Raw genomic sequence first — 56,287 nt, 5'->3', positions numbered from 1 at the left:
CGAAACCTTTTTTAGCCGCTCGTCGGATCGGGTTTGGGACCCGTTCTGTTCGTTGGCCAGCGTCATGGGTTTGTTCCTCAGATTGGGTGTCGTCTTTGCGCGCAACGGCGTTCGGCCGAAAAGGTCGCGCATCGAGGCAAAAGTTGCGTTCGGGGTGGCTCCCGCTTTGGCGGGAGCCACGCTTCCATCCGGCCTAGCGGATGCCCTGGGAGGATTTTTCGATGACTGCGGCGGCCGTGTCCTTCTCGACGAAGCTTGGGCCGGAGGCAACGTTGCCCGCCGGAATGGTGCCGTAACGTGCGTTCAGCGCAAGAAATGTCACAGGTAGATAACCTTGCAGGAAAGGTTGCTGATCAACCGCAAAGAGTGCCTTCCCGTCCGCGACCGCCTTCAGAAAACCCGCCGACAGATCGTAGGATGCAACCTTGACCTTGTCGCCGACACCCAGCTTTTCGACGACTGCAACCGCGCGTTCGCCGACCAGCGGCGCAGAAAGGCCGAGAACAACATCCACCGAGGGATCTGAGGTGAGCGCCGCCTGAATCTTGGCTTCGATTTCCGCCGGGTCGGCTGTCGTCGGCAACACCGTTACCTTGCCGCCTGCAAAACCCTTTTCCGTTCCGGCGCAGCGCTGGTCCAGAGCCGCATTGCCCACCTCCTGGTTGACGCAAAGAACATGCTTCAAACCGAGAGACTTCAGCTTCTCCCCAACCTTGACGCCGGCAGGCAGTTCATCCTGACCGACATGCAGCCTGATGCCGAGCTTTTCCGTGGCCGAGATGCCGGAATTCATCGAGATGACCGGAATGCCCGCGGCAACTGCTTTTTCAATCGCTGGACCAAGGGCATCTGGGTCCGGATTGGAAATCACTATCCCCGCCGGGGTCTGGTTTGCGGCCGCATCGATGAGTTGACCCATCGCGACCATGTCGAAGGTTTCAGGCGCGCGATAATCGACCCGGACATTGCTGTCCTTGCCCGCCTGCATCATGCCATTTTTGACGATAGACCAGAAAGGATCGGACGCCTGACCGTGGGTGACCGCGATGATGGTCAACTGATCCTGCGCCCTGGCCGTTGCAGAGCATGACACGGCTATTCCGGCGACGAGTGCGCCACGGGCGAGTTTCCTGAGAATAGATTTCATGTGGTTCCTCCTCCTTGTACCGGCCCACTCCTCAAGCCGGCAAAATGTGAATGCTACCGGGTGCAAATATCTTGCTACCGGGTGCAAGCAGGTGCATCATAGCCGCGAATGGGTTAAAAGCAAGCGTTCATTTCATCATAATCCAAAATGGAATGTTCGTTCCATTTCGGTCGGAGGCACTATGCGCAAGCGGGAAACTACCAGGAGAGCGACGGCGAAAGAGGTGGCGACCGCAGCCGGCGTATCGAAATGGACCGTTATCCGGGCTTTCACACCCGGTGCGTCGATTACCGAGGAAAGCAAACGGCGCGTGCTGGAATCGGCCGCTGCCCTGAATTACTCGCCAAATCTTCTTGCCCGGAGCCTTGCCACCAATCTGACCCATCAGGTCGCCGTCTTCGTCGATGATTTCGCCAATCCCCAGAAACTGCCGTTTCTTGAAACGCTGACGGAGCGTCTGCAGGCCGCCGGCCTCGTTGCCATGCTCATCAACATCAATAACCACTTCGATCACGTGCACGCCCTGCTGCATGCCGACCAGCGTCAGGTTGACGCCATCATTCTTTTTGGCACCGCATTTCGCGATGAAACGCTGACGGACCGCCAGCTTGGCCACGGAATGCCGCCCATGTTCGTTCTGGCACGCGATAGCCAGATCGACGGCGTGCCCGCCGTCGTATGTGACGCCGAACTGGCGCTGAGAGACATCGTCAACCATTTATACGAACGGGGATATCGAAAGCCCGGCTTCATGAGCGGTGCGACAGCGCTTTCGACGGCGCTCAGACGCCGGCAGCACTTTACAGATTTCTGGGCGGAAAAAGGCGTCGGCGAGATCGAGCTCCTGTTTGCCGAAAAATACAGCGCCGCAGCGGGAGCAGCCTCCGTCCGCGAATATCTTTCGCGAACTGCACCTTCCGAACGCGTCGACGTCCTTATGTGTGAGAACGATATCCTGGCTTTCGGCGCCATGGATGAAATTCGCGGTAACTTCGGCCTGAGAGTGCCTGAAGACATGGCTATCGTCGGCTTCGACAATTATGAACTCGGAGGTTCACCCGCATACGGTCTCACCACGTATGAACAACCTCGCCACGAAATGATCGAGGCCATCATCGGAATGATCACCGGAGCCATTGAAGCCGAAACAGTCACCGTGCCCGGTAAAATGATCGTCCGGAATTCCACGTGACAACAAAAAACTCCCGGAGCGTTAGCTTCGGGAGTTTTGGATATTTGGTTGCGGGGGCCTGAGTCCACGGAGACTTGTAATTTTCAGGCGGATAGGATGCCGCTAAAATGACTTCTGCTTTGCGCGAATAACAATGCTTACAGTCTGGAGAGCCCAAACGTCTTCCTGATGCCGCTATCCAATGCCTTGGCTGAAACAAACCGCTTCAGGCGACTTAGAAGCGTAGCCTGTTTTCCAACCGGCCTGCGCATTTTGTGAGGGCCTGTGATTGCTGCCATGATTTCGGCAGCGACACTCTGAGGACTGCTTGCTGTCTTAATGGCGGAAAGAACGGCCTCATTGGATTTGGCTAATTGATGAGCGTAGTCGTCAATGCGCGTCTCCGTCCGCTTCGCATTGACATCGAGACTTGTCCTCGTGAACGTTGGCTCGACCAAGACGGAGCGAATGTTGAATTGCCGAACTTCGTGGTCAAGCGTTTCAGATAGTCCCTCCAGGGCATGCTTGCTGCTGGCATAAAGGCCCATATAAGGTGCGGGGAGGAAGCCGAGGACCGAGCTGACATTGACAATCAGGCCGGAATTCTGCTGACGCATCGCAGGCAATACCGCTCGTATCATGCGCAGTGGGCCAAAGAGATTGGTTTCAAAAAGGGCCTTCGCCTCATTGTCCGACGTGCTTTCGACCGGCCCGACAAGAGAGACGCCTGCATTGTTCACCACGACATCAATCCGACCTGAACGGGACAGAACCCAATCGACGAATTGCCTCACCGACTCGTCATTGTCCACATCGAGACGTCCGTACTCGACACCAGGAACCGGTCCACTTTTGTCCGGATTGCGCGATCCTGCAAATACCTTGAACCCATTCTGTGACAGCAACCTCACGGTCGCCTGCCCTATACCGGAGGATGCTCCGGTCACCACAACAATCTTGTCTGTGGACATCTACGCTCTCCAAAATTAGCGTTGGATTAGAAATCAATTTAGATTTCGTTTGTAATCTAAAACTCAGTTAGATTGCAAGCGAAATAAAACGCATTTGCAGAAATTGAGGAGGCGGATGGTCAGTCCACACGACACGTGGGTGAGTCGTCTCGACGCAGGAAACATCGGTCGAGTTAATGCGGCGGTTCTCGCCTGAAGAGTAACAGGTGTGACGGATGCTTATGCCGTCAAGTCACGCCGTTCGCCTGTCCGCTGGTGGATTGCCCAGCGCACGCTGGAACGCGGACCGTTGCTCGCCTCTTTCGACGTAGTCCTGCAAGCTAGGGCTATCCAGCAGAATATCAGAGTGCTTGAGCGGCCGCAGTACGCTCACCATAATGAGATCACCGGCGCTGAACTGAGCCCCCTCAAGCCACTCTTTCCCTCCAAGCGTATCGCCCAGTTGCTGGAGCCGCTGACTGAGATGACCAACGCTGCCGGAGGCGATACAGGGTTCGATCGTATTAACCGCTGCAAACATCCACATGATGGAACGCGAGCGAGCATTCGCTTCATCGGGAAGGAGGCCGGCGAAACGCTGTGCTATGTGAAGCACGATCGCACCGGATTCGAAAAGAATGAGATCGCCCTCCTGGTAGATCGGCATCTGGCCGAACGGCTGCATTTCCAGATATTCGGGGCGGCGCATCTCGGAAAAAGTCAGGTGCCGTAGAGTGTAAGGCTGGCCGACTTCCTCGAGAGCCCACCTGACGCGCATATCCCGGTGATATCCTCTACCCCCGTCCGGAGGATGTTTGAAAATGGATACGACGGGGTTCATGTAAAGGCTCCTCATTGGCAGGATTGAAGCGGGACGAAAACATGGCTTCCGAAAGGGTTCAGTGGGCACACAAAACACACGCCACTCTCGCCAAAGCAGTATGACCCCTCCGCAGCATCATCTGCTGCGGAGGCGCGGGTTGGCTATTCCGCAGCAAGCGAATGTTGAGCTGTTTCCGTATTCCCGTGCTCCGTCGGATGCATTTCTGCCTTGGGCGGCTTGACGCGGAACCATGCAGCATAGAGTGCCGGCAGGAAGAGCAGGATGATGAGCGTGCCCACCGCCGTTCCGCCGATAAGCGTGTAGGCCATCGAACCCCAGAAAACCGAATGCGTCAGGGGAATGAAGGCAAGGACCGCGGCAAGCGCCGTCAGGATGACGGGCCTTGTTCGCTGCACCGTAGCCTCAATCACGGCATGATAGTCGTCCAGACCCGCAGCCTTGTTCTCCTTGATCTGCTCGGTCAGGATCAACGTGTTGCGCATGAGGATGCCCGCCAGGCCGATAAGACCCAGGATCGCGTTAAACCCGAAAGGCTGGTTGAACAGGATCAGGGTCGGCACGACGCCTGCAAGACCGAGCGGTGCCGTCAGCATCACCATCGTCATCGTCGACAGGCTGCGTACCTGAAGGATGATGACGATCAGGGTCGCTGCGATCATCAGTGGGAACACCTTCACCAAGGCAGTATTCGCCTTGAGGGACTCCTCGATATTGCCGCCCATCTCGATTGTGTAGCCGGCAGGCAAAGATGCAATGAGTGGCTGGAGAGCGGCCATCACCTGTTGCGAAACCTCTGGCGGTTGTGTTGCCTCGTTAATGTCGGACCGGACCGTCACCACAGGCGTTCTGTCACGACGCTTGAGGATCGGCTCTTCGAAGCGCACCTCCGTGTGGCCGATCTGATCGAGCGGGATCGCACGACCGTCTCTCGTCACGAGCGAGAAGTCGGCGAGCCTTGCAGGATCAAGGCGGATTTCACCGGCACTTCTGGCCACGACGGGAACGTTTCGGATGTTCTCACGGACTTGCGTGACGGGAACACCACTTAACAGGAGCTGTATCTGCTGGGCAGCCTCGGCGGACGACATGCCGATGAGGTTCAGGCGATCCTGATCAGGAACGAACCGGACAACAGGTGTGCGGTTACCCCAGTCACGGTTGGCATTTCTGACGTCAGGTACCGAACTCATGAGAGCAAGTGCCTGCTCGGAGATTTTGTACAGCTCTTCGGCGTCCGGTCCTTTGATCCGAAACTCGACGGGGAATGGCGTGTAGGGGCCAAAGACGAGTTGCGTCACGCGGACGAATGCCTCGGGCGCCAGCCCTTGCGCAACGGCATCCCGCAGACGCAGTTTCAGCACCTCACGCTCATGGGCGTCGGATGTCAGCACAACGATCTTCGCAAAGGCAGAATCGGGCAGTTCGGGCGCCATGGCGAAGAAGAAGCGGGGCGCGCCTTGGCCGATGTAGCTGGTCGCGATCTTTGTTTCGGGCTGCTGCTTCAACCAGGCCTCGAGCTTCTTGACCGTGGCGGTCGTCGTTTCGATGCTCGTGCCTTCAGGCATGCGGACTTCGACAAGAACCTCAGGGCGGTCCGATGTCGGGAAGAACTGCTGCTTCACCGCACCCATCCCGACGACCGAGAGCGCCATGACGACGCCGACCACGGCACAGGTCAGGAATTTGTGCTTGACGGTGAATTCGATCGCCCCGCGCAGGCGTCTGTAGTTCGGCGTATCGTAAATTGCATGATGGCCGCCTGCCACTGGTTTGATATCGGGCAACAGCTTTACGCCGAGATAGGGCGTAAAGATCACCGCCACGAACCAGGAAACGATCAGCGCGAAACCGACGATCCAGAAGATATTGCCCGCATATTCACCAGCTGCAGAGGCGGCAAAACCGACCGGCATCAGGCCGATAATGGTCACAAGCGTGCCCGACAGCATCGGTGCCGCAGTGTGGCTCCAGGCATAGGCAGCCGCCTTGATGCGATCCATGCCCTCTTCCATCTTAACGACCATCACCTCGATGGCGATGATGGCGTCATCGACAAGCAGGCCAAGTGCCAGGATCAATGCACCGAGCGTGATGCGGTCGAAGAAGCGCCCCGTCTCGAGCATGATGATGAAGACGACAGCCAGGGTCAGCGGAACGGCCAGAGCCACAACGATGCCCACCCGCCAACCGAGCGCAATGAGGCTGACGAAGAGCACCACGCCGAGGGCCATGGCGAACTTCACCATGAATTCACCCACCGCCGCGTCAATGTTGACGGCCTGATCGCTGACCTTCGTCAGTGTTATGCCAAGGGGTAACGACTGTGCGATCCGGCCGGAGCGTTCCTCAAGAGCCTTGCCAAGCTCCAGGCCATTCCAGCCCTGCTGCATGACAACACCGAGCATGATGGCCGGCTCGCCGTCATGACGGATGACATAGCTTGCCGGCTCCTGATAACCCCGGCGTACCTCAGCAATGTCGGAAAGCTTCAACGAACGGCCGGAAGCGACGATGGGCGTATCAGCGATAGACTGAATACTGTCATAGGCACCGTCGAGACGAATGAAGACCTGCGGACCCTGGGTATCTATCGAGCCAGCGGGCGTAACGGTATTGCGCCGTTGAAGAGCTGCGGCAATGTCCTGAGAAGATATGCCGAGGGTGGCGAGCTTCTCATAGGAGAACTCTACGAATATCTGCTCGGGCTGTTCGCCGAGAATGTTGATCTTCTTCACGCCGGGAACATGAAGCATGTCCTGCCTGATCTTTTCGGCTTCCCGGACGAGATCGCGCATCGGCATGCCCTTCGCCTTGAGAGCGTAAAGGCCGAAGCTGACGTCGGAATATTCGTCGTTCACGAATGGTCCCAGAACACCCTGCGGCAGGTTTCTGGCTTCATCGCCGAGCTTCTTACGCGCCTGATAAAATTCTTCGGCGACCGCGTGTGGCGGCGTATTGTCCTTGAGCGTGACGGTAAGATAGGCAAAGCCGGGGCGCGTCGTTGTCTCGACCCGGTCGTACCAGGCCAATTCCTGAATACGCTTCTCCAGCGGCTCGGCAACGAGATCCTGCATCTCGCGTGCGGTTGCACCCGGCCAGACAGTCGTAACCGTCAATGTCTTGATGGTAAAGGAGGGGTCCTCAGCGCGTCCCAGCTTGACGAAGGCATAGACGCCGGCAAGCGACAGAAGGACGATAAAGAACAGCGTAACGGCGCGTTCGCGAACCGCAAGGGCGGACAGATTGAGGTTCATCAGTTTGCCGCCTCTTTTGTCCCAACGCTGGTGCGAACTTGCGCTCCGTCCTTGAGAAGATGTGCGCCAAGCGCAACGACCTCTTCTCCCGGCTTGACGTTAGTGACGACCACATTCTCTTCGCTCACCCGCTCCACGTTCACATCACGAAACTTCACGAGGGACGATTGCTGATCGATCACCCAGACGCCTGTCCGCGTCCCGTCATCCAACAGCGCGCCTATCGGCAGTTCGGCATGATTCTGCGCATCCCTATTCTCCATTTCGATGGTGACGGTCGCCCCCAGGGGCGCATTTGCAGCGCCCCCTTCAAGCACCCAGCGCGTTTCATAGGTGCGGGTCTGCTGATCGGCAGAATCGGAGATCTGGCGAAGCCTGGCCTTTTCCGCATTGTTTCTGCCATAGACAGATGCGGAAGCCTGAGCTCCAATGGCAGGACGCATGGTTTCGGGAAGCCAGACAATCGCTTCGCGCGGACCAGACTTCGCAAGCCGCACAACCGGCTGCCCGGCGGTTACCACTTGGCCCGGCTCACCGAGCGTCTCGACAACGGTTCCATCTGCATCGGCGACGAGAACCGCATATCTGGCCTCGTTTTCGGCAACATTCGCCTCAGCCTGAGCGGCAGCCAACTGTGCCGTCGCCGTATCCAGCAGGGCTTTCGATCGTTCATATTGCTGCGTCGAGGCAGCAGAGGTCTTCATCAGAGCGGCAAAGCGTTTTTCATCGGCTTTCGCTTGGACAAATGTCGCCTGTGCCGCAATGACGGCGTTTCGCTTGGCGGTCAGAGCAAGGCGAAGATCAGTCTCGTCAAGCCTCATCAGTGGCTGCCCAGCGCTTACCTGCTCCCCGACATCGACAAAACGTTCAACGATCTTGCCGGGAACGCGAAAGCCGAGATTGCTCTGGACCCGGGCACCAACGGTTCCGGTGAAGCTGCTGCTCGAATTGCCAGGAAGCCTGGCCGTCGCGAGATTGACCAATGGCGCCAAGGTCCGGGGGTCGGCCGCCTTTGCCTCGGGCGCCTGCGCCGGAAGCAGCAGTGCCGCGGCTCCGCCCGCGGCCAGCGCCAGCACTGCTGCTGCAGTGACAACAAGTTTCCGTTTCATTTCATCGCCCCTTCTTGACGGCAAGTTCAAAAATATTAGATTGCACTCTAACTCTAAAAGACATATAGATGTCAAATGAAATCTAATTGGAGGTCCACATGAGAGTGAGCCGCGTACAGGCAGAGGAAAACCGCGAGAGGGTGATAAACGTCGCCAGCCGGTTGTTTCGAGAGCATGGGTTCGACGGGATTGGTCTGAAAGACCTGATGAAGGGTGCAGGCCTCACCCAGGGTGGATTCTACAAACAGTTCGCATCGAAAGACGATCTTGCGGCGCTCGCATCACGGCGTGCTCTCGAGAGCGCCACGAGGAGGTGGTCTGATGCCGCAGCAGACACGTCAGATCCCCTGGAGTCGATCATCAGCTTCTACCTCTCCAAAGACCATAGCGGCGAAAAGGCAGAAGGATGCCCGCTTGTTGCTCTCGGCTCCGACGCTGCGCGTCAAACTGCCGAAGTTCGGCGCCCGTTTGAGGATGGTATCCGGGCGCATTTCCAGGTGCTCGAAGAACTCATCGGAGATGGTGACGATAGGGCTCGAAGCGGAAAGGCCATGGCAATATTGTCGATGATGATCGGTGCGGTGACGCTGTCCAGGATTATCGAGGATGAACTTCTGTCGACGAGCGTACTCGATGCGGCAGCGAGCGAGGTCCGGCGCATTGCTGGCCGCGATGGCAGCGACTAACGGACAGTTTTTGGATATTCGTCGCCGGTAGCTGGCAGAGTTCAGCCGAATCCGAACGCCTATCAAAAGAGAATAGCGCGAACCGCATGTCCCAAGTTCACGACCAGTCATTCGGTCGGACGCCGAAGGCATGCCAAATTTTTGATCGTAAACAGGTGGAAATGCAAATGCGTCGTGTCGTTGTCACAGGAATGGGGGCCGTCAGCCCCCTTGGTACAAATGTCGATATCTCCTGGTCCCGGCTCCTGGCTGGCAAAAGCGGGATCCGGCGACTGGGTGATGACATTGTCGGGGATTTGCCGTCAAAAATCGGAGGCGTGGTCCCTTCCCTGGCTGAAGATCCTGAAGGAGGATTTGATCCGGACAGGACTCTGCCCTCGAAGGATCAACGTAAGGTCGACCGCTTCATCATCTTTGCGCTGGCAGCGGCGGAAGAGGCTCTGGCGCAGGCGAACTGGAAGCCAGCTTCTGAAGAAGAAAAACTGAGAACGGCGACAATCATCGCATCGGGCATCGGTGGCTTTCCCGCGATAACGGAGGCGGTGCGTACCGTCGACCAACGCGGCGTCCGCCGCCTTTCGCCCTTCACCATTCCATCCTTTCTTGTCAATCTCGCCGCCGGACAAGTCTCCATCCGACATGGCTTCAAAGGTCCGCTTGGCGCGCCTGTAACGGCATGTGCCGCAGGCGTTCAGGCGATCGGCGATGCCGCACGGCTCATCAGGTCCAATGAAGCTGACATTGCGGTTTGCGGCGGAACGGAAGCCTGTATGAACATCGTCAGCCTCGGCGGTTTCGCTGCAGCAAGATCGCTCTCCACCGGTTTCAACGACACGCCCAGCAAAGCATCGCGCCCCTTCGATACGGCGCGTGACGGCTTCGTCATGGGCGAAGGCGCAGGCATCCTCGTCATTGAAGCGTTGAGCCACGCCCTTGCTCGTGGTGCGACGCCGATAGCAGAACTCGTTGGATATGGAACGACCGCCGACGCCCATCATATTACCTCCGGGCCGGAAGATGGAAGCGGCGCCCGCAGGGCAATGCAAATCGCCATCGCGCAGGCGGGTATCGCGCCGCACGAAATCGGCCATCTGAACGCGCATGCGACTTCGACCCCGGTTGGAGATCTCGGAGAGCTCAGAGCAATCAAGAGCCTGTTCGGCCAAAAGAAGTCGATCGCTGTCAGCGGGACGAAGTCGGCGACGGGACACCTGCTGGGGGCCGCCGGCGGCCTTGAGGCTATTTTTACGATCCTGGCGCTCCAGCACCAGATCGCGCCCCCGACCTTGAATCTCAGTTCACCGGACCTTGAGGCCAATGGCATCGACTTTGTCGCAAACGATGCCCGACCCCTCGATGTTGAATATGCGATATCCAATGGCTTCGGCTTCGGTGGCGTCAATGCCAGCGCAGTGTTTCGACGCTGGCCGAGGAGAGGCAATCGTACGCCATTAGCTGATTAACCCCCGCGCGTGGTCCCCTTTGAACAAAGTCTCCACCAGGACGCTCCCCACTATGCAACCAACGACTGTCGTTTCACCGTCCAGCATAAGGCTCCTCAAGCCAAGGATTGCCGTCATCGGCGTCGGCGGTGGCGGCGGCAATGCTGTCAACAACATGATCATGCACGATCTCGAGGGCGCGGAGTTTATCGTTGCGAACACCGATGCCCAGGCTTTGTCCATGTCAAAAGCGCCACGGCTTATCCAGCTTGGCCCGACCGTCACGGAGGGACTTGGTGCCGGATCATTGGCCGATATTGGACAGGCGGCCGCCGAAGAGTCGATTGACGAGATCATGGATCAACTCCACGGAACCCATATGTGTTTCGTGACGGCGGGCATGGGGGGCGGAACGGGAACAGGTGCCGCACCCGTTATCGCCCATGCTGCGCGCAAGGCAGGCATACTGACGGTCGGCGTCGTCACCCTGCCCTTCACATTCGAAGGTACTCAGCGAATGCGAACAGCGCGGCAGGGAATCGAGCGTCTCAGCGAATGCGCAGATACGGTGATCGTCATCCCCAATCAGAACCTGTTCCGGATTGCCGATGCGAAGACAACCTTCGCGGATGCATTCGAAATGGCAGATCATGTGCTGCATGCCGGGGTCAGTTCCGTCATCGATCTGATCGTCAAGGAAGGATTGATCAATCTCGACTTCGCCGATGTAAGGTCAGTCATGCGTGACATGGGCCGAGCGGTCATGGGCACGGGCGAGGCAACGGGAGACGCCCGCGCCCGACATGCCGCCGAGGCAGCGATTGCCAATCCGCTGTTCGATGAAGCGTCCGTCAGGGGAGCGAAAGGCCTTCTCGTCTCGATCTCCGGTGGACCGGACATGACCCTTTTTGATGTCGACGAAGCCGCGACACGTGTTCGCGAGGAAGTCGATGACGACGCCAATATCGTCGTCGGCGCGACATTCAATGACGCGCTTGAAGGGCGGTTGAGAGTTTCAGTCGTCGCCACAGGTTTGAGGCAACCGGCAGAGGTGATCCGCCTTTCGGAGCGAATGGCGTGATGCTCGCTCATACTATGGGCCTGCAAGCGCCGATTTGTATAATTGATGGCCATGGAGATTTGAAATGTTGAAGCGTTTTCGAGAAAAATGGCGATCGTGGGAAGATGCCTTCCTGGGTATCGACGATCTGCAGGGAGATTATCTCACCGCGCTGGAAAAACGGCTGGATCGGCTGGAGACCGAAGTGGCTGGATTAAAGGCACAGCCCCACGAGGAGGTAGTGCGGGAAGAATGCACCGAAAACAAGGGGTGATGGCTGTATCCTTGCAGTTGGCCCCGCGGGCTTTGTCAAGCGCAAGTTCTTGATAACTCGCTAAGCATCCGGGACAGACTAAGAGTATTCTGCGTCCCGCCAACTTTTCTCGCCAGCGGGTCCTCAAGTTGCTGAAGACGCTAAAATGCCACCGCCTTGATGGGAACCGAACCGCTGACCTTGATGGTCAACGATCCTCAAACAGCTGAACTGATGATTGTCACGGCCCTCCATATCCGGCGTCCCGAAGTCTGACAGCCACTCCTGATAGGCTGCGAAGGCGTCGTCATCGTCAAGCGGGAACGCGGCCCAAGAGCGGTCGCTTGGCGGCATCGGCGTCCGTATGGTACTCGCTTTGGCCCGCGCTGCGTTAAAGATGCACGACCATTCGTCGCCATTGAACGCCGACAGCTGCGCTGGGCGGGGGCGCGAACCAGTTTCGAGACCGGGGTATAATCCCACATGACGCGCCATCCTACGGAGGCCGCCGGTGTAAAATCCTCCGGCTGCTCCCAGTAATCGTAGAACACCAGAAGACGTCCGTGATCGGGAAACGCAGGGTCAAAACCCTCGAATGTCGAGAGCTCTGCAAGATCGAACTGCCCCGAAACGCGAGCGGAAATTCTTTTTCGATAGCATCCGCCTTGTTGCGGCTTTCCCGACTGAACCGATCATCATGCTCCGGCGTCATCCAGGAATTCGGCTTTCGGGAATCCGCCAGCAGGCGATCTGCCTCACGACGATGGGCAGCCACACGGCTCTCCGCATCCGGATAGGGTGGACGGTTCGGCCATGACATGTCAGCCAGCGAGAAACAGTGTGCCGACAATTCGAAAAATAAGCAATTGCCTTTTCTAAAAGCTTACATTTCGGGCAATCGATCCCTCGTTTATATATTCCATAAAATTACTATACTACTAGGTTCCGACCATCGGTTGATCAATCGGTGAGCGGTAAACCTGATCGTTTCATCAGGAGCATTTTTAGATGTCATCTCAGGGATTTATAGGCGGCTTCGTCAGATCGGCAATTGCGGCGGCGCTGCTCGCATCCGCAACACTTTCCGGCACAGCCAATGCCGGTCCGACACTCGACAAGATCAATCAGCGCGGCACGATCAAGGTTGGCGTGGGCACCACGCCTGGCTTCTTCTCACCGGACAGCAACGGCCGCTGGCAAGGTTTCTTCATCGATTATGGCCGCGCGCTGTCCATCGCCGTCTTCGGTAATCCGGACAAGGTTGAATTCACTAACTCCTCCCCCCAGCAGCGCCTGCCTGCGCTGCAGAGCGGCGAATTCGATATCCTGCTTTCCGGCGTCACGGTCACCATTACCCGTGCCTTCAAACTCGGCTTCCACTTCGGCCCGACGATTTTCTATGACGGCCAGGGCATCCTCGTTCGCAAAGATCTCGGCGTCACAAAGGCCGCCGATCTCGATGGCGCCACCATCGGCGCTCAGAGCGGCACGACCGGCGAACTCAACGTCGCCGACTTCTTCCGCAAGACCGGCAAGAAGTTCACTCCGGTGACGATCGAGGACACCGGACAGTTTATCGCAGCGCTCGAGTCCGGCCGCGTCGACGCCATCACGCAGGATTCGTCCGATCTGGTCGGCAAGCGCACCCAGTTGAAGAAACCCGACGACTATGTCGTCCTGCCCGAACGGCTGTCGAAGGAGCCGCTCGCGCCCGCCATTGCCGGCGGCGACGACCGGTGGCTGGAAATCGTGAACTGGACCGTCAACGCCACCATCCAGGCGGAAGAATGGGGCATTACCTCGAAGAATGTCGATGAGTTTCTGAAGTCTCCGGACCCGGCGATCCAGCGCTTCCTCGGTGTCGATCCTTCGCTTGCAGAAGCAATCGGCCTTGATCCAAAATGGGCCTACAACATCATCAAGACAGTCGGCAACTATGGTGAAATCTTCGACCGGCATCTAAAGCCGCTTGGTTGGGATCGTGGCTACAACCGTCTGTGGACGGATGGCGGCCTGCTCTATTCGCCACCCTTCCGCTGAGACGGCCGAGCCTTCACAGATGTCCATAGTTGTAGCGCCGGGCCCTCGAAGGCCCGGCATTTATCGTCGGCTCCTCATGTGGTGGGGTCATCGCCCCATCGCTCAATTGGCAATCATCGCATCGTTCGTCGCATTGCTCGTCTATCTCGGGATTAACGTGACGACGACGATGACACGCATCGGCGTTTCACCCGGCTTTGATTTCCTCTGGCGTTCCGCGAACTTCGAAATCGGCGAAAGCCCGATCGCTTTCGCGGCCGGCGATCCCTACCTTCGCGCCATGCTCGCTGGCCTGCTCAACACGCTGAAAGTGGCGCTGTTCGGTTGTATATTCGCGACCATTCTCGGCGTGATCCTCGGTGTTGCAGGCCTGTCCGAAAACCTGCTCCTCGCCTCCCTCGTGCGATGGTATGTGGAGTTGATCCGCAATACGCCGCTCCTGCTGCAACTGTTCTTCTGGATTTCGCTCGCCAAGGCGTTTCCGGCACCGCGCCAGGCGAGCGCATTGTTTGGATCGATCTATCTGACCAACCGCGGCGTCTATGTGCCAACGGTCTCTATAGAGGGTCTCCCGCTCGCCGGACCGGTCGTTCTGGCCATCCTTGTCATTGCCATCGGCCTTCTGCTCTTCGCATTGTCGCGTTTGAAAAGGTTGAACGGGTGCGCAATGGCCATCGGCATAGTCGCCATTCTCGCTGCGACCCTAGCCATTTTCCACGCGCTAGGCGCGAACCTCACGCTTGAAACGCCCGCACTGGCCGGCTTCAACATCCGGGGTGGGTATAATCTGACACCGGAATTTGCCGCACTCCTGACCGGTCTGATCGTAAAGTTTTCCGCTGCAATCGCGGAGATCGTCCGGGCTGGCATTCAGTCGGTCAATCGAGGCCAGTGGGAAGCCGCCCGCGCGCTCGGTCTGCACAATGGACAGATCATGCGGCTGATCGTGCTTCCGCAGGCGCTGCGCGTCATCACCCCGCTCGCCACATCGAGCTATCTCGATCTGACGAAGGATTCCAGCCTGGCGGTCGCAATCGGCTACCCGGATCTCGTCAGCATCGTCAACACCACCGCCAATACGACCGGCCAGTCGCTGGAGGCCCTCATGATCCTCATCGGCACCTATCTCGGAATCAATCTTGTCGTCTCCGCCCTCATGAACCAGTACAACAAAAGGGTCGCACTGAAGGGAGTGGCACGATGACCAGGCATACTGGAAACATCTTTGCCCACCGGCTTCACGGGCGCCTGGGCAAGCTGCAAAGCGGTCTCTTCGGCACGCTTTCCAATACCGCCATCACTCTCCTGACGCTGGCAACCCTGACTTGGCTTCTGCCGCCGTTTTTCCGGTGGGCCCTGCTTGACGCGACATGGAGCGGAACGTCCGCAGACTGCGGCGCGCGCGACGGCGCCTGCTGGGCTTTCATTGCCGCCAAGCTGCGTTTCATCCTGTTTGCCTTCTACCCGCCGGAACTCCAATGGCGTCCGGCACTCGTCATTCTGATCCTTGTGGCCTTGCTCGTCACAAGTGCTCTTCCCCGCTTTTGGCGCAAGGAACTGCTGCTCGGCTGGCCTGTTGCGGCCCTGGTTTCCTGGATGCTTTTGACCGGTAGCCCGGGCAACTCGCCAGTTCCGTCCAACGAATGGGGCGGGCTGCCGGTGACGCTGTTTGTTTGGGCCATCTGCTTTGCGTCCGCGACGCCGATTGCGATCCTTCTGGCACTCGCCCGCCGCTCAAACCTCGGCGGACTGCGCACCCTTTCCATCGTCTATATTGAGGTGATGCGCGGCACGCCCATGGTCGCGATCCTTTATGTCGCCATGCTGATCCTGCCGATGGCGCTGCCGGATGCGCAATTCGACAAGATGATCCGGGCGATGATCATGATAACCCTTTTCTGGGCGGCCTACATCGCGGAAGTCGTGCGTGCTGGCCTGCAGGCGATACCGTCCGGCCAGCAGGAGGCGGCCACCGCGCTGGGGATCGGTTACTGGCGCACGATGCATCTCGTCGTTCTGCCCCAGGCACTGCGGATCGTCATCCCCGGCATGGTCAATTTGGCAATCGGTTTCCTGCTGGCCACATCCCTGCTCGCGGTTATCGGCATTTTCGACCTGCTGAACGCCGCCCGCGCAGCGGCGACCGATCCGGGCTGGCTCGGTTTTTATAACGAAGCCTATCTGCTCGTGGCTCTCCTCTACTTCGCGATCTGCTTTGGCGCCTCCCGGTACAGTCTGTGGCTGGAGCGCCTGCTGGGAAACAGACCAACCCGAGGGAATGACAATTCCCTAATGGGAGTTTTCTGAGATAATTGCCTACGCGGGCTCGCGAATATGGAGAAGTATAGATTTTTCTTCCGTATCGATATCAAAATCAGTGGTTCCATTGCTCAAGTTAGTATATGTTTTTTGTAGAAAATTATCGCAAACAGGAACTTCGGAAATGGCCCTTGCATCCGCTTCGCCTGCATCGACGTCACGTCATATCCGTAATTCCAGGTCGTGTTGTCGCTTCTCCCTGCCTCGAATGCCAGCGCCGTCGAAAGACGGCCCTTCCCGAGCAAACACACAAAGCCCAAATTGGCGGAGAAGCGAAATGCAAAGACAAACGATCGAATACCAGGGACTGCCGGTCGGCATCGCTGTCCCGAACGAGGATAAACTGCGGTTCATCGCGGTCAAATTTCACGTCATCGATCTGGACAACCGACAATTTTCCAGTGTTGCCGAGCTGACGTCGGCGATCCGGGCGTATCTGGATGGCCAACAGGCACTGGCAGCCTGAGCTACCCGAAAAGCGATTATCGTGAGCGCCGTGTACCGGCCGACCAAGCAACCACCCAGAAGCCGGAAACAGGACATGGCATTTCAAATCGCCCCCATCGAAAATACGGCTTCGCTGCCGACACTCGACTTTTCCCGTTTCCATTCGCCGGAAGCGCGTGCTGAATTTATCGGCGACCTGCGCAACGTGCTCCACGATCACGGTTTCTTTTATCTCACCGGCCACGGTGTCGATCCCCGGCTGGTGGAAGACGTGCTGTCGACCTCGAAACGTTTTTTCGCCCTGCCGCTGGAGGAAAAGCTCAAGATCGAGATGGTGAAATCACCACATTTTCGCGGCTATAACCGGGCCGGCCAGGAGCGCACGCGGGGCGAACAGGACTGGCGTGAACAGCTCGATATCAATACCGAAGGCGAACCGGTCAAGATCGGTCCAGACTCGCCGCCGTGGAAGCGGCTGTTTGGGCCCAATCAATGGCCGGACGCTTTGCCTGAACTCAAACCCCTGCTGTTACGATATCAGGCGGAGGTGACAAGGATCGGCATCGATCTCCTCAAGGCGATAGCTGCCGCTCTCGGGCAACCGGAAAATGTCTTTGCCGAAATTTACGAGCCACAGCCGACGCAACTTCTCAAAATCATCCGTTACCCGGGGCGGGATGTCGCGGAAACCGATCAGGGCGTTGGCGCCCACAAGGATGGCGGCTTTGTCACCGTGCTTCTCCAGGACACAACACCGGGGCTGCGGGTGCGCACCGAGACAGGAGACTGGATCGACGCACCGCCCGTGCCCGGCACCTTCATCATCAATACCGGCGAATTACTGGAACTCGCCACCAACGGTTTTGTCCGGGCAGACGTGCATGACGTCGTAGCACCGCCGGCGGGCGTAGAGCGCTTCTCCGTCGCCTTTTTCCTCGGCTCCCGGTATGATGCGACCATACCGGTCATCGAATTATCCGACGAGTTGAAGCGCTCCGAACGGGGCATCACGGTTGATCCCCTGAACCCGATTTTCCGGGAAGTCGGGCAGAACCACCTGAAAAGCCGTTTGCGCTCGCATCCCGACGTCGCACTCGCGCACCACGCCGATCTTCTGTCTCCAGAACAAAAACCGCTTCGGCCGGCTTAATTTCGCAACAACGACCTTGATGGCGTGCATTGGTTTTGACGCCTCATGTCGGCGTGAGGTAATCTTTCCGCTCACTCTTTACGATCAAACATCCTTCGTCGCAGCATCGACAGGTGATACGTTGAGATGACGAGGATGACGGGGATCGTCATGGGGTTTCAGGAAGAAGCGGCGGGCGACATCGAGATAGCCGTTATAGACCAGACCGCCATTGATCGTGACAAGCGTGTCTCGATGGCGGCGGTAGAGAACGGGGATGCTGTACCAGGGGATGGCGGGCAATTTGTGATGCAGCACATGCAGATTGTTGTAGAGAAACAATAGCCCGAACAGCGGGCTGTTCTCGACGATCGCGGTGCGCTCATCCTGATGGTCGGCATAACGGTGCTCCGCATAGGACCGGAGCCTGCTCAGCGCCGCGCCGACATAAACGAAACCGAAGAGATAGAGCCAGAGCGGCATTCCGCAAATCCCCACCACCCAGGTCAGGACACCCGCAACACCAATCGCATGCCGCGCCCAAAGCGCCGCCCGTATCCTGTCGCCCTTGAAGATCAGGGATACCTCCTGCACCAGGAAATTGACAATCATGACCAGCGGGCCAAGCGTCAGCCGCCCCAGCAAGGTGGTGTTCCAGAGCGCCAGATATCGGCCGATCAACCCCATTCTTTCCCAGGCCGCCTGGGTGAAATAAGAGGATTCCGGATCTTCGATCGGATCGGTCAGATGTTCGTCGCGGTGGTGGGTCAGATGCCCTTCCCGGTAAATGGCGTAGGGTAACCACAGAGGCAAAGGCGGCCAGCCGATCGCATCGTTGATGGCGCGATAGCGGGTCGGATGCCCATGAATGACCTCATGCTGGAGCGATCCATGCCAGGCGACCAGCCATCCACCAAGGGCAATCACAACAGGAACCGACAAAGATTGCCAGAACCATGTCACCGCCAGGAAACCGCCATAGATGACGATCGCCAGAACCACCGTCTGCCATTCGATGCGGGATATGGTGAGAGAGTTGGGGGACGAGGAAAAAATATCAGGAGAAGGAAGACGGGACATGAATCAGGTTCCGGCTGAGACGGGTTTCTCGCACCACTATAAAGCCGGGCGCTGGACGCCGCGCCGCACGGCTTTGCAGCAGAGACGGCAAAAAGGGAAAAATGGTTTTGCAACAGGGTTCTACGGAAAATATTTATTCTATAAAATTTGTAGGTTATTAGCTTTAATCCCTCCATCGAATTGAGGAGCGCTGCCCGCCTCATGCGGGCAGGCGCTTCATACCGGAGGGCCATTTCTTGACATTCGACACCACACGCCGGCAGGTGCTATTCGGCGGCGCATCCATTGCAGGTCTTGTCGCTCTTGGCGGCGTTCATCCCGTTTTTGCCAATGCCGACCGCTCCAGGATCGTCGTCCGCGTCGAGAAAGACCTTTCAAACCTCGATCCGGCCAATCGTTCAGGCCCGATCGATCTTAACGTCCTCTGGTCAGTGCAGCAGGGCCTGATCTCCTTCAAGCCGGGCTCGACGGACTGGGAACTCGACGCCGCCGAAGAACTAGAACAGGTAAGCGACACCGAAATCCGTTTCAAACTGCGCAGCGGACTCAAATTCACCGACGGCTATGGCGAACTGACCGCTGAAGACGTGAAATTCTCCTTCGAGCGTTTCCTCAAGCCGGATGCCGAAGGCAAGCCCGTTACCTACGCCAAGGACTGGTCAGCCCTTGATCGCGTCGAGATCACCAGCCCCCTCGAAGGCCGCATCATCCTGAAGCAGCCGGCACCGGCACTCTACACGATCGCGCTCGCTGATGGATCTGGCCGGATCATTTCCAAAAAGGCTTTCGAAGCGCTCGGCAAGAATATCGCCACGAAACTGATCGGCAGCGGCCCCTATGTTCTCAAGGAATGGGTTCCGCGTGAGCACTTTACTCTGGAAATCAACCCCGATTACAAGGGACCGATCAAGCCGCACTTCCAGCAGATCGTCGGCAAGCCGATCGGAGAGCAGAAGACCTCGGAAATCGCCTTCCAGTCCGGCGAGATCGACTTCACCGCGATCGACCCTGAAAGTGGCAAGGCGCTCGCGAACCTGCCAGATGCAAGCGTGACGGAAATTCCGGCCATCGACTATGTCTGGTTCGGGCCCAATATCGAGAAGGCTCCCTTTAACGACATCCGCGTCCGTCAGGCGATCCGTTATGCCGTAGACATCGACGCGATCCTGCAGGGTGCCTATTCCGGCATCTATCCACGCGCCAATTCGCTGCTTGCACCAAGCCTGCTCGGATACTGGAAGGAAGCGCCCGTCTATGCACGGGACCTGGAAAAGGCACAGGCATTGCTGGCCGAAGCCGGCCACGCGAAAGGTTTCAAGACCAAGCTCACCATTGAAGCGACGGCACGTTATGAGGCCATTGCCCAGATCATTCAGGCAAATCTTTCTGAAGTCGGTATCGAGGTAGAAATCGAGGCGCTGGAATCCGCCGCCTACTGGGCGCTCGGCAAAAACGACGCCAGCAAGGACCTCGAGCTGTCGCTTGTCAAGTTCAACGGAAAATTTGACCCTGGCTTCCAGACGCAATGGTTCACATCGGCGCAGGTTGGTCAATGGAACTGGCAGCGCTGGAAGAACGCGGATTTCGATGCGCTGCATGAAAAGGGCGGCGTCACGGTCGACCCCGCAGAGCGGGAAAAGATCTACATTGAGGCACAGAAGCTGCTCGACGAATCCGCAGCCTTCATCTGGATCACGCACAATCTGAATGCCTTTGCTTCGCGCAAATGGCTGAAGCCCGGTGTTCTTCCGAATGGCAATAACTGGCTCTATACAGCCTTTACGGAAGCGACGGCCTGATCCGGTGCGTGTTTTCTCAATGACTGAAAGGGATGCGCTGCGATGAGGAGCGCATCCCTGCAAATTCATCTCGCCTTCAAGCTCGTTACGGCGCTTCTCGCCGTGGCGGGCTCCGTCGTATTGCTGATGGCGCTCACACGGCTGATCCCCGGCGATCCCGCAACGGTGATCCTCGGTTCACACGCAACGCCCGAGGCCGTGGCGGCGCTCAACGCCCGCATCGGTCTCGACAAGCCGCTGATCGAGCAGGTGTTCAGGTTTTTCGGCCGGCTTGTTTCCGGCGATCTCGGCGAAGACGTTTTCAACGGCCGTCCGGTCATCTACCTTGTTGCGGCAGCCTTGCCGAACACGGTGGCCCTTGCAGTTTCCGCCATGCTCTGCGCCATCGCGCTCGGCGTGCCGCTTGCCCTCATCTCCGCCCACTGGCCCGGCGGCAGGACGGACCGGCTTATCGCATTCCTGAGCGTCGGCTTCATCTCGACGCCCAGCTTTGTCGTCTCGGTGTTCCTCCTGATGATGTTTTCGGTGAAGCTGCGGTGGTTTCCGGTGCTGGGCGCCGGCAACAGCGGCGATATCGGCGACCAGCTCTGGCATCTCGCCCTGCCGACGGCGGCGCTCGCTGCAGGCTGGATCGGCTATATCGCCCGTCTGCTGCGCGCCTCGCTGCTGGAAGTGCTCGGTGAAAACCAGATCCGCACATTGCGGGCCTATGGTGTCAGCGAGACGAAAATCCTGGTGAAATACGCCCTCAAGCCGGCGATATTGCCCACCGTCGCCGTGCTTGGCATGGGGTTTGGCGAACTTCTGGGCGGGGCAGTTTTTGCCGAAGTCATTTTCAACCGTCCCGGTCTCGGTTCGTTGATCTATGACGCCATCCGCACCCGTAACTATCCGGTGGTTCAGGGCGGCGTCTTTGTCATCGTGCTGCTTTATGTCCTGACCAATCTCATTGCGGATCTTTCGCAGAGCCTGCTCGATCCGCGCGAGCGCGCCCGGCTCGTCTCTGGAAGGCAACAGCAATGACCGTCCTTCACGATCTTTCCCGCCGGCCCGGCGGCACATTTGCGCTTTTTGCAGTCACGCTGCTCTGTCTCGTGGCAATCGCTGCTCCGCTGATCGCGCCTTATGGCCCGAACGCGATCGCGCCGGCCAGCCGGTTCATGGACCCGTCGTTGCAACATCTTCTCGGAACCGATCATCTCGGCCGCGACATATTGAGCCGACTTATCTACGGCGCGCGGATAGCGCTTGGCATTTCTCTCTCCGTCATCGCCATTTCGCTGACAACGGGTGTCGCACTGGGTGTGGCGGCTGCCCTCTCATCACGCGTCGTCGACCTCTTCATCGTCGGCGTCTTTGATGTCGTGACTTCGTTTCCAAGCATCATCCTTGCTCTGGCGCTTGTCGCAGTCTTCGGCCCGGGTCTCGGCAATGTCGTTCTGCTTGTCAGCATCGTCTTCATCCCGCATTTCGGCCGGGTCGCCCGCGCCCAGACGATCGCAATCCGCAACAGCCCCTTCATCGAGGCGGAAAGGGTTCTCGGTGCCGAAACGTGGCGCGTGGTCCTGCATCATGTCACGCCCAACATTATCGGTCCGATTTTCGTACTGGCATGCATGGATATCCCCGTCGTCATCACCATCGAGGCGGGGTTGAGCTTTCTCGGTCTTGGCGTGCGTCCGCCGCTTGCAAGCTGGGGCAACCTGCTCAACGACGGCTACACCTATCTCGACCAGTCGGTCTGGCTCGCCACCTTTTCCGGTCTGGCGTTGATCCTCGCGACACTCGGTTTTGCGCTTCTCGGTGAAGCCCTGCGCGACACACTCGACCCGAAGCTGAGGAAAAGCCTGTGACAGATGCCCTCGTCCTCATCGAAAACCTCAACGTGTCTTACAAAAGCGCCGGTCGGAGCGCGCATATCATCGACGGCGTCGATATCACCATTGGTCGCGGCCAGTCCGTCGGCCTCGTCGGCGAAAGCGGCAGCGGCAAGTCAACGGTCGCCTTCACCCTGCTCGGCCTGCTTGCCGATAATGCGGAAATTTCGGCAAACCGTGCGGCCTTTGACGGACGCGAGACAAACCTGGCATCAGGGGAAACAGCAAGGCTGCGCGGCACTGATATAGCCATGGTCTTTCAGGACCCCATGACCGCGCTTAACCCGATGTTCACGATCGGCACACAGCTCGTCGATATCCAGCGCCGGCGATTTCCAAAGGAAAGCCGGAGAGCGCTCTGGGCGCGGGCGGAAGCGGTGCTCGCCGACGTGGGTTTGCAGGATGCGGCGCTACGCATGCACCGGTATCCGCACGAATTCTCGGGCGGCATGCGACAGCGCGTTGTGATTGCCATGGCGCTTCTGGTCGAACCGAAGCTGTTGATTGCCGATGAGCCGACAACAGCGCTTGATGCCACGGTTGAAGCGCAGGTGGTGGAAATGCTGCATCGGCTGCGGCAACGAACTGTCGCTTCCATGCTGGTCGTCAGTCACAGCATGGGGCTTATCGCCGAACTCTGCGACAGCGTCATCGTGATGTATGCGGGAACGGTGGTGGAAAGCGGTCGGGTCGCGGACGTCTTGCATCGCCCTCACCATCCTTATACCCGGGCCTTGCTCAACTGCGAGATCGACCCTTACGCGGCGTTTGACCGCCTGCAGGATCTTGCCACCATTCCCGGTACTGTTCCCGACCCCGCCCACCGGCCGCAGGGCTGCGTCTTTGCGCAACGATGTCCCTCCCGCCACGATCGCTGCGTGGAAAAACCGCCACGTCGGCAGGCGAAGAGCGGGCAGAGCTTCTTCTGCTGGCTGGAGGCGGCGTAATGACCATACCGGCCCTTTCACTCAAGAATGCGGTGATCCGCTACGATCGGCTGACTGCCGTCGATGGCGTTTCACTGGATCTTTTCTCCGGTGAAACCCTTGGTCTTGTCGGCGAAAGCGGATGCGGAAAATCCTCTCTTGCCCGGGCAATCGTCGGGCTTCAGCCGCTTGCTGCCGGTACGCTTTCGGTTGCCGGCGAAACGCTGGATAGTACAGCAACCAAGCGCCGCAACGATCTGCAGCGCCGTATTCAGCTATTGTTTCAGGACCCAGCCGCTTCGCTTTCACCGCGCATGAAAGTGCGCGCGCTTCTGGCCGAACCGCTTAAAATACGCAAAGTGCATTCTCCCGAAAGCTGGGCGCAGATATCCGCGCTTGCGGAAAGCATCGGCCTCGGCGAGCAGCTTCTTTCACGCTATCCGCATCAGCTGAGCGGCGGGCAGGCGCGGCGTGTGGCGCTCGTGCGCGCTCTTGCGGCCGAACCCTCGATCATCGTTGCAGATGAACCGACGGCTGGCCTCGATATCTCCATTCAGGGCGAGTTGCTCAATCTCCTGCGCGAGCTTCGGGATCGGCTGAAGCTCAGCTATCTGCTCATCTCCCACAATCTCAACGTTATCGGCCGCGTTACCGATCGTGTCGCCGTGATGTATCTCGGCCAGATCGTCGAGAGCGGGCCGACAGCCGACCTGTTTCGTTATCCAGCACACCCCTATACGCAGGCGCTGCTCTCCGCCAATCTCACGCTCGATCCCAGCCGTCGGCGCGAGCGCATCGTGCTTTCCGGAGAATTGCCAAGCCCGGGCAACCCGCCATCCGGCTGCCGTTTCCACAAACGCTGTCCGCTGGCGCGTCCACGCTGCTCAAGCGAAGTTCCAACGCTTGTTTCCGCCGGCTCATCCGGCCGCAGTGTCGCCTGCCACTTTCCACTCATGACGGAAACAGAAGCCCTGCCTCAGGCGATAACGGGGTAACCATGACGCGCGGCATCCCGATCAAGCTCGGCCAGCACTTCGTAGTCGGCATCGCCGAGCAGACTGATGCCGCGCAACGAGAGCGTATCGCAGACGCCGGCAAGTGCGGGATCGGCGATGGTCTCCGCCAGCGCACGCCGCAGGATCACGAGTTCCCTTGCCGGTGTCGCACCAGCCGTGATGAAGGGCAGCCCCGGCCCCCTGGCAGTTTCGGCAAGAATGCGCACGCCCGCAACCCGTTGCGGATCAAAGCGCAGGGTGTTGCCGAAGGTGACGCAGTCGATGGAAGCGACATCCGCCTCGCCTTTCGAAACCGCATCGATACTCGCCAGATGACCACCGGTCTTCAAGACCGAGGAGAAGAACCGGCCGGCATTCGCATGTGGCGCCACGAAAGCCCGGAACAGATTGTAGCCCGAATTGCTGCCGGGTTCGTTGATCGCAGCCCGGGCGCCCCTCAATTCCTCGATCGACTGCGCTGTCGAGGCAGCGTTGACGATGATGAAACTGCATTTGAGCGGGCCATCGCATCCGGGCAGGCCATAGACGGGGGTTGCCACCAGTTGCACCTTGCCGCGCAGATGCCGCACATAGGGATATCCGCAGGTCTGGCCGAACAGCAGATCGGGCCGGAGCCACGCCTCGTCATAACGAATTCCATCATCCAGCGCGACCGGCGCATCTACACCACCGGCACGAAGACGCTCGCCCAGCGCCGCCCAGAACAGCGCCGTCGCCTCCTTGACCGGCGTAGGGCTGGCATACATGGCAAGACTGGCGAGCGACATCGGGAAAACTCCGGAAAAACAATTCAAAAACCTATGCAATACATAGATTTAAAGTGCAATTCGATTTCTTCGCTGAAAGGATGCCTGCCATGAGCCTGCCCTTGCAAGACGCCCGCTCCACACTTTCAACCACGACCGAAATCACCTGCGATGTGCTCGTCATCGGCGGCGGTCCGGCCGGCTGCTGGGCGGCGCTGGAAGCGGCCGGTACCGGAGCGCGCGTTGTTCTGGTTGACAAGGGCTACTGCGGCAGTTCCGGCGCAACGGCCTCTGCCGGCACGCAAATCTGGTATGTGCCACCGGATGAAGCCGCGCGGGATGCTGCCATGGCAAGCCGCGAGGCAATGGGCGGCTATCTTTCCGAACGGTCATGGATGGCCCCGGTGCTCGACAAGACTTTCGAAAGCGTCAACCGGCTGGCGGACTGGGGTTATCCCTTTCCCAGCGACGAGAAAGGCGAGCAGCAGCGCATCTCCGTTCAGGGACCGGAATATATGCGGCTTTTGCGTCGTCGGGTGAAAAATGCAGGCGTCACCATTCTCGATCATCACCCCGCAACCGGGCTGCTGACAGAAGGCGGGCGCGTCGTTGGCGCAACCGGCCTGCGGCGACAACAGGGCGGGCAATGGCGTATCGCCGCCGGAGCGGTGGTGCTGGCAACAGGCGGCTGCGCCTTCATGAGCAAGGCCCTCGGCTGTGATGTTTTGACCGGGGACGGCTATTTGATGGGCGCCGAGGCGGGTGCAGAACTATCCGGCATGGAATTCTCTTCGGCCTATGCGATTTCACCCGCCTTCGCCTCAATCACAAAAACAGCCCTCTACCGTTTCGCGCAGTTTTATCACAAGGACCACAGCCTGATAGAAGGCGCGGGCTCCGCCAAGGGTCGCTCGATCATCGCCCGCACCCTGCTTTCGCAACCCGTCTATGCCCGGCTCGATCTTGCCGAAACCGACGAGGTGAAGGCGATCCTGCGACGTGCCCAGCCCAATTTCTTCGTGCCGTTCGATCGTCGCGGCATTGATCCCTTCACCGAGTTCTTTGAGGTCAAGCTTCGGCTGGAAGGCACAGTGCGCGGCACCGGTGGACTGCGGCTGACCGGGCTCGACTGCGCAACAACGGTTGCCGGCCTTTATGCCGCTGGCGACAATGCCACTCGAGAGCCAATCTGTGGTGGTTTCACCGGCGGCGGCAGTCACAATGCAGCCTGGGCAATTTCCACCGGCGCCTTCGCCGGCGCCTCGGCCGCAGCCTTCGCCCGCGAAAAGGTGGCGCTATCGGGGAGCGATCTTCCGCAACCGACCACCAAAACCACAGCATACCGGGAGACTGTCGACCCCGCAGCCATCATCAAGGCAGTACAGGACGAGGTCTTTCCCCTCGAAATCAATTATTTCCGCACGCATTCCGGCCTTTCGGCAGCATTGACGCGGCTTGACGCCCTATGGATAGAGACCGCCGCTGCTACGGTGACCGACGAAAGCCAGATACTGTCGCTGCATCAGGCGCAGGCGATGATCGCTACAGCGCGCTTCATGTATCACGCCGCTCTGGCACGCACGGAAACGCGCGGCATGCACCGGCGCGACGATTTTCCGAAGCAGGATCCCGCCCAGCATCACCGGCTCATTCTCAGCGGCCTCGATGCAATAGCCATCCGGCGGGAAACCGTTGATCCCGGCATTTACAAGGAGGCGGCGGAATAATGATCGAGGTTCTGGATAAAGACGCCTGCACGGACTGCAATCTCTGCGTTCAGGTATGCCCCACCAATGTCTTCGAGGCGATGCCGGAAGGCCCACCCGTCATACTGCGGCAGGATTCCTGCCAGACATGTTTCATGTGCGAGGCCTATTGCCCGGTGGATGCGCTTTACGTCGATCCGGATGCCGAGGCCGTACACGGCCTGACACTGGACAGCGTGCGGGCGAGCAATCTCTTCGGCAGTTACAGAAAGGCCATCGGCTGGCACAAGGACACGCGTCAACGCCGCCACATTGATGATCACTTCCGACTTCCGCAATGACCTCGACGTACTCACGGCGTCGTCTCGGCCGGTAGCGGACGCCGCTCTCTCATGGCATATCCAGAAATGAAACCGCCCCGGCACGGCGGGCCGGGGCGGTTCCGATATCCGTGTTTCCAGGCAGTTTAAAAGGCTGCGGCTGGTATCCAGCTCGCTGTGGCGGCTGTGCTGGTCGAGAAGGCGGGAATTTTCTTCGCAAGGTCTTCGATGGTTTTCACGTCTGCCGACCGTAACTGCTCCTGCGTAACAAGAACCGGATCGACAACGATGTTTCTCGGCACGTTCTCACCAGCGATTTCGAGTGCGGCGGCGCGTACCGACACTGCTCCCACGACAGCCGGGTTGGTCGCCGCAGTTGCGACCCAGGGGCTGCCCGGCTCAACGATTTCCTGAATATCGGCCGTAGAAATATCGGCGGAATAAATCTTGATTTTATCGCTGATGCCGAGATCGGCCGTCGCCAGTTTCACGCCGCGGGCAAATTCGTCATAGGGTGCGAAAATCACCGAAATTTCCGGATTGGCGCGCAGAACGGCCTTGGCCTGATCCGCCGTCGCCGCTGCGGTCGTATCGCTGACCGTTCCGAAACGGGCTTTCTCGACAATGCCCTTGTTGGCAGCCTTTACCTTGTCCCATACTTCGTTGCGGCGGTCGAGCGGCGCAAAGCCCGCCACATAGGCATAACCGGCCTCAAACTTCGTACCATTATCCTTCAGCGCCTGATCAAGCGCCAGCTCGGCGAGGCGATGATCCGACTGCTCGACCTGCGGGATCTTCGGATTGTTGAGGTTCACATCGAAAGCAACGACCTTGATGCCCTTATCCAGCGCCTGCTGAACCACATCCGTCAGCGATTCCGGCTGGCCATGATCGATGATGATGGCCTGAACGTCGAGATTGATCGCCTGCAGGATCTGCTCGCGCTGCTGCGCCGCATCCTGTCTGCCGGGGAATATCCGCAGGTCGGCGCCCAGCGCCCTGGCCTGTGCTTCGGCGCCGGACTGATAGGCCTGGAAGAAATCGCCGGCGGAAATATAGCTGATCAGTGCGATCTTGACGCCGCCCTTGTCGAAAGGGTCAGGCGCGCCTTTCAATCCTTCCGCCCCCGCCACCCCGGCGGCCAGTAGCGAAGGCAAAAGCGCAAGGGCGAGATAACCGGGTTTCAAAGACATCGGGATTTTTCTCCAATTGGACGGTAGCTGCATGAGTCATCAAATTAAGAGCATATAATCTATCGTTTTTATGGGTTTAAAATTGCTATTTTGCGCGGGATAGCGAGTTTTCTTTTGTTCGCAAGACGCGCGCGGGGAGAGGTTTTGCTCATGACCGGGAAGACGAGCGTACCCCATGGCGCCCGGGAGAGCAGCGGATGTCTCATGGCTGGCGCGGCGTAAAATTGATGAATTTCAAAACCTTGGAGCACATGTCGGAAGGCGCGGAAATTTATTCCATGCTTTGGCAACACAATAGAAGGCCCATTCTTGTTTGCCACAGCAAAAGTATTACCAAACTGGATTGTTACAGGATGGATTTCCGCACATGCCCCTTCTCGGCGTTCAAAATATCTCGCATGCCTTCGGTTCCACGAAGGCCTTGGTCGATGCTCACCTTACGATCGAAGCGGGTGAAGTCGTCGCGCTGATGGGCGCGAATGGCGCTGGAAAATCCACACTCGTCAAAATCCTCTCCGGGCTTTATCGGCCCGATGCCGGAACGATGATATGGCAGGGCAAGCCATTTTCACCGCAGAGCCCGGCGGATGCGGCGTCGCAGGGCATCGTGACAGTGCACCAATCGACGGATGTGGTGGGCATTCCGGGGCTGACGGTCGCTGACGCGCTTCTGCTCAACCATTTCGTCGATGGCCGTCATCCTTTCTTTCTGTCGAAAAAATCCGTCCGTCGGCAAGCGGCGGCGATCCTTGCCGAAACCGGCTTCGATCTGCCACTTAACCGGGATTTCGAAACACTGAGCGCCGCCGACCGGCAGCAGGTTGCCATTGCCCGCGCGCTGGCGAACAAGGCCCGGCTGATCATTCTGGACGAACCGACGGCCAGCCTCTCCTTTCGCGAATCCGCCCGTCTTTACGATCTCGTGCGCTCCCTGAAAGCGCGCGGGATCGGTGTTCTCTATATTTCGCACCGGACCGCCGACCTCGAAGCGCTCGCGGACCGGGTCGAAATCCTGCGGGGCGGGCGCAATGTCGGCTCCTTTGTGCGGCCTGTCGATTTCAACGCCGCCATTGAAACCATGATCGGCCGCTCACTGAATGCAGCGCGACCGGACCGGCGACGCGATTTCGAAAAAACGGTGCTGCGACTGGAGAATACGCATCTGCTGCCGGAAAGCGCGCCCTTTTCCCTTTCCGTTCGGGAGGGAGAGGTGGTTGCCATCACCGGCGTTCTCGGCGCCGGCAAAAGCCGTCTTCTGTCCACGCTGTTCGGTCTTGGCGCCTTCTCGGGCGGACAGGCATTGCTGGATGGAAAGGCCTATGCGCCGGGCAGCCCCGCCGAAGCAATCGCCTCCGGCGTGGTGATGGCCGCCGAGGATCGGCACAGGTCTTCCTTCATCCATGCCGACTGGCCGGGCGAAAGCATCGCCGCAACGATCAGCCTGCCGCATCTCAAAAAATGGTATCCGTCCGGCTTCCTCCTATCCAACCGGGAAAAGGAGGAAGGGCAGAAAGCGATCCATCGCCTGTCGATCAAGGCGCAATCAGCGGACGCCTCCATCTGGTCGCTTTCGGGCGGCAACCAGCAAAAGGTCGTCATCGGCCGGTGGGAGGCCGAACCCAGCCGTCTGCTTTTGCTGGACGAACCGTTTCAGGGCGTCGATGTCGGCGCGCGGCAGGATATCATTGCCGCCATTCGCCATCATTCCGAGCGAGCCACCCTCATCGCCACCTCCGACCCGGAAGAGGCCTATGAAGTGGCCGACCGGGTACTCGTCATGGATGGCCACACCCTTCTTGAACAAACCAACGATGCCGGAACGCCGCATCTTCACAAGGAACCTGCCTGATGGTTGATGGCGCGAGAGATATTTCAGAACAATCAAAAGAAGCGGGGACACTGGAAAGCCTGCGAAACGCGATAAGGCGCGGCGCGGTTTTCCTGCTGCTGGCGGCGATGGTCGTCGGCTTTTCACTCGCTCAGCCCGCCTTCATCAACATCAACAATCTCATGAGCATCCTGCAGGCGGTCTCCGTCGTCGCCATCATCGGCGCGGGCGTCAGCATCACGCTTGCGATCAACGGTTTCGACCTGTCGGTCGGGGCGGTAGCGGCATCGAGCGTCATGGCTGCAAGCTATGCCATGATAGTGCTTGGGCTGAACGCCTGGCAGACGGTGCCGCTGGTGCTGGCCTTTGGCGCGCTTGTCGGTCTTGCCAATGCTTTCCTGATCGTCAGGCTCAAGGTGCCGGATCTGCTCGCCACGCTTGCCACCATGTTTCTGCTGACAGGTCTCCAGCTAATTCCCACGGCTGGCCGCTCCATCTCCGTCGGCCTCATCCTGCCTGACGGTTCGACTGCAAGCGGCAAATACGATCCCGCCTTCCTGACGATCGGCCGCTCCAGCCTGTTCGGCTTCATTCCCCTACCCGTGGTGCTAATGGCCATCGTCGCCATCGTTCTCTTCATCCTGACCGAAAAAACGAGGCTCGGCCGTCTGATCTATGCCACCGGCGGCAATGAAACGGCCGCGCGGCTTGCCGGTGCCAATGTCGACAGGATCAAGACCTTCGCCTACGTGCTGTCGGGCACACTCGCAGCCCTTGGCGGCATCATCGTCGCCGCCCGCGTTGGCCGGGGCGATGTGTCCTCCGGCGCCTCGCTGCTGATGGATTCGGTCGCAGCCGCGCTGATCGGCTTTGCGGTTCTGGCGCTGCGCCGCCCGAACGTTCTCGGCACGCTTGTCGGCGCCGTTTTTGTCGGCGTGCTGCTCAATGGCCTCACCATGCTGAATGCGCCTTATTACACGCAGGACTTCATCAAGGGTGCCGTTCTGGTTGGTGCGCTGGCGCTGACCTACGGCGTTGCCCGCACGAAAATCTGATCTTTTCAATATCCGTCCAGAGAAGTGGAAACCATGTTCAAGACCATCAAGAAACTGGCTGCGGCCGTCATTTCGCTTACCCTCGTCTCCACCACCAGCGCCTTTTCCGCCGGCATCGAAGGTGCCCCGGCACCCTTCGACAAGAAGACCGTCAACATCGCCGTCGTCAGTTTCCTCGGCAGCGGCGACTGGCTGCAGGCTTTCGAGGCGGGCGTGAAGCGGCAGGCAGATACGCTGGGCGTCAAACTCACCGTCTCCCAAGCCCGCAACGACAACGACACGCAGAGAAACCTCGTCGAGCAGGCCATCAATCTCGGCGTTGACGGCATCATCATCAATAACGGCCGCCCGGAAGTGCTGAAGGACGTGGCGCAAAAGGCGCTCGACAAGGGCATCAAGGTCGTCGCCTATGACGTCAACCTCGAGAACCCGCAAATTCCGCAGATTGAGCAGAGCGACAGGGATATGGCCAAACTCGTTCTGGATCAGGCCGTGAAGGACAAGGGTGAGGGCTTCGTCGGCGGGGCCGTCTATGTCGCCGGCTTTGCGCCCCTCGACCGGCGCTACGCCGTGTGGAAAGACTTTGTCACCACGCACAAGCTGACGGAAAAAGCCGTCTGGGGCGTCGTCAACGATACGGTGCCGGCTTCCGTCGCAGACCAGACAAAGGCCATTCTGCGCGCCAATCCGGATATTTCGGTCATCTTCACCCCGTGGGATGAATTCGCCAAGGGCGCAAAGCTTGCCATCGATGAACTCGGCCTGTCGCAGCAGGTAAAAATCTACGGTGTCGATATTTCGACAGCCGACATCCAGCTCATCACCGAGCCGGACAGCGCCTGGGTCGCCTCTGCTGCCACCAACGCCGCTGTCGTCGGCGAAGTCTCGGTGCGTACCGTCTCCCTTTCAATCGCGGGCCAGTTCCCCGGCCAGTCGGTTCTGTTGCAGCCGACGCTCATCACCCGTGATGATCTGGTGAAAAACGACATCGGCACGATCGAGGATCTCCAGAAGAAATTCCCGGCGTTTCTGAAGAGCGACGCCGCGACCGCCTCGTGGATCCCCGCCGTCAAGCACTGATCGCCTTCACCAATATGCGCCGCCACCGAGAGGCGGCGCTTTCCATTTGCAAAGAAGAGTACACATGGCCGCCACCGACCTTCCCACACCCGATTTCGCCCGCAACATGAAACTCATCGGCCACAGCGATATCGGCGGGCGGGGTGACGGGCTGCAACTGATGGTCCATCGCGGTTATGCCTATGTGGCGCATCCGTGGTCGCGAGGGTTTTCGATCATCGACGTGCGGGATGCGAAGAACCCTGTCGTCGTCAACTACGTGCAGGCCCCGGCCAACACCTGGAATATTCATCTCCAGACACATGACGACCTGTTGCTGGTCATCAACGCGCTCGACCTCTTCGCCGATGTCGAATCTTTCACCGATGAAAAGGCCTATTATACGAAATCCGTCGGCGAGACGGTCGCTGCGGAAAAAAGGGAGCGGGTCTGGACCGCAGGCATGACCGTGTTCGACATCTCCACGCCCGACAGGCCGAAAAAAATCGGCCAGCTGGATGTCGAAGGCATCGGCTTCCATCGCCTGTGGTACGTGGGTGGGCGTTACGCCTACGCTTCCGCCCTACTGGATGGCTTTTCCGATTACATCTTCGTCACCATCGACCTTGCCGATCCGACGAAGCCACAATTTCTGGGACGCTGGTGGTTGCCGGGCATGAACCTTGCCGAGGGTGAAAAACCCGGTTGGGGAGAGGGAAAACGTTATGCCCTGCACCATGCCCTTGTGCACGGCGACACTGCCTATGCCTGCTGGCGCGATGGCGGCCTGACCCTGCTCGACATCAGCGATCATTCGGCGCCGAAACTCATCACCCACCATAACTGGTCACCGCCCTATGGCGGTGGCACTCATTCTCCACTGCCATTGCCGGGTCGCGAACTGCTCGTCGTCGCTGACGAGGCGGTGCTGGACAATGAGGAAGACGGGCGCAAGCACACCTGGATTTTCGACATCCGCGTCCCCGAAAATCCGATCAGCATCTCGACGTTCCCCATTCCGAACGAGATCGACTACGTCAAAAAGGGCGGGCATTTCGGCCCGCATAACCTGCACGAAAACCGGCCCGGCTCCTTCGTGTCAGAAACGCTGATCTTCGCCACATGGCAGAATGCCGGCATCCGCGCCTTTGATATTTCCGATCCGTATCATCCCGTTGAAACCGGCGCCCTTGTTCCGGCGGGGCCAACGACAATGACAGACCGCCGTCCGGGCCGGCCCAAGGTCATCCAGTCTGCGGATGTCTTCGTTGACGCCAACGGCCTGATCTACGCGACCGACTACAATGCCGGGCTGGAAATCATCGAATATGGCGGATGAAACGGCGTGATTTATCAAGAAAAATCGCCCGGAAAAATCCGGGCGATTGCAGCTGGTAAAACAGGCCAGGTCAGACCGCTTCGTCGTGAGACGGTTTTTCCCAGAGGTTGATGCCGCCTTCGACGGCGTGGCGGTCGATTTCGGCCAGTTCTTCCGCCGTGAAATACGGGTTGTTGAGCGCTGCGACGTTTTCCTCCACCTGTCTAGCCGAGCTTGCGCCAATCAGCGCCGAGGTGACGCGTTTGTCGCGCAGGACCCAGGCGATTGCCAGCTGCGCCAGCGATTGGCCACGGTTTCTGGCAATTTCATTCAGAGCGCGGGCGCGCTCGATATTTTCCTGCTTCAGATGCTCGGGGCGAAGGAAATCCCCACCCGGACGGTTGACGCGCGCATCCTGCGGAACGCCATCAAGATATTTATTGGTCAACAATCCCTGTGCCAGCGGCGTGAAGGCGATCACGCCCGCGCCCACCTCATCGGTCGCGTCCAGCAGGTCTTTTTCAACCCAGCGATTGAAAAGATTATAGGCGGGCTGGTTGATGAGAAGCGGCACGCCGCGCTCTTTCAGCAGAGTCGCGATCTCACGCGTCTTTACGCCGGAATAGGACGACACGCCGACATAAAGCGCCTTGCCTTGACGAACGGCCTGGGCCAACGCATCGGCGGTTTCTTCCAGCGGCGTTTCGGCATCAAAGCGGTGCGAATAAAAAATATCGACATAATCCAGCCCGAGCCGCGTCAGGCTCTGGTCGAGGCTCGAGAGAAGCGCCTTTTTCGAACCGCCGCCGTGCCCGTATGGACCGGGCCACATTTCCCAGCCAGCTTTGGTGGAGATGATCAGCTCATCGCGGTGATTGGCGAAATCCTGTTTCAGGATATGGCCGAAATTCACCTCGGCGCTGCCGGCAGGCGGACCATAATTGTTGGCGAGGTCGAAATGCGTGATGCCGAGATCGAAAGCCTTGAAAAGAATGGAGCGCTGCGTTTCCAGCGGCGTGGCATCACCGAAATTGTGCCATAGCCCGAACGAAATCGCCGGCAGTTTCAGGCCGCTGCGCCCGACGCGGCGGAAGGTGGCATCTTCATAGCGGTTGGGATCTGGATGGTAAGTCATGGTCTCTGCTTTCCTGATGGCGTTGAACGGGTGTCCGGCGATCGATGATCGCAGGTGGGAGAGGACATTTTTGGTTTTGAATCGCGAAGTTAGATCGCCCCGTGTCGCGGCGGCAGCGCGCCGTTCAGATAGAAGTTGCCGATGTGGTGATACTTCCAGCGAACGGGATCGTGCAGCGAGTGGGTTCTAGCGTTGCGCCAGTAGCGGTCGAGCCCGTAGCTTTCCAGCGTGGAGCGCGCGCCACCGAGTTCGATGAGCTTTGTTGCGGCCAGTTGAGCGACTTCCGTGCCAAGCGACTTGACCTCCGCGACCGCGATGGAGGCGGCGGCGACTGTTTTTTCGTCCGGTGTCGCCGTCGCAATGTCGAGGATACGGCCCGCTCTCGCCAGCAGGGCATCCGCCGCATGCATACGGATGGAAACATCTCCAACGGCGTGAATGGTGTGCGGGTCTTCGTAACCGTGCTCGATGCTCAGCTCGAAAAACGGGCGGGCGTGGGCTCGAACGTAGGATATCGTCTCCGCAAGAGCGCCGCGCGCGATGCCGACCTGAACCGCAGCATGAATGATCTGTGCGAAAGGGCCCATAGGGGTCGGCCGCTCGAAAACCACATCATGGTCTACGATCTGGAACGGCGTGATTTCGACATCGTCGAAGGTGACAGTGCCGCTGCCGGTCGTCCGCTGACCAAACGACGTCCAGTCATCGATCAACGTAAGACCCGCCGTCGCACGATCGATGAAGACGATGTTCACCCGCCCATCCGGTCCCTTGGCGACGGCAACGATGATATGAGCAAAGAGGGAGCCGGTGGCATAGAATTTTTGACCGTTCAGCAGCAGTCTGCCATCCCGCTCGGCAAAATGCGTCTTGTAATCAACAGGGGTTTTGGTACCGATTTCGGTGAAGGCATTGCCCAGCCGGTCTCCTTCGAGAACACGCTGGAAATAGTGCCGCTTCTGCTCTTCGCTGCCCGAAAGCCGCAACGCCTCGACCATATAGAAGTGATTTTGCGGAATTTGCCCGATGCTACCATCGGCTGCGGAAATGAGCGCCGTCACTTCCGCCAGCGTCGCCGTCGAAACGCCAGCGCCACCATATTCTTTCGGCACGGTAATGGCCCACAGGCCGCTTTGCGAAAAGCGCTCTATTTCGGCAAGCGGCAAGCGCCGCTCCCGGTCGCGTTCGGCGGCACCGGCAGTAAAGGCAAGCGCCAGCTCCCTGGCAACGGCAATCGCCTCCGCATCGTCCTTTATGATGTGAGCCTTCGCCCGGCGCGGCGGAATATGCGGCGCAGGCTTTCCCGAGGTCAACGCGGCCTCGCGATGCAGCTTCCGATCGGTCGTTGTCATCGAGGCGACCTCAGTTCCAGGCGTGGCGCGGCGGATGCGCACCGTTCAGATAATAATTTCCCACATGGAAATACTTCCACCGCACCGGATCGTGCAGTGTGTGAACGCGGGCATTTCGCCAGTGCCGGTCCAGCCCATGTTCGGCAAGCGTGGAACGGGTGCCCGCAAGTTCGAACAGTTTGTTCGTTGCCAGAATGGCAATTTCGGTGGTGAGAACCTTCGATTCACCGGTCTTTATCGTCGCCTCCGAGACGGTTTCCAGCGTCGTGTTCCGCTTGGCGGCGTCGATGCTGTAACCGGCGATCTCGAGAAGCGCTTCGGCTGCATGCAGACGGATTTTCAGATCGCCGATGGCAGCGATGGTGAAGAGGTCTTCACCCGCCGTCTGCTTGCCGCTGTCGAGCCACGGGCGGCTATGTTTGCCGATGAAAGCGATGGTGTCATCGATCGTTCCCCGAGCGATGCCGACGTCGATTGCAGACTGGATGATCTGCGAAACCGGCCCGCCGATGGTGGGGTGATCGAAGGACGTGACCTTGACCGCCCGCTCCTTTGGCACGCGAACATTTTCGATCTTCACCGATCCCGATGCCGTGGTGCGCTGGCCGAAGCTCGACCAATTATTGGTGACCGTCAGGCCCGCAGCATCGCGGTCGGCGAAAACCAGATATCCCTGACCCGTTTCATCAAGGGCGACAATGGGCACGATATGCGCCAGAAGCGCGCCGGTTGTATAAAATTTCTCGCCATTAACGACGACGCTGTCACCGTCATGGACCACTTTCGTCTCGAAATCGGCAACCGTCTTGCTTTTCAGTTCGGAAAACGCGTTGCCGTAGCGAATGCCCTGAAGCGCCCAGCTGAAAAACAGCTTTTTCTGCTCTTCGGTACCATCAAGTTCGACGGTGGCGACGATTGCCAGATGGTTCTGGGTGATCTGGGCGATGGCGGGATCGGCCGCCGCGATTGTGGCGATGACCCTGGCAAGCGTTGCGTAAGAGACTTCCGGCCCGCCATAAGCCCTGGGGACATTGATGCTCCAGAGACCGCTCTCAGAATATTCGTCCAACTCCTCAATCGGCAGCAGGCCTTCACGATCACGCAGTGCGGCACCGACCTTAAATTTTTCCGCCAGCCGCTGCGCGATTTCTATCGCTTCGGCGTCCGATGAGACGATATGCGCAGGCGTTACCGGACGCGGCCGCGGCGAAATCGGATCAACGGAATTGACGCGCGGATGAACACTGTAGTCGATCTTGGTCTCGGAAATCGTGCCCATGGGCCGCCTCGCAAACACGGTGAATGATGGCGTGAGCATCGCACAAGGCACAGCACTGAACAGTAATTCTATGTTTTTTATGCTCTAAAAAAGGGAAGGTTTTTCTCTGTAATCAAGAAAAAATAAAAGATGCATTGAGCGGATGGAGAGTGAAATATCTACCCCGGGACTGATTGCGCCGGGGTGGGCCGAGGGTTCACCACAATCGATGCAAGGCTGCGCGCTATCTCATGCGCCACATAGACCGCATGTTCCGTGACCTGAGGCAGCCCCATCAATTCTCCGAAGGTTCCGCGCGCCAGCGGACCGCCGATCAGCAATGTTTCGATTGTCTGGCCCTGTTGGCCGACAGCGCGTGATTGCTCGTCGCAGCGAATTCCGAGCCCGGTGGGGCAGAGGGTCAGCAAACCCGCCACCTCCAGACCGGCAAGAAAGACTTGCGATTTCAGTATTCCGCCATGGGCCGGGCCAGTCGTGACGATCACCGCATCGACGTCAATCGGCGTGACATCCTTTTCACCACGATATCTAAGGTCGATATGCAGCGAACCGCTTTGGCCAAGCCGTGTGGAGACAAGCGAACCGGCGACGATCTGCAACTGGCCGGCAATGACGGCCGCATCCAGCAGCGTCTCCACCTGCGGCGCAACCCTGAACCGATGCGCATCCCAGAAGGGACGCAGCCAACGCACAACCCTGCGCCGTTCGTGAAGGGGGAGATTCCGCCATATATCCCGCCCCTGCAGGCGGACGGCATCCAGAACGCCATGCCAGCTCACGCCACCGGCTTGCGCCTCTCGCAAAGCCCCACGAATCCGCCGCAATAATTCCGATGCGCGTCTCGACGGCGGATCGATGAAGTCCCCATAGGGCTCCTGCGGCACGGCCGGATGACCCCGCGACCGCAAACCCCGGCGCGACAGCGAAACGACCGACCCATGATGGCCGCGCCGCTTCAGCGCAGCAAACGCATCGGCCGCCGTCAGGCCATTGCCAACAATCAGAATGCGGTCACCTGCCGCGATATTGTCCAGTGCGGCGTCTGCATTCACGTCAGCCACCAGCTTCGGATGGCTGGCAAGCGTTTCCAGCGCGCGTGGAAGAGCCGGCGGGGGGTGGCTTGTCGCCACCACCACGATATGCGCGAAGTGACTGTCGCCATCTGCGGTATGCACTTGCCAGCCATCACCGTGGCGGGCCACCTGCTCCACGCGGCTGCGCTTGTGTTCGACGATACCCGCTTCCAGCAACGGAGCGATCTCGGCGGCGACATAGGCGCCGAAGACACGGCGCTGAGGATAGGCCTGCCCGTCCGGTAAAACTGCGTCCACATCACCCGCCAGTACATTGGTTCTCGCGAGATAACGGACAAAACTATCTGGATCGTCGGGATAAAGCGTCATGCGCCCGGCCGGCACGTTGATCCGGTTGGCAGGTTCCGGCGTGGAATAGGCAAGCCCCGAGCCGAGCTTAGCCCTCGGTTCGAAGACGATGATCCTCACCTCCCGCCCTTCAACGGCGCGATGGAGATGGGCAGTAAGCGCCGCCCCGCTAAATCCACCACCAATAATGGCGACGATGGCACTCTTTCCGTTTACTGACATTTCAACTCGTGTGATCCCACCGGTTCTTTGGCCCACGGAGAAAATCTACAGCATTTGTCGTTTTAGTAGCCTGCTGAAGTTCCAATTTTGGCGCGCAGCGGGGAAAATTCATCTGCCACGCCTGTCATACGGCATCGGTTTCGTTCCCGTACACATTTTGCTCTCCGGGAGGTGCGGGGATGAGGCTGCTGCCCGTCCCGGCCGACACGCAATTTTATTCCTCTGGTTAGTCTATAAAGAACATCAAGAAACTATCACCCGCTTGCTGCACTCTTTATTCTCGGCTGCGACATATCTGGGAGTTCAGCATGAGCAAGACCATCCGCTTCAATGCCTTCGACATGAATTGCGTTGGCCACCAGTCGCCCGGGCTTTGGGCGCATCCACGCGATAAATCCTGGAAATACAAGGATCTCGATTATTGGCAGGATCTGGCACGAACGCTGGAACGTGGCGTGTTCGACGGCATCTTCATCGCCGACGTCATAGGCTATTACGACGTCTATAAGGGGTCGAACTATCACGCCCTTCATCAGGCGGCGCAGATACCGGTCAATGATCCGCTGCAGCTTGCCGCCCCCATTGCGCTGGCGACGGAACATCTGGGCATCGGCATTACGGCTTCCACCTCGTTCGAACATCCCTACACATTTGCGCGCCGGCTCTCGACCGCCGATCACCACTCCAAAGGCAGGATCGGCTGGAATATCGTAACCTCCTATCTGGAAAGCGGGGCGAAGAATATCGGCCAGGGCGGCCTGCGTCGCCATGACAACCGCTATGAAGTCGCCGCCGAATATATCGAAGTGCTCTACAAGCTTTTCGAGGGAAGCTGGGAAGAAGGCGCGGTGCTGCGCGACCGTGACCGCCGCATCTTCACCGATCCCGCCAAGGTTCACGAGATCGGCCACAAGGGCAAATATTTCGAGGTGCCGGGTTATCACCTGAGCGAGCCCTCGCCGCAACGCACCCCCGTTCTCTATCAGGCGGGCGCTTCAGGCCCCGGCAAGGCCTTTGCCGCCGAACATGCGGAGTGCATTTTCGTGGCTGCTCCGACCAGATCGGTTCTCAAACAGCACGTCGCGGAAACCCGCCGCCGCGTCGCCGAAGCCGGGCGCGATCCCAAAAAGGTATACATCTACACGCTGGTCACCATCATCACCGACGAGACGGAAGAAAAGGCGCAAAAGAAGTTCGAGGAATACCGGGATTATGTCTCTTATGACGGCTCGCTGGTCTTCATGTCCGGCTGGAGCGGTATCGATTTCGGCCAGTATGCACCGACAGATCAGGTCAGGAAGGTTGAAACCAATGCGATTCATTCTTTCGTCGAGCACATAGCCGGCGGCGACAAATCCTGGACGATCGACGAACTGGCGAAATTCGGCGGCATCGGCGGCATGGGGCCGGTTTTTGTCGGTTCCCCTTCCCGCATCGCCGATATTCTGCAGGAATGGGTGGACGATACGGATGTCGACGGCTTCAACCTTGCCTATGCGGTGACACCAGACAGTTTCGAGGATGTTGTCGGTTATATAGTACCGGAACTCCAGAAACGCGGCGTCTATCCGATCGCGTATAAGCCCGGAACACTCCGGGAAAAGCTCTTCGGCGATGGCGACTACCTGGCAGCCAATCATCCGGCCAACCGCTATCGCGACATTGAAGCAATCAAACGGGAAGAGGCAGAAGCGGCCAACGCGGTGCCAAAGAGCGCTGCGGTATAAAACGACCCATCGCCCAAGCCGTTCCACACCACCTGCGATCCCAAGACTTTATCTTGCGCGCCGCCCCTTACGGGGCGATTCATGCATGTGCGGTCGCCTTGCGATTAGCAAAGCCGATGGCGAGCACGAGGAAGATCAACAGGCCCGTGCCGACCTGCTGCCAGTAGAAATTCAGGCCAGACAGCAGAAGACCGTTGGCGACGATGCTGAGCAGCAGAACGCCGAGAACACTGCCGGGCACATTCGGCCGGCCCCTTGGATCAAGTGTCGTGCCGATGAAGGTGGCGCCAATCGCATTCAGCAGAAAGGCGTTGCCGGATGATGGAATGTAAACAGTAACCGTCGAGGTGATGATGAGTCCCGCAATGGCGGCAACAGCCGCCGCCAGAACATAGACCGCCGCCACATGACCGGAAAGCCGGATGCCCGAATAGCGGACGACACTGGCCTGGATTCCTGAGGAAACGACGACGCGACCAAAGCGCGTTCCAGACAGAATGATCCAGGCAGCGACGACGACAGCAAACGCGACAACCAGTGAAACAGAGACACCGAAGAGGTGTCCATGGCCGAGAAACCGAAAGGTCTCCGGCACGCCGGCGGGAGGCAGATAGACAGGATTGCCACCATTGGTCAGCAATTGCTGAATGCTGCGGCCAACGAACAGGGTGCCAAGCGTGGCGAGGAACGGCGAAATGCCGATGCCCGCGATGAGAACGGCGTTAAAAACGCCAACCAGCGCACCGGCAGAAATACCCGCCAGCGCGGCTATTGCCACTGACTGCCCGGCAAGGACCAGCGACACAAAGGCAAGACTTGCAAAATCGATGGCGGCACCTACGGAAAGATCGATTCCACCCGAAGCCACAACGAAGGTCATGGCGATGGAAACAATCGCCAGCAAGACGAAATTGTTGACCAGCACGCTGATGAGGTTCGTTGCGGTCAGAAATCCGGGCGCAAGCGTTGCGAACAGGGCAAAAACGATCAGCAGCGCCGATGGCAGCGCAAAGCGCGCCGCGGCCCGCAGGATCGGGATGATCGTGGTTTTATCATGCGGAGTGGTCGCGACAGACGACATCTTACCGGTTCTCCCGACGTAAAAGGGTCGTGGCCGACACGACGAGCAGGATCAGCAGACCCTGAACGCCGCTCACCAGCGTGCTGGAAATGTTGAGAAGCTGAAAGCCGTTGACCAGAAAACCGACGAAGAGAACCGACAGCAGCGTGCCGGTCACCGTCGGCACCAGACGGCGTGAAAAGACGGCGCCGAGAAGCGCAGTGACCACCACGGGCAACAGCATTTCACCCGACCCGGTGGTGCTGCCGCTGAGATAGGATACGGATAATATTCCTGCGAAGCCGCCAAACAGACCGCTCGTCACGAATGCGCCAGCCACGAAGGATTTTACCGGTAGCCCGGCAGCCCGCGCCGCTTCAGGAAATTCACCCACAGCATAAAGACGCAGCCCCAAAGGCGTATATTGCACCACCGCTGCCACCAGCCCGGCAAAAAAGATGAGCACATAGGCCAGTACCGGTATTCCGGCGGGGCCGCTGGCGGAGAGCGCCGAGAGGAAATCGGTGGAGGCCGGGATCACGGTATTCTGCGTCAGAACCAGTTCGAGCCCGGCCACGACATTCATCACCGCCAGCGTCGCCAGAAGCGGCACGATGCCGACCATCGTGACGGCGAGCGCATTCACGGCGCCGATTGCAGCGCCAGTTCCCAGCGCTCCCGCAGCGGCTGCGGCATCGCCATATCCGGCCTGGGTCAGGGTTGCGTAAACCGCAGCGCTCAGCCCCATATTTGCCGCCAGCGACAGATCGATGCCGCCGGTCACCACGTTGGAACCGCCGGCAATGACAACGATCGTCAGCCCGATGGCGAGAACGCCGCCAATGGCCGATTGCGCCAGCACGTTACCGATATTGCCTACCGACAGGAAAACCGGCGCCGCTAGCGAAAAAAAGGCAAAAACCGCGATAAAGACCGCAAGCGCGCCGCCGCGCAGGGCAACGGTGGCAAGCCTTCGACGAATATTGCTGTCGCGTGAAAACCGAAAGGGCGCTTGCTGCGGGAAATTCAAATCGTGAGGCGCGGTGGACGCGGCGTCAGCGACTGTGAGTATTGGCGTCCGAAGCACCTGTGACCTCCGATAGAATTTGTTCCTGCTGTGTGTCTTTCGAGATGAATTCGCGTGTGATTTGTCCGCGGAAGAACACCAGGACCCGATCCGTTATGCCCAGAAGCTCCTCGATATCGGAGGAAAGGACGATGACGCCGGCACCACGCGCCGCGAGTTCGCCGATCAGCGTATAAATCTCGACCTTGGCGGCGATATCGACCCCGACCGATGGTTCATCGAGAAGATAGATTTCCGACTGACGGCTCAGCCATTTGGCGATTGCGACCTTCTGCTGGTTGCCGCCGGAGAGGGTTCTTACCAGCGCATCCGGCCCTTCCGTTTTTATCTGCAACCGCTTGATCAGATCGTCCGTCTGCCGCCGTTCGTCTGTTTTCCTGAGGAATCCAAGACGGGAAAAGCGCCCGAGACTGGCAAGGGTGGTATTTTCAGCAACGGTGAGATCGAGCGCGACGCCATCGCGGCGGCGATCCTCGGGAACGAGTGCGAGACGCTGCGCCGTCGCATATGCCGGACTGGCGGCCGATATCGTCCCGCCGCCCGCTTCTATGGTTCCGGACGAGGCCATCTCAAGCCCGAAAAGGGTGCGGATGACTTCCTTTGCGCCCGAACCGACCAATCCGGCGAGGCCGAGTACCTCACCTTTTCTTAAGGTGAAGCTGACATCCGAATATCTATCGGCAAGCGAAAGAGCCTTTACAGAAAGGAGATTTGCACCCGGAACGATCTCGGGCTTGGGGTAAAACTCGGCGATCTCACGATTGACCATCAGCGCGCCGATTTCAGCTGCCGATGTCTCGGAAACAGAAAGGGTCGCCACATCCCGACCATTGCGCAGAACCGTCACCTTGTCACAGATATCGACGATCTCGCTAAGATAGTGCGAGATATAGATAACAGTTATGCCATCCTCTCGCAGCCGGCGGATAAGCGCAAACAGCAGCTCCACCTCACGCCGCACGAGGGCTGCAGTGGGTTCGTCGAACACCAGCATCTTGGGATTGTCGAGCAGCGCACGCGTGATCTGGATGATCTGTTTTTCCGCCGCCGAAAGATCGGAAATCAGCGCCGAGTTCGGCAGGCGCACACCGAAGTAGCGCTCTAGGACCTCTGCGGCGCGGCGGCGCATCAGCGGGCGGTCGAGAAACGGCGTTCCCCTGATACGTAGTTCACGCGCCAGAAACAGCGCTTCGCCGACCGTGAATGTCGGCACCAGCAACCGATCCTGATGGATGAAATGAATACCGAGCTTTTCCACAAGATGCGGCGTCAACCGATCATGGGATTTTCCGTCGATCTCGATCGAACCGCCATCCGCCCCGTACAAACCGGCCAGCAGCTTGATGAGGGTCGATTTGCCGGCGCCATTCTGGCCAACGAGACCGTGAACGGTACCACGACGCACGGCAAGCGATGCACCGGAGAGTGCCTGAGCGCCGCTGAAGGACTTGGTAATATCGCGCAGACGAATGATGTCGTCCGTCTCACGGGACTCGACTTGATGATCCGGATATGTTGCGACAGCCACGGCAAACGCTCCATGCAAGGCGATTCAGATTCCTGGGCCAAATCCCGACAGACGCGGAGCAACCGCACCGCGCCATGCAGGCCAGTGCCTCAACCGATGCCGAGCTTCTTGGAGACCTCACCGACATTCACCTTGTTAGCGAGAAGGGCAGGAACATATGTTTCGCGCGGCAAGGTTTCGCCCGCCAGATAACGTGCGACATTGCGGATGGCCGTTCTACCCAGTTCGGCAGGCTGCTGGGCGACATCGGCCGCAGCGGGAGAATTGGCGTCGGCGACAAGCTGAAGAACTTCAGGGCTACCGTCAACACCATAGGTCTTGATTTCCGAGCGCCCCGCCGCGACCAGCGCCTGTGTTGCACCGAGCTGCGGAATATCCCACGCCGACCAGATCGCCTTGATCGAGCCCTTTTCCGGATATTTGCTCAAAATTGCGGTGATCTGCGTAAAGGCGTCCTGAACGGTGTTCGGAATGACGTCCCGCAGTTCCGGCTGGATGATCTTCACCTTGGGGAAATACTTCGTGACGTTGACAAGCTGGTCATAACGGATGGCGCAGGGCGTCACGCCGTAAAAACCGTTGAACACAACGATATTGCCTTCGCCGCCGATATCGGAAACGAGCTGCAACGCCAAATCCTTGCCGATGCCCCAATTGTCCGAGGTGGCGTTGTTCAGTGAATTGGTCGAGCCGACATCGATGGTGAAGACGGGGATGCCCGCATCACGCGCCTTTTTCAGCCAGGGATCGATGACGCTCAAGGTGCCCAGAAGCTGCACGATCGCATCCGGTTTCTGGGCGATCAGCGTCTGAAGCTGCGACACCAGTTTGCCGTCATTGCGGCTTGCGTCAACCGCGATCGGTTCGCCGCCGAGGCGCTTCACTTCCTCGATCTGGGCATTATAGGCCTGCAGATCGAAAAAATGATCCGTACCGGTGGCGCTGATGCCGATGCGCTTGCCCTTCAGGGAAAGCTCCTGTTCGGCGAAAGCGTGCGAACCGGAAACCGCCTGCGTGCCAACGGCTGCAGCAGCAACCGCCGCCAGTTTCAGGAGGTTGCGGCGATTAAACCCGGAAGAGGAAATATCTTCTGTCATGTGCGTCCCCAAAATAGATATAATCTATAAATAAAATATGGAATTTGCCGCCAACAGACAGGATTTTCCAAATGCGAGCCGATGCGGAAAATTTTTAAGCCGTCGGATCGGATTGATTGGGCTCTGTTGACAAAAGGAGTAGCCATCTTGATCGACAGGACTTTAAGCGGTCCGAGACCCGATGAAATTGTCCGAGTCCGCAAGTCCGGGTAGTTGCAGATTGGTGCGGAAGTCGTCACCGATGTGGTCCGTATCGACTATTGCGCGGCGGCGTAGTTCCGGCAGAAGCCCGTTGACTAGCAAATCCTCCTGCTCCGGATTGCCAAACCCGTGAAGGGAAAGCACGTCGAGAATTCCCGCCCGATATCGCTCTTCGATTGCGTCGACAAGTTTCTCAGGCGTGCCCGCCACGGACCAATGTCCTGTTTCCTGCGCCTGGATAATCAGCTCGCGCAGTGACAGCCCCTCTTTGGCGTATCGACGGAAGACTTCCACCCGGCCGCGACGGCGGTTGATGCTTGTTACTTCCGGCAGCAACGTATCCGGCAGAGGCTGGACGATCGGCAGGTCGGATAGATCGAGATGATTTGTCCCGTTTCCTCATCGGAATGGGCAGGGAAATAGGCTCGTCCTGTTTCCCGGAACGGCGCGAGCGGTGGGGATGGACTGGTACAACAGGGATTCGCGAGGAACCGGCTGCACGTAGTGCAGCGCAGCGGAATGAAGGAGGCCGGGCGGAACAGCTGTTTGGGTAAGAGAGGCGACAACGCCACTCGGTCCCCATGAGCGAAGCAGCAGGGAGCTTTGGCGACCGGGGGATGGCAAAAATTCTAGGTCCCACAGGTGGAAAAGACGCTTGGAAAATACTTGCCTCATTTGGTCATGTAATGCTCAGTCACGCTATCGTACGTGCTCCCCGAATTTGGGCCAGCGGGAGCTGGAATTTTCCGGGGTTAAGACTCAGTGCGGCGATGGCGCCTACGAGCCGTTCATGAGCGAAAGCCAATCCTCCATCTTTGCCCCGCCGGAACCTAAAATCCTTGCAATGACAGGGCGGACCATACATTTTTTGAAAGCACATCCTGCAGCATGGCCTTGTCCAGCGACAGGTCGGCAACAATCCGCTTCAGCTTGGCATTCTTCCTCAAGCTGCCGCAGCCGCTTCATCTCCGAGGGCATCAAGCCCGCGTATTTTTTGCGCCAATTGTAAAACGTCGCGTCCGAAATTCCTGCCTTGCGGCAGACCTCGCCGATCGGCGTGCCATCCTCTGCCTGCTTCAACACGAATGCGATCTGCGCTTCCGAAAACTTCGAGGCCTTCATCGAATTCTCCTCTTCTTCCCACCAGGGATCATAAGCGGAAAATTCCAGTTCTAAATGGCCTAATTTATTGGGGGCACGTCAAGAATTCTGTCGCGACTGTTGTCGCGATCACCGGCAAGACGCTCACCGCTCCCCAGCCGGTAATCTGGGTCAGCGCAAGAAGGAACAACACAAAGAGATAACGTTGCATTGTTCACTCGTAGAGCCGAAGTGTGACGCTCAGATAACACCAACAGCGACACCTCATCTCTTGCCGTCGACGGATACTTCTTAAAATCGGTTCGTTTTTCGGCGTATTGCTTATGACGGACGCGCAAACGCATCGCGCGGAAGTGTAAGATTGATGAGAAGCCCGTGCGGTTGCCAGTCCCTTGATACCTGGGCATTCAGGCTCTGGACCAACATCTTTTCGAGAGTCGTTCCGAAGCCGGTTTCCTTGGCCCGCCCGACTGTCGTGGCTCCTGTATTCGATTCCTGCCATGCGATCTCGAAATAGTCAGGCTCTGACGTCACCGAAATATCCAGCCGTCCGTCAGCCACAGAAAGAGCACCGTACTTCACTGCGTTGGTAACATACTCGTGAAAAAGCAGTGCGAGGCTTGTCACGCGGTCGGCACCGATGGGTGGGTTCTCTCCATGCAGATGCCATTGCCCGGCGTCTTTCTCTTCAAACGGAGAGAGCAGGTTAGACAGGAGAGTAAAGAACGTGGTGGACTGTTCAGGGGAAGCTTCGCCGCCGCTGAAGCTAGGCAAAGTCAGTTGGTGAGCGCGCGATAATGCAATCAGGCGATTCTTCATGCTGTCGGCGAGTTCGGCAGGTGACTGCGCCGTGCGTGCGGCCAGCGTTATGATGCTGCCGGTAATCGCAAAAAGGTTTTTGACGCGATGATGCATCTCCCGAAGCAGCATATTCTGATGCTCTGCCGCACGTTTCCGTTCCGAGATATCGCGGGCGATCTTGGAAGCGCCGATGATCTTACCGTCGCAGCTCCGAATGGGCGAGATCGTAAGGGAAATGTCAATGAGGGTGCCGTCTTTACGGCGGCGGATCGTCTCGAAATGATCGACGCGCTCTCCCGCATTAATCCGCGTCAGGATCGCCGGCTCTTCGCCCAAACGATCCTCCGGGATAAGAATGGTAATTGGTTGCCCTATTGCTTCGTCCGCCGTATAGCCGAAGAGCCGCTCCGCACTCAGGTTCCAAGTAGTTATGATCCCCTTTAAGGATTTGCTGATAATAGCGTCATCGGAAGATTCAACGATAGCCGCGAGGAAAGCCGCGGCTTCATGTCCCGGCTGCGCTACCATCATATCTGCTTGCAGCCGCTTCAGACGGTCTTTGATTATTTCGCCATCGTCGGCACGCCGATCGTCTTCCATTTTCCGGCATCCGAGTTGTGAATGTGGAATCTTTGCTAGCAGTCCCGTGGACTTTCCCTGAAGATATTCCGTTTTACTCGTAGCGCAACGTCTGATGTTGGCGCAGCAACATCATTACTGCAGAACGCAGACGAGCGACGTATTACAAGCCTGTCGACCGAAATATGTGTAGAGGCGGTCACCGATGAGCACAATACCAGTTATTCCATACGATGATGCATGGATCGAACGCTTCGAAGAAGAGCGTTTGAGCTTCACGGCATATCGCCGGATGGCAACCCATCTGGAGATACCCGCGATTTCCATCACGGTGGGCCGACACCAGTTCCTGCAGGTATCACCAGCTGAGATTGATGAGGCATTGGCGCTTGACGGCGTGAGCGAAGATGTCAGCCCGCGCGTTGTTCCGTAACGACGCCACAATCGAGCATTGCCAGCGCGTTCTGGATTGCGGCGCCGGAGGCCGTGTTGTCGAACACGCACCAGGAGCCGGCGGAAAGGCGTTTTTCAAAAGAGCGGATTTCTTCCGCGCTGTAGTCCGAATAATACATCCTGGGCGCACCGTGCAGACGGACATATCTTGGCAGCTCTGAAAAATCACTTGCGGGCCAGACCGGTGCCGGATCGGCCAGAACGCGATCAACGGCATATCGTGTTAAAACCTCTTCCGCCGGGGGCGTGGCCCAGCTTGTGTGGCGCGGCTCGATTACCAGCATGCCTGGAAAAACCTCACGCATGGCTTCGAACGCGGCTGTGGCCTCATTGTCATCGAACTTAAGGGTGGATGGCAATTGGCACAATAATGGGCCTAGCTTGCTATTCAGCCCCGCGAGCTCTTCAACGAATGTCTTGAAAATTTGACCGATGGCATGCAGCCGATGCTCATGCGTTATCTCTCGGGGCAGCTTCACGGCGAAACGGAAGTCATCCGGCACCGAGTTTGCCCAGCGCTCGAACGTCGTCATCCGGTGGCGGCGATAGAAGGTGGAATTGATCTCGACGCCGTTGAAAACAGCGGCATAACGGCTGAGCCCGCTTCCCGTTTCGGGAAAAAGGTGGGCCACGGTCCTGGGGATGGACCATCCAGCTGTTGCAATGACCGGCACTCTCGTCCGCCCTCTCGGATTTGAAAGAAAGGCTGGCATATGCCGGCCTTTCTTCATTGCGAGATCTAGCGTCTGTAGCGCAGACGCTCCTGTTCGATTTCAGCTGGTTCATAAGGGTCCAGCGTGTCATCAAAGCGTGACCAGCCCTCTTTGGCATAGGCTTCACGGCGCTGATCGGGATCAACCCAGTTGGACTGGCGCAGGATATCCTGCGCGTCCGTATAAAGGCTGTCTTCCACTTTCGCGGTTACCAGCGTGCCGCCGCGGCGAACGCCTTCCGCATAGACATGGGCATGGTCTTCCGGCACGCCGGACTCCGTCAGCGCGCCGATAAGCCCGCCGGCGGCACCGCCTGCCACGGCACCGGCCACGGCGCCCGCCGCCGTAGCGGCAAGCCAGCCCGCGGCAACCACCGGCCCGACGCCGGGAATTGCCATGATGCCAAGGCCGGTGAGCAGACCGCCCACGCCACCGACGGCGGCACCGATGCCGGCGCCTTCAGCGGCGTTTGTAGACTTGCCGTGGCGTTCATCTGCATTGTTCGACACGATGCTGATATCCGAGGATGGCACACCGCGTTCTTCGAGCGCGCTGACAGCCGCGCTGGCATCGGAGTAGTCGTCGAAAAGTCCTGTAACGGTCTTCATAGGATTCTCCTGAAGAGTGAATTAGTTAGCGACAATGTTGCCCTGATAGTCGAGCGCCAGGCTTACCGGCTTGCCATCTTTCGAGGCCTTGGCCTGCCAGACACCCTTGTCATCCTTCATAAGGCCGGTGACATCGGTATATCCGGCCTCTGTGAGGCGTGTTTTCGCCTGTTCCTCGGTGAAACTGTTTGCGCCTTCAACAGGCGCTGTCGGATTCTTGGTCTCGGGCGTGGCCACGGCGGGCGTTTTCCCATCGGTTGCCGGGGCGGGGGTGGTCTGTGCGAAGGCGGCAAGCGTCGACGCGCCGACAAGCGCTGCGGCTAAGAGAAGTTTTTTCATGATTTTTTCCTCGTTGTAGCCTTTCGAGCAGGCTCCCACAGCAAACACTATGCTCGCCGCATGGTTCCGCCGCTCTGCAAATAGAATTGGATGGCGTTTGCGTTTCCGTGACGGTGAATGGCTTGCCGAGGTGGTGCGCGGGCAGGCATTGCGGCGGGATGAAAATTATTTTGCCGCCGCAGGAACGTCGCCACGGTTTAAGGGTTCTCCAAGTCCAGCACTCAAAATTTGATCGGATTCCCAGATGCCTGCGGAAAAGACATTGCATGACGTGTCGCCTGACAGGCTCGAGGACATCGGCTTTTCCGCAAACCAGACACTGAAGGCCCAGCCGAAAATGGCGTGAGCCGCCCACTCTGTTCGGGCCGCCTTTCAGGGCGGCTTTTTCATTTCCGGGCCGCGATAGGCCCCTTCCAATTCAGGAGCCACACCATGGCCAAGACCACCAACAGCAAATCACCGCAAGACAAGACCGAGACCGTCACTATTCACGACCAGAAGCTGGAGCGCGGCGCCGGCGGCGAGCTACACCAGACGGCCGAAACAGACGCGCCTGTGCTGACGACCGCCCAGGGCGGGCCGGTTGCCGACGACCAGAATTCTCTGCGGATCGGCGCGCGCGGGCCGCTTGTCGTGGATGATTTCCATTTCCGGGAGAAAATCTTCCACTTCGACCACGAGCGCATTCCCGAGCGCGTGGTGCATGCGCGCGGTTACGGCGCGCATGGCTTCTTCGAGACCTACGAATCCTTTTCGGCCTATACCAGGGCGGATTTCCTGCAGCGAGCGGGCGAAAAGACCCCGGCTTTCGTCCGCTTCTCAACGGTTGCCGGCAACAAGGGTTCGGTCGACCTTGCGCGCGATGTGCGTGGTTTCGCCGTCAAGCTCTACACCCAGGAAGGCAACTGGGATCTCGTCGGCAACAATATTCCGGTGTTTTTCATTCAGGACGCCATCAAGTTCCCCGACCTGATCCATGCCGCCAAGCAGGAACCGGACCGGGCGTTTCCGCAGGCGCAGACCGCCCATGACACGTTCTGGGACTTCATCAGCCTGACGCCGGAAAGCATGCACATGATCATGTGGGCGATGTCGGACCGGACCATACCGCGGTCCTTCCGTTTCATGGAAGGTTTCGGCGTCCACACCTTCCGCCTAGTCAATGCCAAGGACGAATCGACCTTCGTCAAGTTCCACTGGAAGCCGAAGCTTGGGCTTCAGTCGGTCGCCTGGAACGAGGCGGTCAAGATCAACGGTGCCGATCCCGACTTCCACCGCCGCGACCTCTGGCAGGCCATCCAATCCGGCAACTTCCCGGAATGGGAATTGCAGGTGCAGCTGTTCGACCAGGACTTTGCCGACAGCTTCGACTTCGACGTGCTCGACCCGACAAAGATCATCCCCGAGGAAGTATTGAAGCCGCAGCCGATCGGACGGCTGGTGCTCGACCGCATGCCCGACAACTTCTTCGCCGAGACCGAGCAGGTCGCCTTCATGACCCAGAACGTGCCGCCGGGCATCGACTTCAGCAATGATCCGCTGTTGCAGGGACGGAACTTCTCCTATCTCGACACCCAGCTGAAACGGCTTGGCGGGCCAAACTTCACCCACCTGCCCATCAATGCGCCGAAGTGTCCCTTCGCGCATTTCCAGCAGGATGGCCACATGGCCATGCGCAATCCTGTCGGCAGGGCGAATTACCAGCCGAACTCGTTTGGTGAAGGTCCGCGGGAATCGCCGAGCCGCGGCTATCGCCATTTCCCGGCCGAAGAACAGGGAAGCAAGGCGCGGCTACGCCCGGAAAGCTTTGCTGATCATTACAGCCAGGCCCGACAATTCTATATCAGCCAGACACCACCCGAGCAGCGTCACATCGCCGCCGCCCTGACATTCGAACTGAGCAAGGTGGAAACACCTGTTATCCGCGAACGCATGGTTTCGCATCTGATGAACATTGACGAGACGCTGGCAACCACCGTTGCGCAGAAGCTGGGATTAAAGTCGATGCCGAAGCCGGCGGATGCGGCTATGCCGACCCGTCAGGATCTGGAGCCCTCACCAGCGCTCAGCATCGTCGAGCGCGGCCCCAGGCGCTTCGAAGGCCGCAAGCTCGGTATCCTCGTCACCGATGGGGTCGATGCCAAGCTGCTGAATGGCCTGATGTCGGCGATTGCCAGGGAGAAAGCCGTCTGCGAACTGATCGCGCCGAAAGTCGGCGGCGTCACTGCCTCGGATGGCAGCTGGTTTAAGGCCCATCACATGATCGATGGCGGGCCGTCCGTTCTTTTCGATGCGGTCGCACTGCTGACCTCCGTCGAAGCGATAGACGATCTGGTCAATGAGGCAACGGCGCGGGACTTCGTGGCCGATGCCTTCCAGCACTGCAAGTTCATCGGCTATGATCAGTCGGCGCTGCCCTTGCTGGAAAAAGCCGGCATTGCCGACGCTCTTGATGAGGGCACCGTTGCCCTCCCCGGGGAGGAAGGCCTCGCCGGCTTCGTATCGAACCTCGGCAAGCTTCGTATCTGGGGTCGGGAACCTTCGGTAAAGCTCGGAAAGGCTTCACCGCCAATGAAATGAAATCACCAGCGGGCGCGGCAGCGATGCGGCGCTTGGTGGCGCAGGCACTTTCGGGAAAGGAATATCCGCAGCGACAGGTTAGCCGAGGTCGGAAGCAGTCAGAATATTCATATTACGACGCGATTTGGCGTAGACCTTCCGTGCCGCCGCGTAGATGGCGGTGCGCATCGCGTCGAAAGAGGAAAGGCACTGGGCTTCCGACATGCTCATGGCGTGTCCCCGGCCCTTCCCGAGCGCTTCGGCCTCGACAAAAAACCGGATTTCGAACATGCCGTCATGGCCGAAAAAGCGAACCGCTTTACGCACCTCGTCAAAACTGCGGGCCGTGTTGGGGAAAGCGAGCGTCATGACTTGCTCCCCGTGCGCTCTTTCCTGCGCAATGCGTTACGCCGGTTGAGGGACAGCATACCGTCGGTCGCTTCCGCTATGCTGAGATGGGTCAGCCTGCGGCCACCGATGCGCACCGGCACGCCGGTGAAGACATGGTATATCGTCCAGCTCTGATCCCTCTCGATCCGTCTTCCATATTGGGTCTCGAGCGTATCGGAGACGGGAGCGCCGCCTTCGTTCTCCCAGGTCTCTATCCTGAGCGCCTGGCGCCGGTGTTCGTTGCACGTTTCCATGGTGTTGCCTTTCATATGGAACTCGCACGCGGATGTCGTCCGCGTGGAGCCCGTTTCATTCTACGCCGCTATTGCCATGTTCCGCCGGACGAACGTTACGCGGAGGCATAAAGAAATGGCTGATGGTGTATGATCGCCGCTACCGGCACACGCCTGTCGCAATGGGTAAAACTTCGCGGCATCGTCAAAAATGACACCGAAACGCTTGCGCAAACATTTGCAATCGGACGAAGAAAAGAAGACAGCGCCTCTCTGACACCGCAGCGCCATGCGGCCAGCATGACGAAGCCCAATCATGCGCCCGGATTGCGCGGAAAACAAGGCGATGAGCGGCCACACGCCGTATAAGGGAGCACAACTTTTTGACGAGGTTAAATATCGTCAAAAACCAATAGTTGACACTCCGGCAGAGGCAGGATATAAGGAGCAATCGAATTTGCTTGCTTAGCTTTGCTTGTCACGCGTCTGGCACCGCGTTCTGAACGAACCTTTCCTTTCAAAATCGCTATCATCATCCGCAGCGCACGAGTGCTGTGGTTTCTCTATTGCTATGAAAGGGTTCATCATGACCACTGGCACAGTTAAATGGTTCAATTCCACCAAGGGCTTCGGCTTCATTCAGCCTGACAATGGCGGCGCTGACGCGTTCGTCCATATCTCCGCCGTCGAGCGCGCAGGCATGCGCGAACTCGTCGAAGGTCAGAAGATCGGCTTCGAGCTGGAGCGCGACAACAAGTCAGGCAAAATGTCGGCCTGCAATCTGCAAGCTGCCTAACGGGTCTGCGCTTCCCTTTGACCACGGATGTACTGGCACTGACGAAGCACGCCAACCCAATCAAGGCCAGGCAAATTGCCTGGCCTTTTGTTTTTCGCTCGCTGGCCGAGCCCTATCACCGGAACACCCATGACAGAAAAATACAGTATTTCCCGCCAGAAGGCCGAGATCGCTTTCGGCCATATCCAGGCACCGTTCTTCGCGAAGGAAAAAGCGCTTGAAGAGCTCGATTCCATTGCGCAATCCCGCGATGCAAAGACCCTGCGCCTTCGGGAAGCCCGTCTTGCGAAGGAATTATCGGATCGTACCGCCGCAACATCCGCTCTCCTTGCCAAACGCGCCCGCGCGCGCTGATCGATATCCGCGCCGTGATCGTCCTCCGCACAAGACCTGCCTTGACAACCTGACCACCGGCCGGAACGTCGCGAGCGTAAAAGCGTTGCAGACTAAAGGACATGACGATGGCTCTTTCAGGGACAGTGCTGCATGAAGATACGCGCCGGGTTCGATATTGCCTATGAATGCGAAAATGAGACGGCGATGCTGCTGGTTCTCAACATCCATCCCGACCGGCGCGCGGATTTGCTCACCGAACAGGTCCTGACCTTCGACCGGCCGATCGAGGCCTGGGGATATCTGGACATCTTCGGCAATGCCTGCAGCCGCATATCCGCACCGCTCGGACTGACGACGATCTCCACGCGCTTCGACATATATGACGGCGGCCTGCCGGATCCCGTTCCTGAAAACGCCTTCCAGCACGATATCAAGGATTTACCGGACGATGTTCTGGTGTTCCTGCTGGGCAGCCGCTACTGCGACACCGACCGGTTGGCGGACTTTGCCTGGAAAAACTTCTCCGCTACACCACTCGGCTGGCCCCGTGTTCAGGCGATCGTCGATTTCGTCCATTCCCATATTGTCTTCAACTACGAGAAAGCCGATCCGCTGAGGACGGCTTATGGCGGGTTCAACGACAGGACCGGCGTTTGCCGCGACTTCGCGCATCTTGCTATCACCCTCTGCCGCTGCATGAATATCCCGGCCCGCTATTGCACCGGTTATCTCGGTGATATCGGCGTGCCGACAGACCCCAACCCGATGGATTTCAGCGCTTGGCTTGAAGTCTATCTCAGCGGCCGCTGGTATACGGTCGACGCCCGTCACAACACGCCCCGCATCGGACGCATATTGATGGCGACAGGACGCGATGCCACAGACGTCGCGCTGTCCACCGCATTTGGACCGGCTGTGCTGAAGCGGTTCGAGGTGGTTACAGAAGAATTGGCTGGATAACGACCGGTAAAGCGCGAAGGTTCGCGCCTGCCTTTTTTGCCATGGCACCGCTGCGGGCGATAAACGAAACATCCTGTCGCCCTAGAGCGAAAGAGCAGCTGAGATTCATTGACGGGCGTGTCGGCGAAGTCGAAGTCGTCGATGTCTTTTGCCAAAGGCAATTTGGCGATGCTGAGCTGGTAGCGGATGGACCGGGCCTGTTTCTCGGAGATCTCCGACTGCAGGAGTCCAGCGTGGCCCAAGCAGGTAGCGAGTGTACAAGACTACCCGTCTTAGTTGATGCAGACAGAAGCAGAAGCGGTGAAAGAGTTGGTGGCGAAGCTGTAAAATCGTATCCGATCATTCCCTGGTAACGGATAGCAATTCCGCGCTCTTGAAAGGACTCGAACTGTCGACCCTGTCGTTTAGTGGCAGTATTTGTATAAAACTTTCCAATCCGGGCAACTACTTGCTCTCTGGATTGGCCGGTATGGGGCCGCGAGGAGAATGTCCACTCCTGTCCCATGAGCCATCGAAGCGGACATCATCCTTCGAAAAGAACGACCTGCCTGCTTGCGAGACGGTCATTGTGCAAC

54 protein-coding genes and 2 pseudogenes (1 of these 56 cut by a window edge) are annotated in these 56,287 nt (G+C 58.6%); 30 read left to right on the top strand and 26 right to left on the bottom strand.

The genetic code is table 11. The annotated features are described in order from the left end of the window. Positions 1-66: the 5' end (the start) of an ABC transporter permease gene (locus ACQZ5N_RS15480; RefSeq protein ID WP_448733363.1), read on the bottom strand. The gene continues 1,056 nt to the left of window position 1, outside the view; the window shows 66 of its 1,122 coding nt (coding positions 1-66); its start codon is at positions 64-66; the stop codon falls past the left edge of the window. A 127-nt stretch (positions 67-193) separates the two neighbouring features. Beyond that, entirely contained in the window at positions 194-1,147 is a 954-nt protein-coding gene (locus ACQZ5N_RS15475; protein ID WP_174058326.1) for a sugar ABC transporter substrate-binding protein, read from the bottom strand. A 181-nt stretch (positions 1,148-1,328) separates the two neighbouring features. On the opposite strand from ACQZ5N_RS15475, the gene ACQZ5N_RS15470 reads away from it, so the two are divergent. Next, on the top strand, positions 1,329-2,339 hold the full coding sequence (locus tag ACQZ5N_RS15470; protein ID WP_448733362.1) for a LacI family DNA-binding transcriptional regulator: 1,011 nt from the start codon (positions 1,329-1,331) through the stop codon (positions 2,337-2,339). 137 nt (positions 2,340-2,476) lie between these two features. Here the strand turns inward: ACQZ5N_RS15470 and ACQZ5N_RS15465 are convergent, their stop codons facing one another. The 4 genes from ACQZ5N_RS15465 to ACQZ5N_RS15450 all read right to left on the bottom strand — a co-directional run bounded on the left by ACQZ5N_RS15465 (position 2,477) and on the right by ACQZ5N_RS15450 (position 8,475). Next, positions 2,477-3,289 carry an oxidoreductase gene (locus tag ACQZ5N_RS15465; protein ID WP_112953129.1) on the bottom strand — a complete coding sequence of 271 codons (813 nt, stop codon included), beginning with the start codon at positions 3,287-3,289 and terminating at the stop codon, positions 2,477-2,479. 232 nt (positions 3,290-3,521) lie between these two features. Beyond that, complete coding sequence (locus ACQZ5N_RS15460) at positions 3,522-4,109, bottom strand: glutathione S-transferase family protein (RefSeq protein WP_087745384.1); 588 nt, start codon at positions 4,107-4,109, stop codon at positions 3,522-3,524. A 143-nt stretch (positions 4,110-4,252) separates the two neighbouring features. Then, positions 4,253-7,366 (bottom strand): efflux RND transporter permease subunit, encoded by a 3,114-nt coding sequence (locus tag ACQZ5N_RS15455; RefSeq protein ID WP_113081819.1) that lies wholly within the window; start codon positions 7,364-7,366, stop codon positions 4,253-4,255. Next, complete coding sequence (locus ACQZ5N_RS15450; RefSeq protein WP_080867140.1) at positions 7,366-8,475, bottom strand: efflux RND transporter periplasmic adaptor subunit; 1,110 nt, start codon at positions 8,473-8,475, stop codon at positions 7,366-7,368. Before ACQZ5N_RS15450 ends, ACQZ5N_RS15455 begins: the two co-directional genes overlap by 1 nt. Positions 8,476-8,573: 98 nt before the next feature. Here ACQZ5N_RS15450 and ACQZ5N_RS15445 point away from each other — a divergent pair, with 98 nt between their 5' ends. The 9 genes from ACQZ5N_RS15445 (at position 8,574) to ACQZ5N_RS15405 (ending at position 17,872) form a co-directional block, all read left to right on the top strand. Next, positions 8,574-9,161, top strand: coding sequence for a TetR/AcrR family transcriptional regulator (locus ACQZ5N_RS15445; protein WP_060725703.1), 588 nt, complete (start codon positions 8,574-8,576; stop codon positions 9,159-9,161). A 167-nt stretch (positions 9,162-9,328) separates the two neighbouring features. Next, the gene (gene fabF, locus ACQZ5N_RS15440; protein ID WP_111781676.1) at positions 9,329-10,624 is read left to right on the top strand and encodes a beta-ketoacyl-ACP synthase II; all 1,296 of its coding nucleotides are present in this window, start codon (positions 9,329-9,331) and stop codon (positions 10,622-10,624) included. A 52-nt stretch (positions 10,625-10,676) separates the two neighbouring features. Continuing rightward, positions 10,677-11,684, top strand: a complete 1,008-nt coding sequence (ftsZ, locus tag ACQZ5N_RS15435; RefSeq protein WP_111797253.1) for a cell division protein FtsZ — start codon at positions 10,677-10,679, stop codon at positions 11,682-11,684. Between the two features lie 64 nt (positions 11,685-11,748). After that, on the top strand, positions 11,749-11,937 hold the full coding sequence (locus tag ACQZ5N_RS15430) for a hypothetical protein (RefSeq protein ID WP_003504164.1): 189 nt from the start codon (positions 11,749-11,751) through the stop codon (positions 11,935-11,937). 987 nt (positions 11,938-12,924) lie between these two features. After that, positions 12,925-13,956 carry an amino acid ABC transporter substrate-binding protein gene (locus ACQZ5N_RS15425; RefSeq protein ID WP_003504159.1) on the top strand — a complete coding sequence of 344 codons (1,032 nt, stop codon included), beginning with the start codon at positions 12,925-12,927 and terminating at the stop codon, positions 13,954-13,956. Between the two features lie 19 nt (positions 13,957-13,975). Then, complete coding sequence (locus tag ACQZ5N_RS15420) at positions 13,976-15,160, top strand: amino acid ABC transporter permease (RefSeq protein ID WP_035212731.1); 1,185 nt, start codon at positions 13,976-13,978, stop codon at positions 15,158-15,160. Next, positions 15,157-16,263, top strand: a complete 1,107-nt coding sequence (locus ACQZ5N_RS15415) for an amino acid ABC transporter permease (protein WP_448733361.1) — start codon at positions 15,157-15,159, stop codon at positions 16,261-16,263. Before ACQZ5N_RS15420 ends, ACQZ5N_RS15415 begins: the two co-directional genes overlap by 4 nt. A gap of 289 nt (positions 16,264-16,552) precedes the next feature. Beyond that, positions 16,553-16,741: a hypothetical protein gene (locus ACQZ5N_RS15410; RefSeq protein WP_448733360.1), complete on the top strand. Its 189-nt coding sequence runs from the start codon at positions 16,553-16,555 to the stop codon at positions 16,739-16,741. A 75-nt stretch (positions 16,742-16,816) separates the two neighbouring features. After that, complete coding sequence (locus tag ACQZ5N_RS15405; protein ID WP_003504150.1) at positions 16,817-17,872, top strand: isopenicillin N synthase family dioxygenase; 1,056 nt, start codon at positions 16,817-16,819, stop codon at positions 17,870-17,872. An 84-nt stretch (positions 17,873-17,956) separates the two neighbouring features. Here the strand turns inward: ACQZ5N_RS15405 and ACQZ5N_RS15400 are convergent, their stop codons facing one another. Further along, on the bottom strand, positions 17,957-18,931 hold the full coding sequence (locus ACQZ5N_RS15400) for a fatty acid desaturase (RefSeq protein WP_003504148.1): 975 nt from the start codon (positions 18,929-18,931) through the stop codon (positions 17,957-17,959). On the opposite strand from ACQZ5N_RS15400, the gene ACQZ5N_RS15395 reads away from it, so the two are divergent. The 6 genes from ACQZ5N_RS15395 to ACQZ5N_RS15370 are packed head-to-tail and all read left to right on the top strand — an operon-like array spanning position 18,930 to position 24,528. Beyond that, positions 18,930-19,115, top strand: a complete 186-nt coding sequence (locus ACQZ5N_RS15395) for a hypothetical protein (RefSeq protein ID WP_128286955.1) — start codon at positions 18,930-18,932, stop codon at positions 19,113-19,115. The genes ACQZ5N_RS15400 and ACQZ5N_RS15395 overlap by 2 nt on opposite strands. A gap of 52 nt (positions 19,116-19,167) precedes the next feature. Continuing rightward, a complete protein-coding gene (locus ACQZ5N_RS15390; protein WP_003504146.1) occupies positions 19,168-20,730 on the top strand; it encodes an ABC transporter substrate-binding protein in 1,563 nt (520 codons plus the stop codon). Positions 20,731-20,772: 42 nt separating this feature from the next. After that, the gene (locus tag ACQZ5N_RS15385; RefSeq protein ID WP_003504145.1) at positions 20,773-21,753 is read left to right on the top strand and encodes an ABC transporter permease; all 981 of its coding nucleotides are present in this window, start codon (positions 20,773-20,775) and stop codon (positions 21,751-21,753) included. Then, positions 21,750-22,583, top strand: coding sequence for an ABC transporter permease (locus ACQZ5N_RS15380; protein WP_003504143.1), 834 nt, complete (start codon positions 21,750-21,752; stop codon positions 22,581-22,583). Before ACQZ5N_RS15385 ends, ACQZ5N_RS15380 begins: the two co-directional genes overlap by 4 nt. Next, complete coding sequence (locus ACQZ5N_RS15375) at positions 22,580-23,554, top strand: ABC transporter ATP-binding protein (RefSeq protein WP_003504142.1); 975 nt, start codon at positions 22,580-22,582, stop codon at positions 23,552-23,554. Before ACQZ5N_RS15380 ends, ACQZ5N_RS15375 begins: the two co-directional genes overlap by 4 nt. Further along, positions 23,554-24,528, top strand: a complete 975-nt coding sequence (locus ACQZ5N_RS15370) for an oligopeptide/dipeptide ABC transporter ATP-binding protein (protein ID WP_003504140.1) — start codon at positions 23,554-23,556, stop codon at positions 24,526-24,528. The genes ACQZ5N_RS15375 and ACQZ5N_RS15370 overlap by 1 nt, the downstream gene beginning before the upstream one ends. On the opposite strand, the gene ACQZ5N_RS15365 is transcribed toward ACQZ5N_RS15370, so the two are convergent. Next, a complete protein-coding gene (locus ACQZ5N_RS15365; RefSeq protein WP_003504138.1) occupies positions 24,510-25,316 on the bottom strand; it encodes a phosphate/phosphite/phosphonate ABC transporter substrate-binding protein in 807 nt (268 codons plus the stop codon). The two genes, ACQZ5N_RS15370 and ACQZ5N_RS15365, sit on opposite strands and share 19 nt — an antisense overlap. 89 nt (positions 25,317-25,405) lie before the next feature. Here ACQZ5N_RS15365 and ACQZ5N_RS15360 point away from each other — a divergent pair, with 89 nt between their 5' ends. Both ACQZ5N_RS15360 and ACQZ5N_RS15355 read left to right on the top strand, forming a co-directional pair. Further along, complete coding sequence (locus ACQZ5N_RS15360; RefSeq protein ID WP_003504135.1) at positions 25,406-27,022, top strand: FAD-dependent oxidoreductase; 1,617 nt, start codon at positions 25,406-25,408, stop codon at positions 27,020-27,022. After that, on the top strand, positions 27,022-27,342 hold the full coding sequence (locus ACQZ5N_RS15355) for a 4Fe-4S dicluster domain-containing protein (RefSeq protein WP_003504133.1): 321 nt from the start codon (positions 27,022-27,024) through the stop codon (positions 27,340-27,342). Before ACQZ5N_RS15360 ends, ACQZ5N_RS15355 begins: the two co-directional genes overlap by 1 nt. A 125-nt stretch (positions 27,343-27,467) precedes the next feature. Here ACQZ5N_RS15355 and ACQZ5N_RS15350 read toward each other — a convergent pair whose 3' ends face one another. Beyond that, complete coding sequence (locus tag ACQZ5N_RS15350) at positions 27,468-28,514, bottom strand: substrate-binding domain-containing protein (RefSeq protein ID WP_003504131.1); 1,047 nt, start codon at positions 28,512-28,514, stop codon at positions 27,468-27,470. A 367-nt stretch (positions 28,515-28,881) separates the two neighbouring features. On the opposite strand from ACQZ5N_RS15350, the gene ACQZ5N_RS15345 reads away from it, so the two are divergent. The 4 genes from ACQZ5N_RS15345 to ACQZ5N_RS15330 all read left to right on the top strand — a co-directional run bounded on the left by ACQZ5N_RS15345 (position 28,882) and on the right by ACQZ5N_RS15330 (position 33,795). Beyond that, positions 28,882-30,363, top strand: a complete 1,482-nt coding sequence (locus ACQZ5N_RS15345) for a sugar ABC transporter ATP-binding protein (protein ID WP_003504130.1) — start codon at positions 28,882-28,884, stop codon at positions 30,361-30,363. Continuing rightward, on the top strand, positions 30,363-31,397 hold the full coding sequence (locus ACQZ5N_RS15340) for an ABC transporter permease (protein ID WP_003504127.1): 1,035 nt from the start codon (positions 30,363-30,365) through the stop codon (positions 31,395-31,397). The genes ACQZ5N_RS15345 and ACQZ5N_RS15340 overlap by 1 nt, the downstream gene beginning before the upstream one ends. A 33-nt stretch (positions 31,398-31,430) precedes the next feature. Next, the gene (locus ACQZ5N_RS15335) at positions 31,431-32,477 is read left to right on the top strand and encodes a substrate-binding domain-containing protein (protein ID WP_003504124.1); all 1,047 of its coding nucleotides are present in this window, start codon (positions 31,431-31,433) and stop codon (positions 32,475-32,477) included. A 64-nt stretch (positions 32,478-32,541) separates the two neighbouring features. Continuing rightward, a complete protein-coding gene (locus ACQZ5N_RS15330; protein WP_003504122.1) occupies positions 32,542-33,795 on the top strand; it encodes an LVIVD repeat-containing protein in 1,254 nt (417 codons plus the stop codon). Positions 33,796-33,865: 70 nt separating this feature from the next. Here the strand turns inward: ACQZ5N_RS15330 and mgrA are convergent, their stop codons facing one another. The 4 genes from mgrA to ACQZ5N_RS15310 form a co-directional block, all read right to left on the bottom strand. After that, positions 33,866-34,909 carry an L-glyceraldehyde 3-phosphate reductase gene (gene mgrA / locus ACQZ5N_RS15325; RefSeq protein ID WP_003504119.1) on the bottom strand — a complete coding sequence of 348 codons (1,044 nt, stop codon included), beginning with the start codon at positions 34,907-34,909 and terminating at the stop codon, positions 33,866-33,868. Between the two features lie 89 nt (positions 34,910-34,998). Then, the gene (locus ACQZ5N_RS15320; RefSeq protein ID WP_035212775.1) at positions 34,999-36,261 is read right to left on the bottom strand and encodes an SfnB family sulfur acquisition oxidoreductase; all 1,263 of its coding nucleotides are present in this window, start codon (positions 36,259-36,261) and stop codon (positions 34,999-35,001) included. A 10-nt stretch (positions 36,262-36,271) separates the two neighbouring features. Next, positions 36,272-37,540, bottom strand: coding sequence for an SfnB family sulfur acquisition oxidoreductase (locus ACQZ5N_RS15315; RefSeq protein WP_128286953.1), 1,269 nt, complete (start codon positions 37,538-37,540; stop codon positions 36,272-36,274). A 158-nt stretch (positions 37,541-37,698) separates the two neighbouring features. Beyond that, a complete protein-coding gene (locus tag ACQZ5N_RS15310) occupies positions 37,699-39,144 on the bottom strand; it encodes an FAD/NAD(P)-binding protein (RefSeq protein ID WP_448733359.1) in 1,446 nt (481 codons plus the stop codon). A 308-nt stretch (positions 39,145-39,452) separates the two neighbouring features. On the opposite strand from ACQZ5N_RS15310, the gene ACQZ5N_RS15305 reads away from it, so the two are divergent. Further along, on the top strand, positions 39,453-40,871 hold the full coding sequence (locus tag ACQZ5N_RS15305) for an LLM class flavin-dependent oxidoreductase (protein ID WP_128286951.1): 1,419 nt from the start codon (positions 39,453-39,455) through the stop codon (positions 40,869-40,871). Between the two features lie 79 nt (positions 40,872-40,950). On the opposite strand, the gene ACQZ5N_RS15300 is transcribed toward ACQZ5N_RS15305, so the two are convergent. From ACQZ5N_RS15300 to ACQZ5N_RS15270, 7 genes and pseudogenes are all read right to left on the bottom strand, one after another. Further along, complete coding sequence (locus ACQZ5N_RS15300; protein ID WP_087743090.1) at positions 40,951-41,952, bottom strand: ABC transporter permease; 1,002 nt, start codon at positions 41,950-41,952, stop codon at positions 40,951-40,953. A gap of 1 nt (position 41,953) precedes the next feature. After that, entirely contained in the window at positions 41,954-42,961 is a 1,008-nt protein-coding gene (locus ACQZ5N_RS15295) for an ABC transporter permease (RefSeq protein WP_080867127.1), read from the bottom strand. A 25-nt stretch (positions 42,962-42,986) separates the two neighbouring features. Then, a complete protein-coding gene (locus ACQZ5N_RS15290; RefSeq protein ID WP_003504106.1) occupies positions 42,987-44,546 on the bottom strand; it encodes a sugar ABC transporter ATP-binding protein in 1,560 nt (519 codons plus the stop codon). A gap of 89 nt (positions 44,547-44,635) precedes the next feature. After that, positions 44,636-45,643: a sugar ABC transporter substrate-binding protein gene (locus tag ACQZ5N_RS15285; RefSeq protein WP_003504104.1), complete on the bottom strand. Its 1,008-nt coding sequence runs from the start codon at positions 45,641-45,643 to the stop codon at positions 44,636-44,638. Positions 45,644-45,805: 162 nt separating this feature from the next. Next, on the bottom strand, positions 45,806-46,180 hold the full coding sequence (locus ACQZ5N_RS15280; protein WP_003504102.1) for a hypothetical protein: 375 nt from the start codon (positions 46,178-46,180) through the stop codon (positions 45,806-45,808). A 530-nt stretch (positions 46,181-46,710) separates the two neighbouring features. Then, a pseudogene (locus tag ACQZ5N_RS15275) lies at positions 46,711-46,966 on the bottom strand (transposase); the annotation flags it as partial. A gap of 300 nt (positions 46,967-47,266) precedes the next feature. Then, a complete protein-coding gene (locus ACQZ5N_RS15270; RefSeq protein WP_003504098.1) occupies positions 47,267-48,346 on the bottom strand; it encodes a sensor histidine kinase in 1,080 nt (359 codons plus the stop codon). Positions 48,347-48,530: 184 nt separating this feature from the next. Between ACQZ5N_RS15270 and ACQZ5N_RS15265 the strand changes: the two genes are divergently transcribed. Continuing rightward, a complete protein-coding gene (locus tag ACQZ5N_RS15265) occupies positions 48,531-48,758 on the top strand; it encodes a hypothetical protein (protein ID WP_448733358.1) in 228 nt (75 codons plus the stop codon). On the opposite strand, the gene ACQZ5N_RS15260 is transcribed toward ACQZ5N_RS15265, so the two are convergent. The 3 genes from ACQZ5N_RS15260 to ACQZ5N_RS15250 all read right to left on the bottom strand — a co-directional run bounded on the left by ACQZ5N_RS15260 (position 48,736) and on the right by ACQZ5N_RS15250 (position 50,438). After that, positions 48,736-49,452 carry a DUF72 domain-containing protein gene (locus ACQZ5N_RS15260; RefSeq protein ID WP_035212728.1) on the bottom strand — a complete coding sequence of 239 codons (717 nt, stop codon included), beginning with the start codon at positions 49,450-49,452 and terminating at the stop codon, positions 48,736-48,738. The two genes, ACQZ5N_RS15265 and ACQZ5N_RS15260, sit on opposite strands and share 23 nt — an antisense overlap. A gap of 65 nt (positions 49,453-49,517) precedes the next feature. After that, positions 49,518-50,099 (bottom strand): general stress protein, encoded by a 582-nt coding sequence (locus ACQZ5N_RS15255; protein ID WP_003504095.1) that lies wholly within the window; start codon positions 50,097-50,099, stop codon positions 49,518-49,520. Between the two features lie 21 nt (positions 50,100-50,120). Beyond that, entirely contained in the window at positions 50,121-50,438 is a 318-nt protein-coding gene (locus ACQZ5N_RS15250; protein ID WP_003504094.1) for a PepSY domain-containing protein, read from the bottom strand. 432 nt (positions 50,439-50,870) lie between these two features. Here ACQZ5N_RS15250 and katE point away from each other — a divergent pair, with 432 nt between their 5' ends. Further along, positions 50,871-53,018: a catalase gene (gene katE, locus ACQZ5N_RS15245; protein ID WP_003504092.1), complete on the top strand. Its 2,148-nt coding sequence runs from the start codon at positions 50,871-50,873 to the stop codon at positions 53,016-53,018. 78 nt (positions 53,019-53,096) lie between these two features. Here the strand turns inward: katE and ACQZ5N_RS15240 are convergent, their stop codons facing one another. Both ACQZ5N_RS15240 and ACQZ5N_RS15235 read right to left on the bottom strand, forming a co-directional pair. Further along, positions 53,097-53,366, bottom strand: a complete 270-nt coding sequence (locus ACQZ5N_RS15240) for a DUF1488 family protein (protein WP_003504091.1) — start codon at positions 53,364-53,366, stop codon at positions 53,097-53,099. Continuing rightward, entirely contained in the window at positions 53,363-53,656 is a 294-nt protein-coding gene (locus ACQZ5N_RS15235) for a hypothetical protein (protein ID WP_060725691.1), read from the bottom strand. Before ACQZ5N_RS15235 ends, ACQZ5N_RS15240 begins: the two co-directional genes overlap by 4 nt. Positions 53,657-53,770: 114 nt before the next feature. Here ACQZ5N_RS15235 and ACQZ5N_RS15230 point away from each other — a divergent pair, with 114 nt between their 5' ends. The 4 genes from ACQZ5N_RS15230 to ACQZ5N_RS15215 all read left to right on the top strand — a co-directional run bounded on the left by ACQZ5N_RS15230 (position 53,771) and on the right by ACQZ5N_RS15215 (position 55,712). After that, complete coding sequence (locus ACQZ5N_RS15230; RefSeq protein WP_003504089.1) at positions 53,771-53,989, top strand: hypothetical protein; 219 nt, start codon at positions 53,771-53,773, stop codon at positions 53,987-53,989. 217 nt (positions 53,990-54,206) lie between these two features. Beyond that, positions 54,207-54,416: a cold-shock protein gene (locus ACQZ5N_RS15225; protein WP_003504088.1), complete on the top strand. Its 210-nt coding sequence runs from the start codon at positions 54,207-54,209 to the stop codon at positions 54,414-54,416. Between the two features lie 129 nt (positions 54,417-54,545). Then, positions 54,546-54,770: a hypothetical protein gene (locus ACQZ5N_RS15220; protein WP_003504087.1), complete on the top strand. Its 225-nt coding sequence runs from the start codon at positions 54,546-54,548 to the stop codon at positions 54,768-54,770. A gap of 132 nt (positions 54,771-54,902) precedes the next feature. Continuing rightward, on the top strand, positions 54,903-55,712 hold the full coding sequence (locus tag ACQZ5N_RS15215; protein ID WP_003504086.1) for a transglutaminase-like domain-containing protein: 810 nt from the start codon (positions 54,903-54,905) through the stop codon (positions 55,710-55,712). Positions 55,713-55,774: 62 nt separating this feature from the next. Here the strand turns inward: ACQZ5N_RS15215 and ACQZ5N_RS15210 are convergent. Next, positions 55,775-55,939 (bottom strand): annotated as a pseudogene (locus ACQZ5N_RS15210) (ATP-binding protein); the annotation flags it as partial. Positions 55,940-56,085: 146 nt separating this feature from the next. Between ACQZ5N_RS15210 and ACQZ5N_RS15205 the strand changes: the two are divergent. Next, positions 56,086-56,287: hypothetical protein (locus ACQZ5N_RS15205; protein WP_448733357.1), on the top strand; the 202-nt coding region annotated here is incomplete at its 3' end.

This window comes from Agrobacterium sp. 22-221-1, from assembly GCF_053522445.1.
This window is presented reverse-complemented; position numbering and strand designations above follow the sequence as displayed.

What these genes read in the sequence shown, in the direction of transcription:
- ACQZ5N_RS15250 (WP_003504094.1), bottom strand. Translation starts at nt 50,438, where the DNA reads ATGAAAAAACTTCTCTTAGCCGCAGCGCTTGTCGGCGCGTCGACGCTT.
- ACQZ5N_RS15395 (WP_128286955.1), top strand. Translation starts at nt 18,930, where the DNA reads ATGAATCAGGTTCCGGCTGAGACGGGTTTCTCGCACCACTATAAAGCC.
- ACQZ5N_RS15430 (WP_003504164.1), top strand. Translation starts at nt 11,749, where the DNA reads ATGTTGAAGCGTTTTCGAGAAAAATGGCGATCGTGGGAAGATGCCTTC.
- ACQZ5N_RS15255 (WP_003504095.1), bottom strand. Translation starts at nt 50,099, where the DNA reads ATGAAGACCGTTACAGGACTTTTCGACGACTACTCCGATGCCAGCGCG.
- ACQZ5N_RS15315 (WP_128286953.1), bottom strand. Translation starts at nt 37,540, where the DNA reads ATGGGCACGATTTCCGAGACCAAGATCGACTACAGTGTTCATCCGCGC.
- ACQZ5N_RS15230 (WP_003504089.1), top strand. Translation starts at nt 53,771, where the DNA reads ATGATCGCCGCTACCGGCACACGCCTGTCGCAATGGGTAAAACTTCGC.
- mgrA (WP_003504119.1), bottom strand. Translation starts at nt 34,909, where the DNA reads ATGACTTACCATCCAGATCCCAACCGCTATGAAGATGCCACCTTCCGC.
- ACQZ5N_RS15410 (WP_448733360.1), top strand. Translation starts at nt 16,553, where the DNA reads ATGCAAAGACAAACGATCGAATACCAGGGACTGCCGGTCGGCATCGCT.
- ACQZ5N_RS15365 (WP_003504138.1), bottom strand. Translation starts at nt 25,316, where the DNA reads ATGTCGCTCGCCAGTCTTGCCATGTATGCCAGCCCTACGCCGGTCAAG.
- ACQZ5N_RS15340 (WP_003504127.1), top strand. Translation starts at nt 30,363, where the DNA reads ATGGTTGATGGCGCGAGAGATATTTCAGAACAATCAAAAGAAGCGGGG.
- ACQZ5N_RS15300 (WP_087743090.1), bottom strand. Translation starts at nt 41,952, where the DNA reads ATGTCGTCTGTCGCGACCACTCCGCATGATAAAACCACGATCATCCCG.
- ACQZ5N_RS15355 (WP_003504133.1), top strand. Translation starts at nt 27,022, where the DNA reads ATGATCGAGGTTCTGGATAAAGACGCCTGCACGGACTGCAATCTCTGC.
- ACQZ5N_RS15380 (WP_003504143.1), top strand. Translation starts at nt 21,750, where the DNA reads ATGACCGTCCTTCACGATCTTTCCCGCCGGCCCGGCGGCACATTTGCG.
- ACQZ5N_RS15425 (WP_003504159.1), top strand. Translation starts at nt 12,925, where the DNA reads ATGTCATCTCAGGGATTTATAGGCGGCTTCGTCAGATCGGCAATTGCG.
- ACQZ5N_RS15475 (WP_174058326.1), bottom strand. Translation starts at nt 1,147, where the DNA reads ATGAAATCTATTCTCAGGAAACTCGCCCGTGGCGCACTCGTCGCCGGA.
- ACQZ5N_RS15415 (WP_448733361.1), top strand. Translation starts at nt 15,157, where the DNA reads ATGACCAGGCATACTGGAAACATCTTTGCCCACCGGCTTCACGGGCGC.
- ACQZ5N_RS15465 (WP_112953129.1), bottom strand. Translation starts at nt 3,289, where the DNA reads ATGTCCACAGACAAGATTGTTGTGGTGACCGGAGCATCCTCCGGTATA.
- ACQZ5N_RS15335 (WP_003504124.1), top strand. Translation starts at nt 31,431, where the DNA reads ATGTTCAAGACCATCAAGAAACTGGCTGCGGCCGTCATTTCGCTTACC.
- ACQZ5N_RS15215 (WP_003504086.1), top strand. Translation starts at nt 54,903, where the DNA reads ATGAAGATACGCGCCGGGTTCGATATTGCCTATGAATGCGAAAATGAG.
- ACQZ5N_RS15370 (WP_003504140.1), top strand. Translation starts at nt 23,554, where the DNA reads ATGACCATACCGGCCCTTTCACTCAAGAATGCGGTGATCCGCTACGAT.
- ACQZ5N_RS15405 (WP_003504150.1), top strand. Translation starts at nt 16,817, where the DNA reads ATGGCATTTCAAATCGCCCCCATCGAAAATACGGCTTCGCTGCCGACA.
- ACQZ5N_RS15240 (WP_003504091.1), bottom strand. Translation starts at nt 53,366, where the DNA reads ATGACGCTCGCTTTCCCCAACACGGCCCGCAGTTTTGACGAGGTGCGT.
- ACQZ5N_RS15460 (WP_087745384.1), bottom strand. Translation starts at nt 4,109, where the DNA reads ATGAACCCCGTCGTATCCATTTTCAAACATCCTCCGGACGGGGGTAGA.
- ftsZ (WP_111797253.1), top strand. Translation starts at nt 10,677, where the DNA reads ATGCAACCAACGACTGTCGTTTCACCGTCCAGCATAAGGCTCCTCAAG.
- ACQZ5N_RS15310 (WP_448733359.1), bottom strand. Translation starts at nt 39,144, where the DNA reads ATGTCAGTAAACGGAAAGAGTGCCATCGTCGCCATTATTGGTGGTGGA.
- ACQZ5N_RS15265 (WP_448733358.1), top strand. Translation starts at nt 48,531, where the DNA reads ATGAGCACAATACCAGTTATTCCATACGATGATGCATGGATCGAACGC.
- ACQZ5N_RS15270 (WP_003504098.1), bottom strand. Translation starts at nt 48,346, where the DNA reads ATGGAAGACGATCGGCGTGCCGACGATGGCGAAATAATCAAAGACCGT.
- ACQZ5N_RS15400 (WP_003504148.1), bottom strand. Translation starts at nt 18,931, where the DNA reads ATGTCCCGTCTTCCTTCTCCTGATATTTTTTCCTCGTCCCCCAACTCT.
- katE (WP_003504092.1), top strand. Translation starts at nt 50,871, where the DNA reads ATGGCCAAGACCACCAACAGCAAATCACCGCAAGACAAGACCGAGACC.
- ACQZ5N_RS15455 (WP_113081819.1), bottom strand. Translation starts at nt 7,366, where the DNA reads ATGAACCTCAATCTGTCCGCCCTTGCGGTTCGCGAACGCGCCGTTACG.
- ACQZ5N_RS15235 (WP_060725691.1), bottom strand. Translation starts at nt 53,656, where the DNA reads ATGAAAGGCAACACCATGGAAACGTGCAACGAACACCGGCGCCAGGCG.
- ACQZ5N_RS15350 (WP_003504131.1), bottom strand. Translation starts at nt 28,514, where the DNA reads ATGTCTTTGAAACCCGGTTATCTCGCCCTTGCGCTTTTGCCTTCGCTA.
- ACQZ5N_RS15305 (WP_128286951.1), top strand. Translation starts at nt 39,453, where the DNA reads ATGAGCAAGACCATCCGCTTCAATGCCTTCGACATGAATTGCGTTGGC.
- ACQZ5N_RS15285 (WP_003504104.1), bottom strand. Translation starts at nt 45,643, where the DNA reads ATGACAGAAGATATTTCCTCTTCCGGGTTTAATCGCCGCAACCTCCTG.
- fabF (WP_111781676.1), top strand. Translation starts at nt 9,329, where the DNA reads ATGCGTCGTGTCGTTGTCACAGGAATGGGGGCCGTCAGCCCCCTTGGT.
- ACQZ5N_RS15420 (WP_035212731.1), top strand. Translation starts at nt 13,976, where the DNA reads ATGTCCATAGTTGTAGCGCCGGGCCCTCGAAGGCCCGGCATTTATCGT.
- ACQZ5N_RS15450 (WP_080867140.1), bottom strand. Translation starts at nt 8,475, where the DNA reads ATGAAACGGAAACTTGTTGTCACTGCAGCAGCAGTGCTGGCGCTGGCC.
- ACQZ5N_RS15470 (WP_448733362.1), top strand. Translation starts at nt 1,329, where the DNA reads ATGCGCAAGCGGGAAACTACCAGGAGAGCGACGGCGAAAGAGGTGGCG.
- ACQZ5N_RS15225 (WP_003504088.1), top strand. Translation starts at nt 54,207, where the DNA reads ATGACCACTGGCACAGTTAAATGGTTCAATTCCACCAAGGGCTTCGGC.
- ACQZ5N_RS15385 (WP_003504145.1), top strand. Translation starts at nt 20,773, where the DNA reads ATGAGGAGCGCATCCCTGCAAATTCATCTCGCCTTCAAGCTCGTTACG.
- ACQZ5N_RS15330 (WP_003504122.1), top strand. Translation starts at nt 32,542, where the DNA reads ATGGCCGCCACCGACCTTCCCACACCCGATTTCGCCCGCAACATGAAA.
- ACQZ5N_RS15320 (WP_035212775.1), bottom strand. Translation starts at nt 36,261, where the DNA reads ATGACAACGACCGATCGGAAGCTGCATCGCGAGGCCGCGTTGACCTCG.
- ACQZ5N_RS15445 (WP_060725703.1), top strand. Translation starts at nt 8,574, where the DNA reads ATGAGAGTGAGCCGCGTACAGGCAGAGGAAAACCGCGAGAGGGTGATA.
- ACQZ5N_RS15345 (WP_003504130.1), top strand. Translation starts at nt 28,882, where the DNA reads ATGCCCCTTCTCGGCGTTCAAAATATCTCGCATGCCTTCGGTTCCACG.
- ACQZ5N_RS15220 (WP_003504087.1), top strand. Translation starts at nt 54,546, where the DNA reads ATGACAGAAAAATACAGTATTTCCCGCCAGAAGGCCGAGATCGCTTTC.
- ACQZ5N_RS15360 (WP_003504135.1), top strand. Translation starts at nt 25,406, where the DNA reads ATGAGCCTGCCCTTGCAAGACGCCCGCTCCACACTTTCAACCACGACC.